Raw genomic sequence first — 57,047 nt, 5'->3', positions numbered from 1 at the left:
CAGCGACCCCGCCCTGCGCATGTCCTGCGCCTACATCACATGCGTCGACTCGAGGGCCTCCTCAAAACGCTTGACGGTGTGCGCCGTCGGGCGCCGCAGCAACAGGCCGAGTGCGACTGCGGGCACGGCATAGGCAGCGAGAATGGCCAGTTGGATCCAGAAGTCACCGTTGTAGATGCCAAAGAGCGCCGCGCGCATGGCGCCCTCCGCGTGCACAAAGGGCGGCCACGCGTAGATCGTCTGAAAGACCGGAGGCAGCATCTGCGCGGGAAACGTTCCGCCGGCACCGGCCACCTGCACGACCATGAGAACGACGGCGACCGCCTTGCCGATATCGCCAAACGACGAGGTCAGCGCAAAGATGATGCTGATAAAGACGACGGACGCAACGCATCCCGCGAGCAAGAAGAGCCCCGGGTGTGCGCACTGCACGCCAAGATAGCCCACGTCACCCAGGCAGATGATGGCCGCCTGGATGATACCCGTGCCGCAGAAGAGCGCCAGACGCCCGAGGTAGGCCTGCGTCACCGTGCATCCCGTCTCCTGCAGCGCCCGTGCGCTCGGCGTCGCCTTGATGAGCGCGGCGAGGACCACCCCGCCGATCCAGATGGCGAGCGTCGTGTAGAAGGGTGCCATGGCGGATCCGTTGTTCTCGACGGGGAAGACCGCGTGGCGCTCGATGCTCACGGGCTCGGCCATAAAGGCGCCGAGCTCTGCCGGCGAGGTCAGAAGAATCGTGCGCACCTGGTCCATGTCGGACGAATCGAGGGCGTCGGACAGCTCGCCCTGCAGCTCGCTGATGCGCGTCGCGGCGCTCTCGAGGTCCTCAGCCGTATGGCCGAGTGTGGCGTGCATCCCGTCCAGGTTGCCGCTTGCCGCTTGGGTGGCGGCGGCCACGGCGGCACCGGTCTACTCGAGGTCCTGAAGCGCGGCGTCCGCACCGGTCGCGGTAGCCTCCAAGGTGCCGGCGAGGTCTGCAAGCGAGCCGTCGAGCGAGGTGTTGAGCGAGTCGCCGGCGGTGGTGAGTGCGCCCTGCGCGTCGGAGACCATCTGGGTGAGCTCAGTGCGCGCACTATCGGCATCGGTGCGCCCCTGCTCAAGGTCGCCGACGGTGCCCTCGATGCCTGCCGAGAGGTTCTCGAGCTCTTTGATAGCAAGGTCGACGCGGTCCGAGAGCCCGTCGATGGTCAGGCTGACCTCGTGGATCTTCGTGTACCCGGCTGAGCCGACCTGGTAGCGGCTTTCCATCTGTTTAACGAGCGTGTCTTGGCCATTCAGGCTGTCGGCGACGGTGCGCAGCGCGTCGAGCCGCTGCTGGATGGTGCTGTCAACAGTTGTGAGGGCCGACGTCAAGCGTTCGATGTGCCCGCCAGCGGTTTCCATGGCGCTGCCGATCGCATCGCTCACGCCGTCCAGGCTCGCAGCCCCGGCGTCAAGCGCGCCCTTTACGGAGGCGGTGGTGTTCTTGAGCGTGCCGTCGAGCCCGCGCACGCCGTTGGCGCCGTCGCGCAGGGCGGCGGCAAGGCCGCCCTCGGTGTCGGTCAGGGCGGAAAGCGACGTGGAGCTCGCATTGAGCAGGTGCTGGGCGGACCCAACGAGGTCACCCGCCGCCTGCACGCTGCCGGCGGTGCTCGAGAGAGTCTGCGCGCTTCCGTCGAGCGCGGACTCCATGGCACGAGCGACGGTTGCAAGCTGCCCGTCGTCGAGCGTGTCGGAAAGCTGCTTCAGAGCGCCCGTGCCCACGTCGGTGACGGCCTTGGCAAAACCCGTGTCGGTATGCCGGAGCAGGATACGATGATGCCGAGGACAGAGGCGTTCGTGTGCGGCGTGCTCGACGTTTGCCCCATCCCTAAACGAAGGGGGAGGCACCGCCTCGGTTGCGGCGCCTCCCCGGCATCTCATCTATTAGGGTGGACTCTCCTCGATTCCTCTACCGAAGGGACGAAGACTATCCATACCGCCTGGCTGCCCTGCGACGACGTCTGCGGTCGAATCCCCATCTCACGCGGGGAGAGACGTCGGGCCACCTACACGAACCCCAGAACTACGCGACCTCGGTCCCGCAGGCGACGAGCCCGGCGGCTGATGCTATATCTTCTGTGCCCATCGGACTCACCTCCTCGGTCGGTCGCTGTATCCCGGAGCGACGATTTCCTTGACACCCCTGTTGTTCCCGGGTTGCCAGGGGCCTATACCATATTGCGAGGACGATTTTGCGCACTCCGCGAGCGGTCGAAAAGCACCCGCGAGCGGCTTCGCGTTGGGTCAGTTGGGGACGTGTTCGTTCTGCACCATTTTGGAATGGTGCAGAACGAACACGTCCCCAACTGACCCATCTGACCTACTCGATGAGCATCGCGTCGCCAAAGGAGAAGAAGCGGTAGCGCTCCTCCACCGCCGCGGCGTAGGCGTCCATAATCTGCCCGCGCGTGGCAAAGGCCGACACGAGCATCATGAGCGTGGAGCGCGGCACGTGGAAGTTGGTGATGAGGGCGTCGACCACGTGATAGGTCGAGCCGGGCATGAGGTAGAGATCGGTCGTGGCGTTCTCGCGCACCGTGATGTCGCCGCGACCGAGCGTGTCGGCCCCGTCGGCGCGCCCCTCAAAGCGCCGCGCCACCATGGCGGGCTCGGCCGCAGGGGCATCGGGGTCAAAGGCGCTCTCGAGCGAGCGCACCGCCGTCGTGCCCACCGCGATCACGCGGTGCCCGTTACGCTTGGCCTCGTGCACGGCCTCCACGACCTCGGCCGGCACGTGGTAGCGCTCGGTGTGCATGACGTGCCGGGTGGGGTCGTCCTCCTCCACCAGACGGAACGTGTCGATACCCACCTCGAGCTCGACCGCGGCAAAGCGGGCGCCCTTCTCCTCGATACGCCGCATGAGCTCCGGGGTAAAATGCAGGCCCGCCGTGGGCGCCGCCGCGGAGTGCTCCTCCTTCATGGCGTAAACGGTCTGGTACTTCTCCGGGTCGCCCTGATAATCGGTGATGTAGGGCGGCAGCGGCACGTGACCGGCCGCGTGGATCGCCTCGTCGAGCGTGCGAGGACGGCCGTCTGCGCCTGTGCCCTCGGGCGTAAAGCGCACAAGGCGCCCGCCGCGGCTCTCGGGCACAAAGTCCACGACCTCGCCCGTGAGCACCACCGGCGCGGTCTCGGGCGCATGCGGGCCGCCGGCGCGGTACTCGATCACCGCACCGGGCTTGAGCCGCTTGCCCGGGTTGACGAGGCACTCCCACACGTGCCCGAGCGCGTCGACGTCCTCGCGACGCTTGAGCAAAAGCGTCTCGGCCACGCCGCCCGTGCCGGCCTTACGGCCGATAAGCCGCGCCGGCATGACGCGCGTCTTGTTGATAACGAGCACGTCGCCCGGCTCGATGTAATCGATGATGTCGTAGAAGTGCCGGTGCTCCACAGAGCCGCCGTGCTCGAGCGGCACGGTCTCGCCCGTGGTGGCAAGGGGCTCGCCGCGGTGCAGCACGAGCAGGCGGCAGGAGTCGCGCGGCTCGGCCGGTGCCTGGGCAATCAGCTCCTCGGGCAGGTTGTAGTCAAAGTCGTCGGTGCGCATGGGATCCCTCGTTCTCTCTGATATCGTGTGCCGGGCTATCATACGCCGAGCGAACGTACCCCGCCAAGCGCACAGGAGCGTGGACGCCTGCGGCACACGCACCCTGCACGTGGGCGCCCGGGGCAAGCCGCCTTGGCCCTACGCCTCGCCAAAGAGCGCGTCGAGCACATCCTCCTGCAGCGCGGCAACCGTGCGCTCCAGTACCTCGGGATGGAGCCGGCGCCGATTGAGGAGCGTGAGCGCGAGCACACGGTTCAGGTTCTCCACCTCGCGTACGTCGACGGGGTGCTCGAGCGCCACGATCTCGGTGGCGATCCACCGCACCAGGGCCCCGTCCCCCGCGGGCGCAAGACTCCGCCCCTCGGGGAAGCTCCGCACCAGGCGCGCGTACTCGTCGTAGGTAAAGATGCGAAAGATGTTGCGCTCGCTCCCCCACACCCTGACGAGCCACTGGCCGAACTCCGCGCGCGTGAGCGCACGGCCCGCACGGGCGCGGGCACGCTCGAGCTCGTCCACGCCGCGCTGGCGGTTCTCCATGAGCATCGCATACACAAAGTCGCCCTTGGAGCTAAAGAAGCTGTAGAACGTGCCCTTGGCAATGCCCACCGACCGCGCGACGCGCTCCACGCGGACCGCCGCGATGCCCTCGCCCACCAACAGCTGCCAGCCCACCTCGATCATGCGGTGATAGAGCTCGCTTTTGATCTCTTTGCTAAAGATCGCCGGCATGGCGCGCCTCCTCGCCGGCCAGGGCCGCGGGCTCCGCCGAGGCGGCCTCAGCAGCAACCGCGGCGGCACCGACGAGCTCGCCCTTCGCCGCAGCCGCGGCGGCAGCACGACGGTCGCGCCGGTTCAGCCACTCGCGCACGAGGGCGAGCACCACGCTCAGCGCCACGATGGCCGCCAGCACGTGAAATGCCATGTGCATGCCGTCCATAAAGACATCGGGCCGGCCTTCAACGTAGCTCGTCACCGGATAGCCGATGGACGCCGACATGCCGCCGTAGAGCAGCGCCGACCCCACCGTGATGCCGAGCGACTGACCGAGGTAGCGCATGAGGTTGCCGAGCGACCCCACAAAGCCGAGCGCACCCTCGGGCGCGTGGCCCATAACCATGGAGTTGTTGGGCGCTTGAAAGATCGAGCTGCCAAGCGAGGTGAACATGATGCAGGGGATGAGCACAAAGAGCGGTGTGTCCACCGTAACGAACCCCATGATTACGAGACCGCAGGTGTAGATAGTCTGCCCGATGAGCGTGGGACGCTCGCAGCCCACCTTGTCGGAGATCGCGCCCGAGATGGGCCCGCAGATGGAGTTGACGAGCGGATAGCAGGCCATGATGAGCCCCGAGACGCCCACCGCGATACCGCGCGCCTCTTGCAGGTAGTACGGGAAGATGAACGTGTAGGCGCTCATGGCGAGGAAGACGAGCACCATGTTGACGAGGTCGATCACAAAGCGCGGGTCGCGAAAGACCCCGAGCGTAACGAGGGGCGACGTTGCGTGGTTCTCTACCACCAAAAACGCAGTGAGGAGCGCCGCGCCCACCACGAGCAGAATAACGTTGACCGGGGTGACACCGCGCTCCATCTCGGTGATGGCAAAGAAGATGAGGAGGATCGATGGCACGAGCAGCACCGCGCCCAGCGCATCGAAAGACGGGTGCCACGCCGGGCGGCGGTTGGTGAGCACGCGGAGCCCAACAACAAACGACACGAGGCCGATGGGGATGTTGATGATAAAGATGAACTCCCACGGCAGCGCGGCAACGATGAGCCCGCCGAGCGTGGGGCCGCACATGGCGCCGAGCGCGGTGACGGTGGCAACAAGGCCGAGCGCGCGGCCGCGACCGTCGGGGAAGGTCTCGGTGATGATGCCCTGGTTGTTGGCAAGCGAAGCGGCGCCTCCGAGCGACTGCACCGCGCGGGCGACCACGAGCATCTCAAGCGTGCCCGAGAGCGCGCAGAGGGCGGACCCCACGGTAAAGAGCACCACGCCGATCTGGAAGATCCGCACTTTGCCGAACATATCGCCCAGACGTCCAAAGACGAGGAGCGCCGCGCAGGTGACGATGCTGTAGATGCTCGTGACCCACTGGATCTGCGCCATGTCGACCCCGAGCTCACCCTGCATGGAGGGAAGCGCAACGTTGACAATCGTGCCGTCGAGGATCTCCATAAAGGTCATGCAGAGAATGACCGCGAGGACAAACCCGCGCCGCTGCCCGCGCGGTGCCCCCTGAATTGCCGCCTCACCCGTGCGTTCGCCCATGGGCCGCCTCCCCTTCGCTCCGCCCGACACATCCGGGCACCTCAGATATGCTGTGCTTCTTTTACGGTAATACGTTGAGCAGACGCAACGCCGCGACGGTACGGCGGACTGACACCCTTCCATAAAATGACCAAATTGATTTCAAAGTCATTATTTGGACTGGACTCCAAGGTGACCTATTCGAGCAGTCCAGTATTTAGGTCACAGAATCGGCTCGAACGTGATTGGAACGTACCTGAGGCTGGAGCGAAGCGACAGCCAGACAACGCAGCCCGGGAAGGCAGCGGTTGCTGCGGGGCGAGTCGCGAAGTGAGGCCAATGGCCGCCGAGCCCCGCGGCAACCGCCGCCTCCCCGGGCGGCCAGGTCAAACAGCGCAGCAACCACACAGTGCAGCAGCGAAGTCTACCGCCCAGCCTTCCGCTCGTCCCGAAGCCGCGCGCGATCAAGCGCCGCCTCGGCCGCCGAGAACCGGCAGCCGCAGTAGTTCTGGCGGTACATGCCGAGCTCGCGCGAGCGGCGCGTGGCCTCGGGGTACCACGGGCGAAAGTCGCGGATCACCGGCGTGAGGCCGTGGGCGCGGGCAAGGCGCTCGAGCACGTCGTTACAGGTATCAAAGAGCTGGTAGGGCGAGACGGCAAGCGTGGTGGCAATCGCCCCAAACCCTTCGCACTCGGCCACGCGGCACGCCTCGGCAAGGCGCAAGGCGTAGCAGGCGCGGCACCGGCGCTCGCGCTGACGGGCCCCGATGGGCGCCACCGAGCGCTCCCAGCACGAGGTGTCCTCCTCGGCCTCGATGAGCGGCGTTCCCGTGGCGGCACACCAGCGGCGGAGCTCCTCCAAGCGCCGATCATGCTCGTCCGCGGGCTGGATATTGGGGTTGGTCCAGCAAATGGTGGGCTCAAACCCCTCCTCCTCGAGCAGCCGAACGGGTTCGAGCGAGCACGGGGCGCAGCATGCATGCAATAGCAACCGGGTCATGGGCGCACCTCCATCGTCGCCTCGGCGGTGGGCGCAGCAACGGGCACGGACGCGGCCGGGCACGCGGCATCCGGCCGACCGTCCCTCCTAGCACCAAGGGCCCGCAGTAGCTCAGGCTCGGCGGCATCGTCCGCGTCACCCGCCGCCGGCCCCTCGCCCTCGCCATAAAAGACCACGCCCCACGTCGTGTCCTCGCAGTACGAGATGGCGGGGTTGCGCCTGATGGCCTCCACATAGCCCCAATCTCCCGCGCAGCCCGAGAGGTGAATCGTTGCCACCAGAAGCCCCGCCACCGGGTGGCCGAGCGCCGCACCAACGAGCACGTCGACGAGCGTCACCGCCACCGTGGGGGCAATCGCCACGGCAAGGTAGCGCGAGCGTGGGTAGACGATCCCCTCAGCGCAGGCATAAATCATGCCGAGCTTCCAGTTGGCCCCAAAGGTCACGCGCGTGCCCCGCGGCGCAAAGGCTTTGAAGAGCATCGCGTGCACCACCTCGTGGAGCGCAAGCGATAAAACCGTGGCCACCGCCACCTCAGCGATCCACAAAAGATAGCTCGCCGCGCCACCGCCGTACCAAAAGGCGCGGGCAAGCTCGGGGTCAAAGCTCCCCGGCGCCCAAAGCGCCAGCGCTACAGCCGCGACGAGCGTCGCCACCGTTCCCGCGGCAAACGCCACGAGCGACAGCTGCGACGTCCGCCGCAGAAACGGACGGTCCTCAAAGGTGCGTATGTCGGCAATCTTTCGCATGACCCCCAGCATACACGCAAACCGCGCGCCTGTGCGATAATGAGGGGCCGCGCCTCGGCGCACGGTACCAAATCACCCACGAGCAGGAGTTTTGCCATGGCGTCCAAGCTCAGCACACAACATCGTCCCCAGTGGCCCCGCCGCGCCGTCGTCACGGCCGGCATGCCCTACGGCAACAAGAACCTGCACTTTGGCCACGTGGGCGGCGTCTTTATCCCGGCGGACTTCTTTGCGCGCTTTCTGCGCGATCGCATCGGCGCCAAGAACGTGCTCTTTGTCTCGGGCACCGACTGCTACGGCTCGCCCATCATGGAGAGCTACCGCAAGCTCCACGACGAGCAGGGCTACCAAAAGCGCATCTCGGACTACGTGCAAGAGAACCACGACCGCCAGGCGGCAACGCTCGCCGGCTACGACGTGGCGCCCGACTTCTTTGGCGGGAGCGCCCTCGAGCCGGCCGTGCACGTGCACGAGCAGGTGACCGACGAGATCCTGATGCGCCTCCAGGAGCGCGGCGTGCTCCAGAAGCGCTCGACCCTGCAGTTCTACGACCCCAAGGCGGGGCAGTTCCTCAACGGGCGCCAGGTGCTCGGCCACTGCCCCATCCAGGGCTGCAAATCCGAGAAGGCCTACGCCGACGAGTGCGACCTCGGGCACCAGTTTGAGCCCGAGGAGCTCATATCCCCGGTCTCGGCCCTCACCGGCGAGACCCCCGAGCTGCGCCCGGTGGAGAACCTCTACTTCGACCTGCCGGCCTACCTTGACTACCTGCGCAGCTACACCGCCGGCCTGGAGGGCGACGAGACCGTGCGCTCGGTGGTGGTCAAGACCATGGAGGAGTGGCTCGGCGAGCCGCAGCTCTACATCCAGATGAAGTTCCGCGAGGCCTTCGATGCCATCGAGGATAAGCTCCCCGCGCACACCGTGACCGAGCCCGAGGGCGGCAAGGGGTCCTTTACCGTGACCTTCCCGAGCTGGCGTGAGCGCGACGAGGCCCATGCCGTTCTCAAGGCGGGCGGGGTGCGCTTCCGCTCGGGCAAGGCGCTCGTGCCCTTCCGCATTACGGGCAACATCGAGTGGGGCGTGCCCGTGCCCAACACCTGCGGCTGTTCGGGGCTCACTTGCTGGGTCTGGCCCGAGAGCCTGTGGGCGCCCATCAGCTTTACGCGGACGGCCCTCGCCGCAGATGCGGCAAGCGGCGCGCACCGCTACGCCACGGATGACTGGCACGATTGGTGGTGCTCGCCCGAGGCGCACGTCTACCAGTTTATCGGGCAGGACAACATCTACTTCTACGGCATTGCCCAGACGGCGCTGTGGGAGGCACTCGGCTGCGACATGCAGCAGTCGACCCTTGTGGCCAACTACCACGTGCTCTACATGGGCAAGAAGGCGAGCTCCTCGAGCAAGACCCCGCCGCCGCCCGCCTCGGAGCTCCTCGAGCACTACGACGCCGAGCAGCTGCGCGCGCACTTTTTGTCGCTCGGGCTGGGCGAGAAGCCCGTCTCGTTCTCGCCCAAGGCCTACGACACGCGCGAGACGGGCAAGAACCCGGACGGCACGCCGCTCCTCGCCCGCGACGACAAGCGCGTGATCGACCCGGTGCTCAAGGAGGGCGCGCTCCTCACGGGCGTGTTCAACCGGCTGGCGCGGTCGTGCTTCTACGGCGTGGCCGAGAAGGAAGGCGACCCGAGCTCCGTCCGCACCGGCTGCATCCCGGCCGGCGACCCCTCGCCCGAGACGGCCAAGGCCATCGAGGAGGCCGTGCTCGGCTTTGAGAACGCCGTCCACCGGCTCGAGTTCCACCGCGCGCTCGGGGTGTGCGACGCCTTCCTGCGCGCCGCCAACAAGCGTTGGAGCGACGCGAGCAAGGTCGCCAAGAACGCGCAGGCCGAGGACCAGGCAGCGGGAGATGCGCTCATGCACCAGGCACTCGTGGACGCCTTTGCGAGCCTCCGCGTGGCGACGGTGCTCATGCACCCCATCGTTCCGCGTGGGTGCGAACTCATCTGCGAGCACTTTGCCATGCCCGCCGAGACGTTCTTCTCGTGGGACCACATCCTCGAGACCACCGACGAGCTCGTGGCGGCGCTCGGCGAGGAGCCGGGAACGCACCGCATCGTGGCACTCCCGCCGCGATTTGATTTCTTTAGCTACTAAGGCGTTGCACGAGGCGGGCAGACCTTGCCGCGGCGACCGGGTGCCCTGCACTCGGTCGCCGCTCCTATTGGTACGTACCATTTCGTGTATTTCGGCCTACTGATGGATTGGGTGAAACATGGGCATCGTTGAGAGCGACTTCGCATATGTTCTCGATACGATTCCGCTGGGCTATATCGCCCCAAGTCCCGTGCACGGAAACGGGCTTTTCGCCCGTCGCGATATACCTGCAGGATCAATCCTCACCACACTCGACGGGCAGATTATGTCATGGAGCACCTATCATGAGCTGCGGAGTAGCATTGACTCCACGAACCCTATCCTGTTTTACGAATGGAATGCATTGGAGCGAAATACGCTGCTTGTGCGACCGTTTCGCACAAAGTATAGCTTTATAAACCACTCACGTTTGCCAAACCTGCAAATCGAGCGCTTTCCTTTGCAGGTGGTTGCCATTCGCGACATCGCCCATGACGAGGAACTCTTTCTCGACTATCGAAAAGAACCGCTGAACGAGGAGTACCTTAATGGACACGGCAGAACATACCTGTAAGCTCATCGACGTCGATATCCATGATATCCAAGTTGTAGAGCTTCCCCGGGAAGCCTTACGTCACGCACTCCTCAGCGCGCGCCGACCTCTTGACCCCGGTACTCAACCAAACACCCCTTTATGGGCAAAATCCCTTGAGTATGGTCGGGCTTACCATGGCATATCGTGGCAAAACATTCTCTTCCCAGCCGCAGATGCTCCTCTTCTGGAAGCATCGCTATCGCGCTTCGATACCGTCTATCTGGACGACAAGGTAACCGTTACGGACGTGCTGGACATTCACAGCATGCGCTCTGACCTTCTCTTCGATTCCAATACGATGCAGTGGCTGCTCCTCCATGAGATGAAATTGAGCATCCCAATCGGGGTTTTGGATTCCGCCGCGGCAGACAGTAGCGAAAGCTCCCGCAGGTGCAATTGGTATGCAGCGCTCCGGGACTGCCTTGTTCGTTCCTCGAACGATCAACCAGACCAACGCGCCCCCTGGATACAGTGCGCCGAGAACTCTGCACGCCAAGTTATCTGTTCATATTTCTACCAACTCAAACGATATGCCCTCAACCCCTCCGACATTCGTTTTCCTCCCAACTGCGGAAATCTAAGCTTCTTTTATGTGCCCGACCACCCTGAAGCGCTCTTTCCCTATACGAAAAATGAATTATGTTCGCGTATCGCGCATCTGGGACACAGTGTGGAGCGGATTGAAGGCAGCGAAGCCGACGCTCAGCGGAAAGAACGGCTCTACTATGATTTCGGCGGTAGATACCATACGATTATCGTAGATTCTCAAGACGCGGTTCTGCGCTACATGCCCCTTCAATTCCATGCACAATACTGCTGGGCATATCTACGTACCGCGCACACACTTGTATGCGATATCGAGGATGCCCTTGTCGTGGAATCGCTCTCACAGCGGGACGAGGACTACCTCGATCGCATCATCAACAATATCCAATATGAGCAGTTTTTGTATGCCGAGTTCTCGCGCTCGGTTCAAGCTGATGCCGAAATCCTTACATATATCGATCGAACATGGTCTCTCACCATTTCGCTTACGCAGCTTGAACAGTTCGCAGACAATCTCGCGAGCACGCTTGAGCGCTCATTGCAACGCTCGACAGGAAAAACGGCGAAACGTCAGGAAATGGCATTATTCGCATTGTCGTTGATCCAACTAATCGCCCTCGTAAGCGTATGGGCGGATTATTTAAATCTCATAGAAACCTACGGCGATAAGAACTATGGCACATTCCCCTGGTCGTTGTTTGGCTCAGAACCCATTCTGAACTCATTCAATATCCTGCTTCCCTGGATACTCATTATCGTATCGATAGCGATTATGATGTGGTGCCTTGCGAGAAACGTCAGACAGCATTAGGGCGCTCGCCCCATATTTCAAAGATGCGTTTAGAATGCATCTCGCGATATGCGAGGATATGTCCGCCCCAACGCGGGTGCATTCGGGCATAATCGGCTAATTCAATATGCAGGGGGAAACGATGCAGAATGAACTGACCATGCGACGCGCCGAGCCCGAAGAGGCCGCACGCGTTCTTGAGATTCTTGAGGACGGCAAGCGCTCGATTGCGCGCTTTGGCATCGAGCAGTGGCAGCACGGCTACCCCAACCTCTCGAGCGTTGAGGCCGACCTTGCACAGGGCGCCTGCTGGGTTGCCGAAGACGAGGGCGGTCGGCTGGTGGGCACCCTCGCACTTCGTTTCGATACGGACGCCGAGTACACCGCGCCCGAGCTCACCTGGCTCACGCCCAACGAGAACGCCGCCGGCGAGCCCACATACGCGGCCATCCACCGCTGCGCCACCGCCGCAGAGGCGCTCGAGCGCGGCGTGATGGGCTTTATGTTCAAAGCTGCCGAGGGAATCGCTGCGGCAGCGGGGCGACAGAGCATCCGCGTGGACACGCATCCTGGTAACCACGCCATGCGCAGTTTTCTCGCACGTCAGGGCTTTAGCGAGCTCGCGCCCTTTGAGCTCAAGACCAAAGACGGCACCGAGACCGACCTCACACGTATAGCCTACGAGAAGCTGGTGGGATAGATGGCAACGCTCTACCTCATGCGCCACGGCCAGACCGAATTCAACCTCAAGAAGCTCGTGCAGGGGCACTGCGACGCACCGCTCACACCGCTCGGCATCGAGCAGGCACGCCGCGCGGCGGCATGGTACCGCGAGCACGATGTGCAGCCTGCACGCCTCGCCTCCTCCCCGCTTGGCAGAGCGCGACGGACCCTCGACATCGTGATCGAGGAGAACCCCGGCTTTGAAGCGCTGCCCCGTACCGATGAGGACGGGCTTATCGAGCGCTGCTACGGCACCTACGAGGGCCGGCCGATGAGCGAGTTCCCCGTGAGCCCGTGGATGCCTGGAGACGCCCTCGTGAGCGTTGGCGGAGACTCCGAGGCGAGCGCCCGCGAGCGCGTGGTGGGGACGCTCTGTCGCCTCATGGGCGAGGCAGCCGGTGGCGACGTGCTCGCCGTGGCCCATGGCGCCATCATCAACCTCTTCAAGCTCACGATGGCCCCCCACGCCCGCTGCGAGCAAGACGTGACGCTCTCCAACTGCTGCATCCTAACGTTTGACTACAACAGCGCAGCCAAAACATTCGCCAACACGCAGATCATAAACGTCGCCGACTAAGCAACCGTTACCGGCACCTGAGCAGCGCGGACGCAGGGCGTAACGCAAGCTCCACAAGTAAGGCTTGGAAAGAGTGGCATGCGGCGCCCCCATGCCCGCCTCAGCACGCCGCAGGGGCATTCGGCACCGCACCGACCCCGACACCCGCGCGCCCCGTCACCGCCCCAACCCATGTCGCTCGCGGCGCAACTGAATAGCGCCGACACAGGACGCGGCGCGAGACGTGCATGGTCCCCCGCGAGTTCCACAGGAAAAGGCCCAAGCGGGCCTTTTCCGAGGACTGTCCGAAGCGCCGGACCATGCACGTCTCGCGCCGCGCCCGCCGGGCCGTCCAGCTATTTGCGCTTGGTATGGGAGTTGCGCCAAATCTCGCGCCCGAGCATGAGCGCCAGCACGAAGGCCGCCAGATATCCCAAAAAGCCGATCACCGGGATACCGAAGATCACGGGCTCGATGCGCGCGTAGTAGACAACCGACGAGCCGATGAAGAGGCCCGCGATCACGATCGACATCGAAAGACGGTCGACCACCCCGCCCAAACGCTTAAGCACCTCGTCGGAGCCGATGCCCTCGACGTTGAGTTTGAGCTGCCCGCGTGTGAGCATCCGCGTCGCCAGGCCCAGGTACTCCGCCGCCTCGAGCGAGCCCTTGGCCGCCCGTACCGACCCCTGCGCAAACTCCCGAGCCGACTCGCGCGCCCGGGCATAGGGGCTCTTCTCGCGCTTGATGTGCGCGGAGATGATCTCAATCATGTTGACGTCGGGCATGTACTCGGTAAGGAGCCCCTCGAGGGTCACCATGCCACGCGCGAACATCGTCACCACACTCGGCAGCTCCACCTCATACTTGCGCGCCAGGTTGATGAGCGACGTGAGAAACTTGCCGATGTCGAGGTCGCGCAGATCGAGGCTACCGAAGTCCTGGACGATGTAGTCGAGGTCGGAGAGAAAGGCGGTGTGGTCGATGGCGGCGGAATCCCCGCGCGTCACCGCAAAGCGCATGAGCGAGTCCTTGAGCTTGGGCACGTCGTTCTCCGCCACGGCGAAGATCATGTCGCGCACCACGCCGCGGTCGTGGCGCGACATGCGCCCGACCATGCCGAGGTCGATGAAGTAGATGACGCCGTCGCGCACGATGACATTGCCCGCGTGCGGGTCGGCGTGGAAAAAGCCGTTATCGAGCACTTGCGTGGCGTAGTCGTCCACGATGGTCTCGCCCACCTGATGAAGGTCGTAGCCCGCGCTCACCAGCTTATCGGGGTCGGCGATTGAGATGCCGTCGATGTAGTCCATGACCACGATATGCTCGGTGCAGAGATCGAGGTAGGAGCGAGGGCAGGTAACGTTGGGGTTACCCGCGTGGTAGGCGTAGAACTCGTCAAGGTTGCGCGCCTCCATGAGGAAGTTCGTCTCCTCGCGGAACGACTGCCAGAGCTCCTCGACCACATCCTGCAGGTCGATGAACTGATCGGTCTTTACAAAGCGCGAGATGTGGCGCACGAGCGAGCGCATGATATCGATATCCTGCGCCATGACCTGCTGCGCACCGGGGCGCTGGACCTTTACCGCCACGTCCTCGCCCGTAACGAGACGGGCGCGATGCACCTGGGCAAGCGAGGCGCTGCCGAGCGGGTTGGGGTCGATGGCGTCAAAGAGCTCGCCGAGCTTCTGGCCGTACTCGGCCTCGAGACACTCGAGCACCACCTCGTAGGGCACCGGGTCCACCTCGGTGCGGAGGCGCCGAAGCTCGTCGCAGAACCGCTGCGGCAAGATCTCGGAGCGGTTGGCGAGAATCTGCCCCATCTTGACGAACATGGGGCCCAGCTCCTCGAGCATGCAGCGCAGCCGCACAGGCGTGATGTTGTTCCACACCTCGTACTTGCGCGCCACGAAGAAGATTGTGGCGATGCGGCGGCGGCGTCCCACCGAGGTCAGCTGGTACTTCTCGGTATCGGCCATGACCTCCGGCTCGTCGGGGAAGGCGTCGACTGCGCGCTCGCGGCGGTGCGTGCCGTGCCCTCCAAACGACCCGGCAGGCCGGGGCTCCTCTTCGCTCAATTGCGGCTCATCGGGCACGAGCGGCTCGTGCGCACCCGTGCCCTCCTGCTTGCCCGTCTCCATAGGCTACAGCTTACGCCTGCTCGTCATCGGCGTCGTCCGCAGGCGCATCGGCCGCGGGTGCGTCGTCCTCGGGCTCGTCGGCGTCGGCCGGCTCCTCAACCTCAACTTCGACCTCGACGGTCACGGTTGCGGCGTCGGCCGAATCGACGAGGTCGCGCACGTGCGCCAAGAAGGCGATGCGCTCGGTCTTGGTCATGGGGCGCACGCGGGCGAGTATGAGCTCGTCGAGGATGCGCTCCGCAACCGACGACCCCTGGGCGCCGAGGCGCTCGGTTGCATCGGTGAAGGCGCCGCCGGCCTGGGCAAAGATATCGGCCATCGAGCGGGCAAAGTCGCTCTGTGCGGCATCGCCCCTCACCTCGGAGCCCTTGGCGGCGAACCCGTCAATGACCTCCTTGCCCTTCTCGGCGGCCGTGGCGGCCACCCCGATGCCAACGTTGACCATGTTGTTGATGAGGTCCTCGAAACTCTGTGCCATGGATCCACCTTTCCAGCGGCTTTGGGGATGTTCCCCTTCTACCCCGCACACGTACATCTTAGTTCTCCGCCCGGCGTAGCTCGTGGGTCAGCGGTATCGCCCCCGCCGAAGCGCGGAAACGGGTGGGCGCCCCGGCGGCATCGCTCCAAAGCGTCCGCAGTTAGTTGTCCGACATCGCAAAAGCGTTCTTCATCGAGAGGCTCGTGGTGTAGAGCACGCTTGCGAGCAGCTTCTCGGTCTCGGCCTTGAGGGCATCCGCCATGCGGGTGTTGGCCGCCTCGAGCGCGGCGGGCGCCTCCTCCGGGGCAAGGTCGCGCACCGCGGCCTCAGTCTCGCGCAGCACCTGATGGCCGAGCGCGCCCACCTTCTCGGTATAGCGCTCGATATGCGCCGAGTTATCACGGAAGCGTGCATCGGCGAGCGCCGCGATGATGCGGTTTGCCCAATAGAAGCTCTCGCTCGTCACGCGCTCGCTGGTGTTCTCGAGGTAGGCAGGCGCCGCCTCAACGTTGGTGTAGAAGGGCACGAGCGCGTTGAAAACGTTGGAGCCAAAGGCCATCCACTGCACGCCGCGGCAGCTCTCGGGCAGATAGGGGCGGATCTGCAGCACGGCGAGCTGCCCGTTGCGATTGATGCCGATGGGGCGGTAGAGCCCGCGGGTGGCCTCGGTGCCGAGCTTGCCGTAGGGGTCGTAGGGCGTGCCCTGATAGTGGGCCGAGAGCACGTACTTCACGTCCTCGATGGTGAGCTTGCGCTCCGGCACGCGGCACCACGGGATGGTGTCGGACTCCGGGCCGTGCGCGGCGCCCGGGCCGTCCCAACGGTCGCTCGGGTTGAGGCAGCGCTGCATGTACCAGGCGCGCGGCGTATTGTAGACGTGGTCGCTATCGGAGTGCGAGCCAAACGCCTCACGCGGGTTGAAGACATCGGCCACGCCGGTTGCCTCCGCCTGCGCGGCAAAGCCCACGCTCCCCGGAGCGAACGTGAGATCGAGGTGGTTCTCGGCCATCCAGGCGCGCAGGTCGGCGCTCGCCATGTGCTCGCGCCGGGCGCCCTCTGCGTCAGCAAGGTCGAAGGAGTCGATGCCGAGCTGGTTGGGCATCGTCACATACGCATCGTCGGGCACGCGCTTGGCGATCCAATGGTGACCGCCCACAGTCTCGAGCCACCAGATTTCGTCCACGTCGGAGAAGGCGATGCCGTTCATCTCGTAGGTGCCGTAGCGGGTGAGAAGCTCGCCCAGGCGCTGGACGCCCTCGCGGGCAGAGCGGATGTAGGGCAGCACGAGAGTGACCATGTCCTCCTCACCGATGCCGCCGACGACCTCAGGCTCATAACCCTCCTCGCCCTCCGTGCCGTGGGCGGGGCGGTAGACGACGAGCGGGTCGGCACCGAGCACGCGCTCGTTAGAGGTGATGGTCTCGGTCGCGGTCATGGCCACGTTGGCCTCGTTGATGCCCGCCGCGGCCCAGATGCCGTGACCGGGCAGCGCATCGGGCACGCTCATGTAGCGCATCGGCTCCTCGGGGAGCTCGATCGTGACGTGCGACTCCACCGCCTTGTAGGTGCGCGGCTGCTCCTCGGGCTGGACGACGTGCATCTTCTTGGGCTCAAACTGCCCGCCGGGCGAGTCCTCGTTGCGGGCGATGATGGTCGAGCCGTCGTAGCTCGCCGCCTTACCGATCAAGATCGTGGTACATGCCATAAGGACTCCTATCTGTGGTTTGCTCCCGGCGGTCCACCCTCCCGCCTCAGGGGCCGGCGGCGGGGGTTCCCTGCTCAAACAGTCCTCGGATTTGACGCTTCGCGTCGAATCCTGCGGAACTCGCGATGAACCCCCGCGGTCGGCCGCTGGGGCGGGAGGGCAGACCTGCGCGCACTCCGATACTCACTGAGGGAAGAGAGTGCGCGGGGCGGCTGGGTTGATGCGGGTACTATCCTAGCGCGTTCTCGAGGGCGAGGCGAATCGGCCCAGGCTCTTACGCGGGCGGCTCCATCCCCAGGTGCTCAAAGGCAACCGGCGTGGCCTGACGTCCCTGCGGCGTGCGCACGATGAGCCCGCGCTGCAGTAGGTAGGGCTCATACACATCCTCGAGGGTCGACTGGTCCTCGCCCACCGCGCTTGCCAAGGTGGAAAGCCCCACGGCGCGGCCGCGGTACGTCCGAGCGAGCGTCTCCAAGATGCGGATGTCCATCCAGTCGAGCCCGAGCTCGTCGATCTCAAAGAACTCGAGCGCCTCGCGGGCAATCGCAAGGTCAACCGAGCCCGTTCCGCGCACCTGGGCGTAATCGCGCACGCGCTTGAGCAGACGGTTGGCAAGACGCGGGGTGCCGCGCGAGCGCGAGGCGATCTCAATCGCAGACTCCTCGTCCACCTCTACACCCAGAATCGAGGCCGAACGCAGCACGATCTGCGCCAAGTCCTTGACGGCGTAGTAGTCGAGCCTGAACGAGATGCCAAAGCGGTCGCGCAGGGGCCCGGTCAGCATGCCCGAGCGCGTGGTGGCGCCCACAAGGGTAAAGTGCGGGATCTCGAGCCGGATGGAGCGCGCGGCCGGCCCCTTGCCGATCACGATATCGAGCGCGAAGTCCTCCATCGCCGGGTAGAGGATCTCCTCCACCGAACGGTTGAGCCGGTGGATCTCGTCGATAAAGAGCACATCACCCGGCTGCAGGTTGGTAAGGATGGCCGCAAGGTCGCCCGTACGCTCGATGGCCGGCCCAGAGGTCGTCTTAATCTGCGCTCCCAGCTCGTTGGCGAGGACGGTAGCGAGCGTCGTCTTGCCCAAGCCCGGCGGGCCCGAGAAGATCACGTGGTCGAGGCACTCGCCGCGGCTCTGTGCTGCCTCGATGAGGATGCGTAGGCTCTGTTTGATGTGGTCCTGTCCGCAGTAATCGTCGAGCTTCTGGGGGCGCAGGCTCCGCTCCACATCGAGGTCATCACTCGTAAGGTTGCCCGTCACAAAGCGGTCGCCCCGCGCGGCATGCGCAGGAGACGACGCGGGCGCATCTGCCCACAGGTCGCGCGAGTCATCGGCCTCCCACATCATGCCTCCATCCCAAGCCGCTTGAGCGCTGCGCCGAGAAGCTCCTCGACGCGCATATCCTTGTCATCATACCCGTCGAGTGCGAGCTCGGCCTCCTGCGGGGTAAAGCCCATGGAGAGGAGCGCCGCGCGCGCATCCTCCACCGCCGAGGCCGACGCGGGGGCGAGCGGCAGCTGTCCGGGCAGGGGCACCGTAGCCCCGGCGAGCGATCGGTCCTTGGCGAGCGTGCCCTTGAGCTCGAGGATAAGGCGCTGGGCGGTCTTCTTCCCCACGCCCGGCACCGTCGCCATGCTCTTGGCGTCCTCGGCCATCACCACGGTGTAGAGCTGCGATACGGAGAACTTGGAAAGGACGGAGAGCGCCATGCGCGGCCCCACGCTCGATACAGCGATGAGCCGGTCAAACATCGCCCGCTCCTCACTCGTGGCAAACCCGTAGAGCGACATAACGTCGTTAGCCAACCTGAAGCGCGTAAAGAGCTGCACCTCCTCGCCCACCGCAGGGAGGGCCGCGGCCGTCGTGCCCGAGATGCCGAGCTCAAAGCCCACGCCCCCGGCGTCCACCACCGCTTGCGAGGGCGTAGCCTCAACGAGAATGCCGTGCAGAAGCGCAATCATGATACGGGTCGCCTTTCTGTTGGATGTAGCCGCCACCGGAGAGCACCGCCGTGCGCGCGAGGTGCGCATGGCAGATGGCGCACGCGAGGGCGTCAGCTGCGTGGTCGGGCTTGGGATCGTGGTCGAGATGGAGGAGGTTGCGCACCATAAAGGTAACCTGTCGCTTGTCCGCCGCGCCCGTACCCACCACGGCCTGCTTGATCTGCATGGGCGTGTACTCACCCACCGCCACTCCGGCAAGCGAGCACGCCACGAGCGCTGCGCCGCGCGCATGGGCCGTGGGGATGGCGGAGCGGGCGTTCGCGCCGAAGTAGATGCTCTCCACCGCGGCCGCCTCGGGGCCGTACCGCCCCACCACGCGCGCAAGGTCGTCCACGATGGCCCGGAGGCGCTGATCGAGCGGCTCGTGCGCCTCGGTATGGATGCAGCCGTAGGCCCGACAGCGAACCTCGCCCCGGCGTTCCTCCACGATGCCCCACCCCGTATTGGCCAAGCCGGGGTCTATGCCCAAAATCACCATCCGTCGCACCTCCCTCGCCGCGTCTAGAACATTTGTTCTACTATAACACGTAGGTTAGTATGACGGGGCGAGAGTTTTGGAAAGCGTGAAAGCAACGAGAAGCCAAGCTTGTATGCAGGTGTTGTGACACTTGGCAGTCTCCCTCGGATGCCGGTGGGGCGAGCCCCGGCGCTCCACGCCCTTCGGGCTCGCTCCGCGAGTCGCGCCGCGGTTCGCCCCACCGGCATCCGAGGGAGACTGCGGCAACCCGAACAGTCCCACCTCTCTACATAAGGAAAAGAGAAGAATGAGAGGGTATCCCGCCCGTCGCCACCTAGTTCTGCGAAAAGAACGGGAAGCCGTGAGGGCCCTGGGAGCGCATGCCTGGCGGGAGTTGACCCAGGTCAAAGCCGGGGCCCTCGCCTTCGGCGGCGGCCTGCATGCGGCGCATGAGCTCCGACTCGATCTCTTCGGGGTCGAGGTCGGCCACATCCAAGCCAAGAAGGCTCCCCAAGAGCGCGGCCACCTCGCCCCGCACGCGGCGGGCGTGCTCCTCCCCCAGTTCCTCGATGCGCTCGGACTCCGCGCTCACCAGATCGGCAACACAGAGCCGCTCCTCCGTCGCCCGGCCCGTATCGGACCATGCGAGCTGCACGGGCCAGTGGCGCTCGGCAAACGAGCGGGCCGAGACCGTCGGCGCGAGCGGCAGACGGCGTCGTGCCGCCTCGCCCGCGCGCACGAGCATGAGCAGCAGGGCGAGCGCCTCGGGCGCGGAGGACGCGAGCGGGATGTCCTCAAAGGCCAGGCCGCGCTCCACATGCGCCTCGAGCGCACCGTCCACCTGCGCGGGCTCGAGTGCACCCAGAAGCCCAGCGGCGGACTCAGCAAAGTCCGTACCGCCGGGCATCACCGCCGCGGCAGCCCGGACGGTCCGCGCAAGGCACGCCTCCACCTCACCGAGCGTAACGAGCGCCTGCGGTATGGCCGAGCCCGCCCGCACGCGCTCGCGCGCAAGAAACTCCAGCTCCGTGAGGTACACGTCGCCAAAGGGCATCAAGTCGCCGGGACAGCCGTCCGCAAACCACGGTGCGGCGAGTGCGATATCGGTCTTGGTGAGGGGGCAGATCGCCGCCGCCCCGCGCTCGCGTGCCAGTTGCTCGAGGTAGATGGCCTCGAGCCTCTCCCGCGTGCGCCGGTCCTGGCCGAGGTCCGCGGCAAGCATCGCCCCTGCGTCCACGGGGCCGCGCTCGACCACCTCGACCCCCAAGGCTCGGGCAAGCGCCCGGGCCCGCTCGCGGCGGGTCCGCTCGACCTCCTCCTCGGCGGGCGTCAGCGCCTCGGCGCGCTCCACCACGAGCGCCACCACGTTGCGCGAGCCGAGCGCGTCGACCGCGAGCACCGCCGCGAGCGAGCTCGGCAGATCCCCCGCAAGCGCCACCACGACGCGCGTGCGCCCCAGGGCCTCGACGCTATCGCGCAGGTGCAGACGGAGTGCCTCCCAGAGCCACGCCTCGCGCCTAAACTGCGGAAGCTCGTGAGTCTCGAGCGCTGCGGCAACCCGGCCGCGCTCGATCTCCTGCACCAGCAGGGCCTCCTCAAAGCACGGCGCCATCGACACCACACGCCCGGCGTCGTCCATCACATACGAGCCTCCGGTAAAGACGGCGTCGTCAAACCCGCCCACCGGCGCCATGTGAGCCACCCATACCCCGCGGCTGCGCGCGGCCTCGGCAACGTGTCCGTCGGCCACGGCGGCAACCCCCGTCGTTGCCTCGTCGTCCATCTGAAACGAGGCTGTCTGGATGTAGAGCGCCAGGTCGCACCCCGTGGGCAAATTCGGTACGTCGCGCTCCACGTCAAAGGTAACCGCCAAGCGCACGCCGCGCACGTCAAAAACCGGGGGCAGCCAGAGCTCCTCGCCCGAGCCGTTGCGCGCGGCGGCAAACACGCTCCTGAGCGGGATGACCCGACCGTCGCGCAAGAGAAAGACCTCGATGAGCGGCATGTGCTCAAAGCCCACGGGGGCGGGCACGATCGCCTCCATATCGAGGGTCTCAAGCTGGCGCGCCACGTCGCGAAGCCCTGCGATGAGGGCGTGCTCGTAGTTGGGGTTATCGGTGAGCGAGCCGGGGGCCAAGCCGGTCATGAGCGGCGCGGGTACGCAGAGGAGGTCGGCGCCTTGGTCATGCGCGAGCACCGCCTGGCTCTCGATACGGGCGCAGGTGCCCTCGATATCGCCCAGACGCGCGTCAATCTGCGCAAGCGCGATCCTCATGACCGTCCCTCCCCCTCTGGCAAAAGGGCCGCCCGAAGGCGGCCCCGTTCAGCCGATTCTGAAGCTAACGCTATGATACCGCCCGCAGCGGTGCCGGCGCTAGAACTCCTTGACCCACAGCCCGTGAAGGTTGCAGTAGGCGTACACGCGCCCCGACTTGACGCCGCCCGCAAAGAACGTGGCGGGCGTCTGGCCGGGCTTGAGCTCGTGGATCTCGAGGCGACCGTCGGCGTCGAGCGCGATCCACTCGATGTAGTGCTCCTCGGTCATGGGGTGCTCGACCTCGCCCACACGCACGTGGATGATGTGGCCGTCGCGCTGGAGCTCAACTGCGGGAACGTGCTTCTCCTGCGCCGCGTCCACCGAGTTGGCCTCGACGGGCTCAAAGCCCTCGGGTGCGCCCACGCCCGCCTTGACGGAAGTGAAGAAGTTGCCGTTTGCGTCCTTGAAGAATACTGCCATGATGTGCTCCCTTCTAGGAAAAATGGAAGTGGTGACGCATAATCAGAATCCATTATGCCCCGCAGGAACGCTCGGTAGACAAATGCCACCTGCGGTGTGCACGTTCTGTGCGGAGCACAACAACGGCCCCAGTACGGGCGCGGGCCGCAAACGAAGGGACGGCAGCGATGCGGTGGCTCGGAATCGACGGCGGAGGCACCAAAACCGCCTTTACCGTGTACGACGAGAAGCTTGGCGCGCTCGCGCGCACGACACTCGGCACCTGCCACTACGCGCAGGTGGGGTTTGACGGCTGTGCTCGGGTGCTTGACGAGGGCATCGAGCAGGCGCGAGCGACGGGCCTTTTGGGTAAGGAGTTTGGCATCGGGGTGGGTCTCTGCGGCTACGGCGAGGGCGCCGCGGCCACGGAACGGCTCAACCGGCTGGTTGCCGAGGCCGCCGGGGAAAGACCCTACGCCCTGGTGAACGACGTCGAAGCGGCGTGGGCGGCGGGCCTGGGGCTTGCCGACGGCATTGTGATCATCGCCGGGACGGGCTCGATCGCCTACGGGGTCTGCCGCGGGCGCACTCGGCGCTGCGGCGGCTGGGACTACGAGCTGGGCGACGAGGGCAGCGGTGGCTGGCTCGGCAAGGAGCTGCTCTACGCCTTTACGCGCGAGAGCGACGGGCGCGCGCCCGCCGGTCCCCTGCTCGAGCTGGTGCGCGCAGAGCTTGGCCTCTCCGACGACTTTGACCTCATCGCATTTGCCCAAGAGCACATGGCCGACCGCTCGCGCATCGCGGCGCTTGCGCCTCTGGTGACCCGCGCGGCCGAGGCGGGCGACACCTGCGCGCACGACATCCTGGAGCGCGCGGCGCGCGAAGAGGCCACGATGGTCCGAGCGATCGTGCGGGACATCTTTGAGGGGCCGGGCGGCTCAGAGACAAAGACGGGCGCCCGCGACACGGATGGCGGAGCCGAGGGGCGCGGCGCGGTCGATGGGGCCGCCGGACAGGCGGCGACCATCCCCGTTACCTACGTGGGCGGAACCTTCCAGGCGGGACCGCTCATCTTGGAACCGCTCGCGCGCGCCCTCCCCGCGCGCTGCCGGCTGGTGCCGCCCGAGCGCGAACCCGACCTCGGCGCGGTCCTCATCCTTCGCAAGCGCCTTGGCGCGGCCTAAGCACATTCTGTTGCGATGGGCCACAGAGCCGTACACCCCGTCCTGTCGCCGCAAAAGAGGGCCGGCTACAAACTCGGCCCTTAAGTGAGAGCCTCATTTTGGGGAACGGCAAGTAGACCGCCAATAACAGTTCCAAGACCTCAGCAAAAGGCCAGTTGAGCACTTTATCATGGTGCAGTGTACTCGACGGACTCCAAAAGAGGCTCTCACTTACGGGTCGAGTTTTCCGAGGCCAAAAGATATGCCCACGTTGCAGGTCGAGATGCACGGGAATTCAAAAACAGGCCGCTTTCGAGCGCAAAAATGAACCAGCCCTCAGGCCGCTGCTTAGACGAAGTCGTACGGCATCTGACGGGCCACGAGATAGAAGAGCATAAGGACCGTCCAGGCAAGCGGAAAGAAGAGGAACGACCCTCCCAGCACCACGAGGCGCGCCAGATAGAACGCCAGCCGGTGCGCACCGGTACGTTCGCGGGTCTCGCAGCTCATCCGCACAAACCGGCCGCCCGGCGTAGAGCCGCCCCGCATCCACGGCACAACGCCCTCCACCACGACAAACACCGCCGCCGCAAGCACCACGAGCCATCCGCCTTGGAACAGCCGCTCGCCTGCGGGGATGCTCCACGCCGCAACCGAAGCGACGGCGGCGAGCACCAGCAAAACCGTCCCCATGAGCACGGTATCGAGCCACAGGGCCACGCAGCGCCGCACAAACCCGGGCCGGTGGGTTACCTCGCCCTCCGCGGCAAGCGCACCGGGCGGCAGCACGCGGCCGAGCTGCAGGGCACACCACCAGCCGAGCACGGCTCCGGCGGTATTGTAGATGAGGTCGTCCACGTCGGCCGTGCGGTACGCGTAGGGGTAGATTCCAAAGAGTCCCGTGCCCTGTGCCGCCTCGATAACAAACGACGCCGCGAGCCCCAGCGCCGCCGAGCGCGCGGCACCTAAACGCAGAAGACGCCCCGCGATAAATCCAAGCGGCATAAAGAGCACCACGTTAAAGACGATCTGAGGCAGGGTGCTCACGCCCTCGCGCGCAAAGTCGCTCACAAAGGCAAACGGGTTGAGCTGCCAGGGAATGCCATAGCTGACCCCCGGGCCCGACGGCCCTTCGGGCAGCGGGTAGAGCGTAAAGCACCCGAGCCCCATGAGATAGAGCACGGCCAAATAGGTGGAAACGACCGACGCAAACTTGAGGCGCCCGTCGCGGTGGTAGAGGTAGGCGAGTATCGGCAGCGTAAGCGCCACGGAAGCGAGGGGCCAGAGTGCAAGCGCCGCGCGAAAGTTATCGGTATAGCCGGCGAGGAAACGCTGGACGAGCTGCATGGAGGTCCTTTCCCAAAGGTTGCAGGCGCGGCGGGCGGGCAGCAGCCCTCGCCACGCAACTCATTCTTGCCGGCGAGCCATATGACTGCCATCGATTTGCCTTACCGGCGGCTTACGGTTTGGTAAGGTGGGCGTAGGTACCCGCGCGGCACACCGCGCGCGACCAGCACCAGTGGAAGGGAGAGCTCATGGCAGCACCGCACCGACCGGCCACCAGCCAAACCACGAGCGGGCCGCCGCAAGGGGATACGCTTGCGCGCATCAGAAGCGAGCTGGCAGCCCTCGCCGACTCGGCGTACCGGGCGTTTCAGGCCAAGCTCGTGCCCACCGTCGAGCCCGAGCGCATCCTCGGCGTGCGCACGCCCGCGCTCCGCAGCTATGCCCGCACGCTGGCGCGCAAGCGTGCGGACGAGGCACGCACCTTCCTCGCCACCCTCCCCCACGAGCTCTACGAGGAAAACAACCTGCACGGCGAGCTCATCGGCCTTATGGCGCAGACGCCCGAAGAGGCCGTGCAGCTGCTCGACGCCTTCCTCCCGCTGGTAGACAACTGGGCAACCTGCGACCTCATCCGCGTGCCCGCCTTTAAGCGCGACCTCCCCGCCGCGCTCCGTGCCGTCCGGCGCTGGATAGCCGCCCAAGCGGAGTACATGGTCCGCTTTGGCGTGGTCACCCTCATGGAGCTCTTTTTAGGCGAGGCGTTTGAGCCGGAGCATCTGCAGCTCGTGGCGGGCATCGAACGCCCGGAGTACTACATCAACATGGCGCGAGCATGGTACTTCTCGTTTGCGCTCATCAAGCAGCCAGCGGCAACCTACCCGCTTTTTGAGGCGCGCCCGCCTGTGCTCGACCGCTGGACGCACAACAAGGCGCTCCAGAAGGCCCGCGAGAGCCGGCGCATCTCGCCCGAGGAGAAGGAGCGCCTGCAGGCGCTCAAGATTCCCGTACGATAGGGCGCAAGGGAAGCACTGATCAAAGGCGTTTGCACACCCCGTTCCGAGTGACCCATTTTAGCCCCGTCCCAAAATGAGTCATCCCAGCCAATCTGCCGCCTCTTTCTGCCGCCTCGCCCCGGCAAACGCCCCTACAGCGCCGTCTGCACGATGGTCGGCGCAAACCCCGCCTCGGTGAGCGCGCCGACAATCTCGCGCTTGTGGTCCTCGCCATAGGCCTCGATGGTCACGCGCAGCTCCACCGCCGCGTTGCGGTTGGTGCTCACAAACTGGTTATGCTCGAGCTTGATCACGTTGCCGTTCTGCCCTGCAATCACGCTCGCCACCTTGACGAGCATGCCCGGGCGGTCGGGCAAAAGCACGCTCACGGTAAAGATGCGGCCGCGCTGGATGAGCCCGTGCTGCACCACGCTCGACATGGTGATGACGTCCATGTTGCCGCCCGAAAGGATCGAGACCACGCGGCGGTTCTCGGCCGGCAGGTGCTTGAGGGCGGCCACCGTGAGCAGACCCGAGTTCTCCACGATCATCTTATGGTTCTCGACCATGTCGAGGAAGGCCACGATGAGCTCGTCGTCCGGCACCGTGATGACCTCGTCGAGGTTCTGCTGCAAATAGGGAAAGACCCGGTCACCGCACTCGAGCACCGCGGTGCCATCGGCGATGGTGCTCGCCGAGGGGAGCTTGACCACGTGTCCGGCCTCGAGCGAGGCGGTAAGGCAGGCCGCGCCCTCAGGCTCCACGCCGATCACGCGGATCTTAGGGTTGTAGAGCTTGGCAAAGGTCGCCACGCCGCAGGCCAGGCCACCGCCGCCCACGGGCACGAGAATGGTGTCGACGAGCGGCAGCTCCTGGACGATCTCCATGGCGATGGTGCCCTGCCCCGTAGCGACCACGGGGTCGTTGAACGGGTGAATAAAGGTGAGGCCTTCACGCTCGGCAAGCTCGAGGGCGTAATCGCAGGCCTCGTCGTACACATCGCCCGAGAGCACCACCTCGGCACCGTAGCCCTTGGTGCGCTCGACCTTGATGAGGGGCGTGGTGGTGGGCATGACCACCACCGAGCGGGCCCCGGCGCGCGTGGCCGCAAAGGCGACGCCCTGCGCATGGTTGCCGGCGCTCGCCGTGATGATGCCGCGGCCGAGCTCCTCGGGGGTGAGGGTGCTGATCTTGTAGTAGGCGCCGCGCACCTTGTAGGCGCCCGTACGCTGCATGTTCTCGGGCTTGAGCCACACGCGGTTGCCGCTCTGCTCAGAGAAGAACGGGCTCTCGACGAGCTTGGTCTCCTGCGTTACCTCTTTGACCTTCTCCGAAGCCTCTTCAAAGGCATCGAGCGTGAGCATCTCCGGCATGGGCGCCCCCTATCGCTGCAAAGTCGCCCGGTGCCGACGCCCCGGGCCGCACCCGTGGTGAACTTTAATGTAGTAAAGTAGCATACCATCAACGACGATGCGAGCGGGGGTTCGGCCACCGCCGAGAATCGAGGTCCCCATGATGGATACCCCCGCTGCACGCGATGCGGCCACCCCGCTCTTTCAGATCCGCGACGCCCAGGTGGTGCGCGCGGGACGCACCATCCTCTCGGTGGAAAGTTTTGACCTCGCCGAGGGCGAGCACGTGGCGCTCCTCGGCCCCAACGGTGCCGGCAAGTCAACCTTTATCCAGCTGCTCACGCGCGAGGTCTTTCCCCTGCATCGCGACGAGCCGCCCGTGCGCTTCCGCGGGCAGGCACGACCGCTCCTCACCGATATCAAGCGCGCGCTCGGTATCGTCTCGGCCACCATGCACGACCAGGTGCGCGTGCACCTGCCGGTGGACGAGATCGTCATGGGCGGGCTCTTTGGGTCGCTCGGACTCCCCAAGCACGCCCAGATTCCGGACGATGCGCGGCCGCGGGCCCTCGAGGCCCTCGACCGGCTCGGCATCGCAAGCCTCGCCGACCGCGACGTGATGACCCTCTCAACCGGGCAGGTCCGCCGCGTGCTCGTGGCGCGAGAGCTCATGAGCGATCCCCGGATCCTCATCTTTGACGAGCCGTGCACGGGGCTCGACCCCGAGGGGATGTACCACGTGCGCGAGACGATGAGCCTGCTTGCCGCCGAGGGCCGGTCGATTGTGCTGGTGACGCACTACCCCGAGGACATCATCCCCGCCATCGAGCGCGTGCTGCTCATCAAAGACGCGCAGATCTTTGCCGACGGCCCCAAGCGCGAGCTCATGCGCGACGAGACGCTCTCCGAGCTCTTTGGCGTGCCCCTCGAGGTGGAGGAGCGCGCCGGCTGGTACGCGCTCCGCGGCAGGTACTGAAAGGCGTTCGCTGGATGGGCGGCCCGGGGGGCGGAGGACGACGACTTGGGACAGGTTGGTGTTAGCCTGGGCGCCTATAATGCGGGTGCGTCAGTCTACCGGTCGTCGTTGATGCCCTGCGCCTACGCACTGCCCCGGCTTGCCGCGCCGGCGCCTCCTTTGGACGTGGCACTTCCCCGCTCGCGGATAGGCCGCCCGCGATTGGGTATGAACGCTTGGTCAAACTCTTGCTAGAAAGGCTCTCAGCATGCAGAACTTCATGAACGGACGCCACGGTGTCGACGATCTTTCGGCTGCGCTTGGCGGCCTGGGCGTGGTGCTCGCCCTCGTGGGAACCATCTTTCGCGTAACGGCCGTCTCGTATGTGGCGCTCGCTGTGCTCATCTTGGCCCTGCTGCGCGCGTTTTCCAAGAACTCAGCCGCGCGCAACCAAGAAAACGACGCCTTCCGCCGCATCATGGCGCGCATCCCGGGCATCGGGAAGTCGTTTGGCGGACCGTCCGGCGCTTCTAGTAGCCGTAGCGGCGCCTCGAGCGCACGTTGCGGCCGGTCGAGCGCCGACGACCTTAAGCGCCAAGCCCGTACCGTCAAGAAGATGTGGAAGGAGCGCAAGGAGAAGGCCTTCCTCAAGTGCCCCAACTGCGGCACCATGCTCGCCGTGCCGCGCGGCAAGGGCAAGATCATCGTCACCTGCCCCAAGTGCCACGCGCGCATGGAGACCAAATCGTAGCGGCAGACTTGGTGGAGCTGTACATGGCGAGAGCGGGCATGACGCATCGCTCTCTCGCCTTGACGCGGATGCGCGTAGCGAAAGCAAGCATGACGGACCACTCTCTCAATTATGAAGATGCCGAGGAGGTTTGACGGCCTCCCACACCGCACCTCCCCCTCTGCACCCGTAAAACGCCCTCTCTGACCTGCCCGGTTAGAAAACGCAGAATCCTGGTTAGATTTTGGTCAGACCCGTGCAAGAAACGGTCAGAAAACGGTTAGATGCGCCCCTTACGCTCGGCTCATGCCGCAGTGAATGCGGAGACCGGCGAGAGGGAGACGACGATGAGCGCAGCAGTTGCACAGTCAGAGATTGAATCGACCGAATGCCGAGAGCAGGTGCCCGCAGAGGTCGGGCACGCCAAGGATTCTGGATGTCCGATGCGACCGCAGGGCAGGCCGCCCCAGATAGCGCGTGGCACCAGACGCACGCCTGAGAGAGACGCGATGGACGAACACGCCCCCGGCAGCGAACGCGGGCGCGGACAAGCTGCGCAGGACGCATGCCCCGTCGAGGATATCGATGCCGTCAGCCGGTACTGGCAGGCGCACAAGGCTCTGTTGCTCGAACCTGCCAACGAGGTCTTCCTCGACTTTGTGCGCCCTGCCTTTTTGTACGACGAGGAGCCCTTTCTCGACAACCAAACCCTCGCGCTGCTCTTTACCGACTGGGTGCTCTTCGACTTTGCGTTCTTTGCGGGGCGGACGCCCCTCGAGCAGTTTGTCGCCCACCCGGCAGACGTTGACGGCGCACAGCTCGCCCGGCTCAGGCGCATCGCGGACTCGCAGTTTTTCTCACGCTTTGAGATCCTCTACAAAGACCGCGAGACCGGCATCTGCGCGCTGGCCGACGTGCGTGACGGCCACCGGTACGACGTTCTCGACCCCGTGCTGTGCCGCAAAGAGCAGTGGCGCGACGGGACGATTGGCATGCGCATCGCGCGCGCCGCCGGCCCGTGGACGCCTGTCGGCTCGTGCCACCTCTACGACCGCGCACCCGCCCACGAGACCGCCGTCGACGGACCGGGCTTTGTGCACCCCGAGGACACCCAGCTTAGGCCCGATGCCGCACAGGCGAGCTTCTTCTTGCGCATGCTCCGCGACCTCATCGGCATCGACGGACGCTACCGGCACACCACCACCATTCCCATTGAGCTATGAGCACCCCACAAGCTATGGGTGCCGGGCTCGGGAACGCAGCGTCCATCAGCGCGGCGCATGGCCCGGTGGCCGACGGGCGTCAGCCCGCAGCCACGGCGCTGCAGGGCAAACTCGATTCCGCCCTCGACGCGGCAGAGGCCCAACACCACTGTGCCATCGCCAGCGGGGATGCGCTCGCACGCGCCTTTATGCGACGCACCCAGCAACAGTATTGCCTCTCGCCGGCACCCGGGCTGTACGTACGTCCTTCCTACTGGCGGGAGCTCAATCCGAGAGAACAAGCCTTTCACCTCATGCACGGCCTAGGAAGATTGCACCCTACGTGGACGTTCCGTTCGTGGGCGGCCGCACTGTCGTGGGGCATTGAGGTCCCCTATCCCCTTCTCGAAGAACTTCCCATCATCTCCAAACGGCAGCCGAGTCCTCCCGACCCCGTCATCAGCAGAAGTCCCTATCCAAGCGACCGCGTCGAGACAAACGATGGCATTCGCGTCCTCAGCCTCCCACATGCCGTGGGCGAGGTGCTCCGACAAGCACCCTTCAGCTACGCACTCGCTGTGATGGATTCGGCGCTTCACGCTCAAAACTCCAACGAAGTCCCCTCATTCCTCGCCGAGGTCGAGCATGCCTGCCAGCGGCGCGACGGAGCGGCGCGAGCAAGGTTTATTCTTCGGTTCGCGGATGCCCGTGCAGAGAGCGGCGGGGAGTCGCGCGTGCGAGCGTTTCTCATTGCCAACGGGTATGACCTCCCCGACCTTCAGGTAACGTTTACCGACCCTTGCGACCAAAACCATGTACTGCGCGTTGACTTTTTCTGGCGCCTCCCCGATGGGCGCAATCTCATCGGAGAATTTGATGGTATGGCAAAAAACCACGACCCAGACCTCACCAACGGAGAAGATGCCGTCGCGGTTCTTGTGCGCGAGCGGCAGCGCGAGAGCCGTCTGACACTCCTTGGGTATCCCGTCCTACGCTTCACGTACGATGACCTCTCCCATCCTGCTCGCCTCCATCACCTGCTCAGAACTGCGGGCATCCCCCAAGACAGCTCACGAGCCCTCCAGTGGCACAAAACTTGGGCACAGTTCGACAAGAAGACTCAAACACACTGAAGAGGCAGCCCGCGCAACGTTTGGCACGCGCGCTCATGCGCTGGGGCCGGAGCCTACATAGCAGACAGTCGAACACGTAGCAGGGATCGGTCGCCACGTGCGCTCACTCTCCTGTTTGACAGGCCGCTGCAGAACCCGAGGCGTCGCGGGGATGAAACAATGCAGGGAGAAGTTGCGCCTCAGATCAGCAAAGAATCCGTGGCATTACGCTACCTGTTTGACAAATTGCGATGCAATCCAGGGCATGTCGAAAGTTTGAGCGCAGATTGTCAATTCAAATTGTCGAATGATGGGGAAACGCACCAGAGACACCGATTAACCGGAGGCCCCGATTGACAATCTGCAGTACAACATGAAATGCCGCCAAAGTTGCATCGCAAGTCGTCAAACAAGGGAGCTATGTAGCTCGATAGATTGACGATCCGCACCATAACGCGAGATGTCGCCGAGTTGCATCGCAGATCGTCAATCAAGGGGGCCATGTGGCTCGATGGCTTTACAAGCCGCAGAGCAATTTTGACGCGGGCCTACATTCTGAAGCAGTCCGTCAAAGGAGCGGCACATTTTGACGGCATGATTGACAAACTGCAGCAAAATCCGAGTCGTTAGTAAGTTGTATCGCAGGTCGTTAACAAGTTGCATCGCAGGTCGTCACCAACGAGTTCCGGGGTGAGGCCCGAAAGCGCGCTGAGGCGGAGCCCGAAGGCGCACTGCCCGCCGCGAGCCCGCGATACAAAAAACGCCCCGGTTCGCGGGGAACCGGGGCGCCTTGTGCGCAAAGTTGCGCGCTGTGCTGAAGGCGCTACTCCTCAACGAGCTCAAACTGATCCGGGCCGACGCCGCACACGGGGCAGACGTAGTCCTCGGGGAGCTCCGGAGTGTCGACCTCGACCTCGTAGCCGCAGACGACGCACACGAACTTGTAGGTCTTCTTCTCGTCAGCCATGGTACTTCCTTTCAGTGGCGATGAAACGGTATCGCTAGTATAGCCATCCCGACACGTTCTCAAACACTCGCTCGGGCAACTGTCGCGCATCCATATATGCTACAGAACTAGATGCATATCTGAGGCCCGGCAGGGGCCGGGAAGCGGCTGCTGATAAGCGCGCACGGCGGCGGCGAGCCAGCAACGTCCCCGACGTTACCCCTGGTAGGAGCTCGCCTTGGGCGGCGTCTTGCCCTTGAGGGTGCTGTGGTAGTAGCTGTAGGTGAGCGGCTCCTCGTCGGAGAGCTTCTGCGCATCCACCACGTCGCCCACAAAGAGGAAGTGCGTGCCCACGTCGACCGTGTCGATGAGCTTGCAGGCAAAGACGGCGCAGACGTGCTCCGGCGAATAGGGGCTGCCCACCGCGGAGATTTCGCAACCGTACTTCTCGAACTTGTCAAAGTCGGCGCTCGAGCGGAACCCGAAGTTGCCGATGTAGGGCATGTCGGCCGTCATGTCGAGCGCCGTGACCGTAAAGGCGCCCGCGCGCTGGATAACGCCGGTGGTAACGTTGTCCTTGTGCACCGCGACCGTGAGGCGCGGCGGCTCTGCCGTTACCTGGGTGGCGGTGTTGATGATGCAACCGGCCTTTTGGCCATCCGCCTCGGCCGAGACCACGTACAGACCATAGGTCATCTTGAACAGGGCTGTGAGATCCATAACGTCTCCCCTCGTTGAGCGGTCGCTGCCATGCGGCCCGCTTCCTGCGGTATTTATTGAGAGTAGCACAGATGCATTTAGCCGGATGCCGACGGCGGGGCGGAAACACCAGAACGCCCCGCGTGCGGAAACGCGGGCCGGTGGGCGGCGCGCAAGATGGCAGGAACTGAGCCGCAGGGGTAAAGTGCACGGCAGATGCGTATGAGCTCCGGCGTCACGCGGCCCTGGGCGTCGGCGGCCTTCTCGTAGGTGGCGGCGCGCACAAAGCGGTTGCGCGCCGTAAGCGTACCGATCGAGAACTCGTCAAAATGACCCCGTACGGACATCGTGCTTCCCCTTCCCGCCGCGTGACCGTGGGGACAGGTTACATTGTCACGTGACAACATAACCTGTCCCCACTGTCACGCCGTTACCGGCTGCGCTCCTTGAGGGCGCGGGCGATCTCGCGGTCCATGTCGCGGCGCGCCATGTCCTCGCGCTTGTCGTAGAGCTTCTTGCCGCGGCCGAGCCCGAGCGTGAGCTTGACGCGGCCGTTGGTGTCGAAGTAGAGCTCGAGCGGCACGAGGGCGTAACCGCGGTTGCGAAGCTTGCCGTCGAGGTAGTCGATCTGGCGACGATGCAGCAAAAGCTTGCGGCGCCGATCGGGGTCGCGGTTGAAGATGCTCCCGTGGCTGTAGGGGTGGATGTGCACGCCCACGAGCCAGCACTCGCCGTCGCGGATGAGCGCAAAGGTATCGGTAATCTGGCACGCGCGCTCGCGCAGGCTCTTGACCTCGGTGCCGGTGAGCACCACACCGCACTCGAACGTCTCCTCGATAAAGTACTCGTGATGCGCCGAGCGGTTCTTGGCGATGGTCTTGCGGTCGCGCTTACTCGGCATGGCCCTCGCCCTCCCCCGCCTGCGCAGAGCCGCCCTCAGCGTCAGCGGCCGCGCCGGCTCGTTCGGCCTTGAGCTCGGCATCGGCCTCGCGGACGAGCTGGATGAGCGCCTTGGCGGCAGGCGCCCCCACCAGATCGCGCGCACGGATGGTGAAGCGCGTGGCCTCGTCGGTCTTGCCCTGCGCCGCCGCATCGGTGGCGCACATGATGAGACAGATCGCCATCTCGGCGTTGGGCTCGGCCGGCACGCCTGCCGCCTCCAGGGCACCACGGGCCTCGGCGTCGGAAAGCTCGGCCGCCTCGGGATGCTCGGTGGCCACACGCTCGGCCAAGTGCTCCGCAAGCGCATCGTGCTCGGCCAAGCGCAGCGCCTCGCGCGCGCAACCCGCCGCCGCGCCGATGTTCGCGTCCTCGTCCAAGAAGAAGCACCCGAGGTTCGCATAGGCCCGCGCTGCCGAGACCGGGTCGCTCGCCCGCTCGAGCACCGAATGCGAGAGCGCCGCCCACTCCTGTGCGTTGCCGAGCGCATGAAAGACCTCGGCCAAGTTGAGGCGGTGGGCACAGTTCATCGGGTCCCAACGCACGGCCTGCATGAGCGCGTCGCGCGCAAGCGTGTACTCGTTTTGCCGGATGTAGGCGTAGCCAAGATCGGCATAGAGGTGGTCAAAGGGCAGCGGCGCCGGCACCAGACGGCGCGGGTCGTTCTCCACGCGGCGGTACGCGAGCCATGAGAACTCGTCGGCAAAGCTGAAGTACTGCGTGTCATCGGTGGTGGGACACGCCACCGCGATGTAGTCCTCCGCGGCATCGCGCAGATCCTGCAGGTAGGGCAGGGCGCGATCGGTATCGCCCTGCGCAAGGAAGTTCTCGGCATGGGCAAGGTCGTCGGGCGAGAAGGGCAGGTCCATGAGCTGGTTCCTCCAGAATCGAATCCGCGGCGCACAGGGAGCCGCCGCGGTTGCATGGCGTTCGTTTGAGCGTTTACCCAGGGAGACGCCGATCAAAGCATTCCGCGCCCCGCACCGCTGCGGCGGGCGCCTCGGGGCTCAGGCTGCGTCGATGCAGCGCCGCTGCGCCTTCCTCGCCTTCGCCCCGATCAGCCTCGCCACGGCGGCCCGGGGCGCGAAAGCCTTTAATCAGTGTCTCCCTAGTGTAGCGTACCCATTCGGTGGATGAGCTTGAGGTCGAGGTGGCCACGCAGCACGTTGACGCCCGCAACCTCAGCGATCACCGCATCGCCCACGCGCACCGTCCGGCCCGTGGAGGCGCCGGTGAGGGTGAGGGTGCGCTCATCGAGGTCAAACCACTCGTCGCCCACCGCCGAGAGGCGCACCAGGCCCTCCGCCCGGGTGTCGTCGAGCCGCACGAAGAGCCCCAGCTGGTCCATCCACACCACGCGCCCGGTCGCGCGCTCGCCCACGCGTGTGGCGTAGAACTGGGCGACCTTGACCTTTTGCGAGGCGTGCGCCGCGGCATCGGCCACGCGCTCGCGCTCGCTCGCGCTCCGGCAGAGCCCGGGGAGAATGCGGTCGAGCGCCTCGCGGCCCGTTCCCACAAGACGCGGCGCGCGCTCGCGGGCGGCCCGCTTGCCCAAGCGCTCCTCGGCAAGGACCTGCTTGAGCACACGGTGAACGATGAGGTCGGGGTAGCGGCGAATCGGGCTCGTAAAGTGGCAGTACGCCGGTGCCCCGAGCGCGTAGTGGCCCTCGTTGACGGGCTTGTAGACCGCGCGCTGCATGGCCCGGAGGAGAAGCGCGTTGGCAATCTCGGCCTCGCCCGTGCCCGCGACCCGCTCGAGCACCTCGCGCATGGCAGCCTGGTCGCCTAGCTCGATCTTGAGCGCCTCGCGGTGCGTCGCGATCCCCAGCTCGGAGAGCGCCGAGGCTGCGGCATGCAGATGGTCGGGCGAAGGCGACTCGTGCACACGATAGGCGCACGGCCGGTCGAGCGCGGCGAGGCGCTGCGCCACGCACTCGTTGGCAAGGAGCATCGCCTCCTCGATGAGCCCCGTCGCCCGGGTGCGCTCGCGGCTCGTGAGGGCGATGGGCACGCCGGCGTCGTCCAAGAGCGCATGGACCTCAACGGTGTCGAAGTCCACCGCGCCGCGCGCATGTCGGAGCGCAACGCGCTTTTGGGCGAGCTCGTCGGCCACGGCGAGGAAAGCGGCAAGGTCGACGCCCTCCCCCGCCGCGCGGGCGACCTGCTCGGCCAGCGGCGCACCGCCGACGGGCGTCTCGGGGAGCAGGGAGGGCAGCGTGGAGGCATCGCCCGCCGCGTCGTCCGCGCTCGCACGGGCCCCACCGGTAGCGTCGTCACCACCGAGCTCCGCCCCGCCATCACGCACCGCCGTAACGCCGCCCAATAGCGCGTCCGCCTGGTCGTAGGAGAGGCGCGCCCGCGAGCTGATAACGCTCGGAATCATCGTGGCCGAGCGCACGCGCCCCGTGGCATCGAGCTCCATATCGACAGTGAAGGCAAGCCTATCCTCGTTGGGCACCAGCGAGCAGAGTCCGTTGGAGAGCCGCTCGGGGAGCATCGGCAGCACGCGGTCGGCAAGGTAAACCGAGGTGCCGCGACGGCGCGCCTCGAGGTCGATGGAGCTCTCCCAGGCCACATAGTGCGAAACGTCGGCAATGTGCACGCCGAGCCGGTAGCCGCCCTCGGGGGTGCGGGCGAGCGAGATAGCGTCGTCAAAGTCGCGCGCGTCCACTGGATCGATGGTGAGCACAAAGCGGTCGCGCAGGTCGCGGCGGAGCGGGTCGGCAAGGGCCTCGGCCACATCGAGCGAGAGCTCGGCGGCCTCACGCTCCGCAGTCTCGGGATAGCCCTCCGCGAGGTCATAGCGGGCCATGATGCACTGGATGCCGAGGCCGGGCGCGTCGGCGCCGCCGAGCCTGCGCTCGATCGTCACCACGCCCGACTCGTAGCGCGTGGGGTAGCTCACGATGCGCGCCAGCACCACGTCGCCCTCACCCACCCCAAAGTCCTGGGCAGAGGCGTCGCTCGGCAATACGAAGAAGTCGGCCTTGAGGCGGCTGTCGAGCGGACGCACCGCCCCGAGCGGTCCGGCGGGGGCATAGGTGCCCACCACCGTGGTGGCCGCGCGCTCGATCACACCCTCGACCACGGCGCGCCGCTCCCCGCGCTCTGCACGATGGAGACTCACCGCCACGGTATCGCCGCTCATGACCTCGCGGAGCGACCGGCCAGCAAGCCGAAACGACCCCTCGGCGGTCTCCACAAGTGCACCATGTTCGCGGAGCACCACGGTGCCGGTCAGACTCGGCCGCCGCACGCCCCGCGTGGGGCCTCTATGACCCGAGCGTCTCTTGCGTCCCATATCGACACCTCCAACCTATGTACCAACCGTTGCATCCATGCACCGCACGGCCCCGTGACAAACGAACCTGTCCCCATTGTCACACCATCATGCCAGCCGCCACCAAAGCACCGTCGCGGATGCACTTCATTCCCTCCACCCACCTGCTCGGCAAGGCGCCCACGCGCGCCCGGCATAACGCAGAGGGGCCGGACGCCTCACATTCCTGCAGCGCGTTTCCCGCAGGGCATATCGCCAGACGGCGATATGCCCGAGGACCACGCGCGAAGGGAGTGCGAGACGGCCGGCCCCTCGGTCAGCCCAACAGGCGGCGTTACACCTTGAGGTACCGCCGCATCGCGATAGCCGAGCCAAACAGGCCAATCACCACGCCGACCACGGCAAGCGCGGCATACGTCACCAGGTACACGTCAACCGGGATCGTGATGTTAAAGAGCGACCCGAGCGCAGCCTGTGCCGTCGGCACGAGGATGTTGCGCATAAGCTCGAGCGCGCCGATCGCCAAAAGCGAGCCCAGCAGCGCCTGGATCACGCCCTCGGTGATAAACGGCCCGCGGATGAAGCCGTTCGAGGCGCCCACGAGGCGCATGATAGCGATTTCGCGGCGGCGCGCGGTGATGGAGAGGCGGATCGTGTTGTTGATAAAGATGAACGCGATAAAGGTGAGGAGCGCCACGAGCACCACCGCGGCGATGCGGATGTAGCCCGTCACCTCAAAGAGGACCGAGACCTCCTCCTGACCCCAGCGCACGCTCGCGTTGACGTCGGCGTCGACATCGTCCACATCGGGGTCGTCGTCATCCACGATCTTGCGGTAGAGCTCGTCGGACTTGATGCGGTTGGCGGTGTCCTCAACCTGCGAGGAATCCTGCATCTGGATCACAAACGAGCGCGGCAGCGGATTCTCGCCGTCGAGCGCGCTGATGGTGGCCTCCGCATGGTCGGACATGGTCCGGCGGTAGTCCTCGAGCGCATCCTCCTTGGTCTTGAACTCGATGTTGGCGACGTTGTCCCACGTCTCGAGCTCGTCGCGGAAGGCCTCGATATCCTCGTCGGTCGCATTGTCGGAGATAAACGCCGTGATGGTAACCGTCTGCTCGATATCGCCGATCACCGACGAGACCATCGCCGAGCCGATCACAAAAAGACCGATGATAAAGAGCGACAGAAAGATGGTAAAGACCGCTCCGAGCGAGGAGGTCCAGTTGCGGAAGAAATGGCTCCCCGCCTCGCGCAGGGAATAGCCGAGATTGCTAGGCGCCATAGTTGCCGTAGCCTCCCCTCTCCTGGTCGCGGACCACGTGGCCCGCCTCAAGCGAAATAACACGACGGCGCATGGAGTCGACCATCTCGCGGTCGTGCGTCGCCACGATGACCGTGGTGCCCGTGCGGTTGATGCGCTCGAGGAGCTTCATGATGCCGAGCGAAATTGCCGGGTCGAGGTTGCCCGTAGGCTCGTCGCAGATGAGCAGCGGCGGACGGTTGACCATGGCGCGCGCCACCGAGACGCGCTGCTGCTCGCCGCCCGAGAGCTGGTCGGGCATAGAGTCCATCTGGTCGGCCAGGCCCACCAGGCGCAGCACCTCGGGCACCTGCGTGCGAATGACGCCGCGCGGCTTGCCGATGCACTGCAGCACAAAGGCGACGTTCTCGTAGACCGTCTTGCCCGGCAGCAGCTTGAAGTCCTGGAACACGGTGCCGATCTGGCGGCGGAAGAACGGGACCTTGCGGTTCTTGATGCGCATGAGGTCCTGACCCGCCACCAGCACGCGGCCCGAGGTGGGCTTGACGTCGCGCGTCATGGTGCGGAGCATCGTCGACTTGCCGGAGCCGGAGTGGCCCACCAAAAAGACGAACTCGCCCGGGTAGATCTCGATGTTGACGTCGTCGAGCGCAGGCTTGTTGGGCTGCGCCGGGTAGACCTTGGTGACGTGCTCAAAGAGAATCACCGGCTCCACACCCGCGTCGCGCGCCTTCTTCTGGCGCGACTCGGTAACCGGGGCAAAGACCGTGGTGAAGTTGGGGTCGGCAAGCGCCGCGTTGAGGTCGGCAACCTCGTCTGCCTGGTCTGCCGTGACCTCGGGCTCGGCCGTCACCTCGGGGATGGCCGCGAGCTCGGCCACCTGCGGGGCCGCCGGAGCGGGCGCCGCAAACGGGTCGGGCACCGCAGCAGGCGCAGGCGCTGCGGACGCCACGCCGGCGCTCGCAAGAAAGGCGCCCGTGTCGCCCGGGGCGGGCGCGGCGGCAGGTGCGGCGTCGGCCGTATCCTGCGACTGCGCGGCGTCCGCATCGGTGGAAAGGGCAAAGTGCGAGGCAACGACGGGTTCCGCTGACGGCGTACTGACCTCGTCCTGCCCGTCTTCGGGTTTACGGAAGTGGTTGGCCACAAGCGCTCCTTAGAGTCGTGCGTTTGAACTACATATCGAGGACATTTTAACAGGCACCCGGCACCTGCACACAAGCGGCACAGAGCGGGAGGGTCTGTGGAGACGGCAGACGGCTGGGCGGCTACCGTGCAAAGCGCCACGGCGCCAGTGTTCCACCCGCTCCATCCCCGCCCTCACCTCAACGCCCACCGAGACAACACGGGGCGCCCCAACCAGAGGCGCCCCGCATAAAGCTCTTCAGCCGGTGGTTGCTACCGCCGGAGCACCTCGTGCACGCGGCGGGCGATGGCCGGCGCGTCCAAGCCGTAGTAGGCCAGGAGCTCGGCCGCCGTACCCGACTGACCAAAGGTCGTCATGCCCATGCGCGTCACCGGCACGGGCTGCTTCTCGGCCAAGAGCTCGGCCACGGCCGACCCCATGCCGCCGTAGACGCTGTGCTCCTCCACGGTGAGCACGCGCCCGCACTTGGCGGCCGACGCCATGAGCACGTCCTCGGCAAGCGGGGCCACGCTCATCACGTCCACGACCTCGGCATCGATACCCTCGCCGGCAAGCGTCTCGGCCGCAGCGAGCGCCTGCGCCACCTCAACGCCGCACGCCATGATGGAGATGTCGCTACCCTCGCGGAGCACGCGGGCAAACGGCACGCTCTCGATCGCAAAGTCATCATCGTAGACCGCCGGCAGCGGCTCGCGGCCCATGCGCACATAGAAGGGGCCCGGAGTCGTGGCTGCCACGCGAATGGCCGCGCAGGCGCTCGCGTAGTCTGCCGGCACCAGCACGCGCATGCCGGGCAGCACGCGCATGAGCGCGATGTCCTCGAGCGCCTGATGCGTGGCGCCGTCCGGCCCCACGGTAATGCCCGCATGGGTGGGGCAGATCTTTACGTCGAGGTCGGAGTCGCAGACGGTGTTTCTGATCTGCTCCCAGCAGCGACCCGTGCCAAAGACGGCAAACGAGCCGGTAAAGACCGTACGGCCCGTGAGCGCCAGGCCCGAGGCCACGCCGATCATGTTCTGCTCGGCGATTCCGACGTCTACCAGGCGGTCGGGGTACACCTTGCCAAAGGCGCCGGTGGTGGTGGAGCCGCAGAGGTCGGCGTCCACAGCCATGATGTCATGGCCCTCCTCCACGAGCTTGATGAGCGTCGCGCCAAACGCGGCGCGCGTTGCCTGTGCCATCGTTTACGCCTCCTTTGCGGTCTGCGCGGTTGCGGCGAGCGCCTCGTGCGCGGCATCAATCTCGGCGAGCGCCGCAGCGGTCTGCTCAGCGCTCGGCGCGTTGCCGTGCCAGCCCACCTGGTCCTCCATAAAGGAGACGCCCTTGCCCTTGACGGTCTTGGCCACGATGCACACGGGCTTGCCGCTTATGGCCACGGCCTGCTCGAGCGCGGCACGGATGGCAGCGATGTCGTGCCCGTCCACGGCGAGCGTCTCCCAGCCAAAGGCGCGAAACTTGTCAGCCACGGGCTCGATGGTGTTGACGTCGGTCACATGACCGTCGATCTGCAGGTTGTTGTTGTCCACGATGGCCACAAGGTTGTCGAGGTGCTGGTGGCCGGCAAACATGGCGGCCTCCCAGTTCTCGCCCTCCTGCATCTCGCCGTCGCCGAGGAGCACAAACACGCGCTGTGGCTCAGCGCCGTTGCCGGCGTGGGCAGCGTCGAGACGCAGGCCGAGCGCCATGCCGGAGCCAACCGAGAGCCCCTGGCCGAGCGAGCCGGTGCACACCTCAACGCCCGGGCAGGCGTGACGATCGGGGTGACCCTGCAGGCGGCTCCCCACCTGGCGGAGCGTCAGGATCTCGTCGTGCGGGATGTAACCGAGCTGCACGAAGATGGCGTAGAGCGCCGGTGCCGCGTGACCCTTGGAGAGTATGAAGCGGTCGCGCTCGGGATTATTGGGGTCGGCCGGATCCATGCCGAGCAGGCCCGAGAAAAAGAGGGTCGCCATGAGGTCGGTTGCCGAGAGCGAACCGCCCGGGTGCCCGGAGCCCGCCGCCCCGAGCATCTCGATGATGTCGCGGCGCATCCGGTTGGCGATGAGGGCAATCTCGTCGTCGGTACGGGCGCACGCACTCCTGAGCTGGTCAGTTGCCATGTAGGTCCCTTCGGGTTGTAGCCGTGGGCAAAAGCGAACCTATCATAGCAGCTAGGGGGTGATGTTTAGGAAACGCTGGGCAATTGCGCGGGTTTTTACGAAACGTAGAGTGCGATATAACGTTTCATCATGCTTGGCCGGCCGACTGCGAGCGGGGCGCGTTCACAGAACCGTCACGGCGCGGGGCGGGATGTGGGGCGGAGCGGGCGGCGGGTTGGCAGGCGGGCGGTCGCTGACGGCGAGCTGGGTCCGGAAGCGTCGGCCGAGCAGACCGGGCAGCGGCCGCAAGCGGTAGCAGCCGCGGCAACGGCAGTCACCCTGCCGACCATACAGGCGTGGGCAAGGAAAGCCGCGGAACCGGTGGTCGCCCGGGCGGGCACGCCGTGCAAGACTGCGCGCAATGAACCCGGAAATGAACTCGCGGGTTCATTACCGGCGACTATGTCCAGAAGTCCCGTGCAAAACCACGCCCCGTGAACCCAAGGGTTCACAGACGGGTTCATCGCACGCGATCTTGCCCGACGTTCCGCGCAAAACTGCGAGGTGGTGAACCCGCGCATGCACCCTCAAGCCAGCTCAGCGGGCTCAATACCAGACGGGGTATCGCCCACGGCGCGCGGTATCGCCCCGCGCGGCACGGGTATCATCCCGTATGTCGCCGCTGCCCTCCCCTAGGTCGCGGCTGATTACGTGGGGGTGTCGCATGAACGATCTTCGCAACTGTTGCCGCATGCTCGCCGTGCCTGTCTTTATGGCGAGCTATATCGCCCTTCTTCTAACTAGCTTCTTCCCGATGCGCGTCATTCCGCTCAACGCCGTGCTCGTTGCCCTTGCTAGCGTCGCAGCGTTTCTGGGCAGCCCGCTCTTTGGGCGAATCGACATGGTTGCCTGCGCGTTCTTCCTCACCATCGGTATTTCGAGTGTAACGGACGCCCCGCTCGTTCAAATCGCGCTTCTCGTACTCGAGGGCACACTGCTGGCTATATACCTTCTGCTGGTCAGACCCCACAAATGCAAGAACGAACGTCTCGTCGGCGGCTGCGCCATCGCCATTGCGGACGCGCTGTTTCTCATCGACATCATTTGGGGCGCCGCGCTCTAAAGCGCGCTTGGACGCTCGGTCAACACCCTGGCGCGCGTTTGCGCTATCGCCTCTCCTGTCTAAGGATCCACAGGTGATAGGCCATAAACGTATACGGCAACGCAATCCCAATCACTAGCAATGCCACGCTATACGCCGAGAGCCATGGGCCGTCGAGTGGGCTCGCGACCATGCCGGTCACCACGGCAAGTCCGGGCGCATCGACAATCGCGCGACGCAGCGAACGCTCTCCGGGCTTCATCCGCTGCAGAAGCTGCCATGGCAGCTCCGAGCCCCCGCGCGCGCCAAGCGACACGGCTGACGGCAAGCAGCAAGAGCAACACAACCACAAGCCGAAGACCAACACGAGCACCACACTCGCTCCGGCCGAGGCCGCCAAACGGCCAACTCCACCTAACATCACATAACTCAGCAGCCCGCATAATGCGGGGGCGAGGTGCGCGTAACCGATATTGCGACCACCGTCAGACATCGCTCAGCACCCCCCCCGCAATAACCAGTCAGGCCCTCCCAGAAGACCCAGAATCGTGCTCCGCACCCGATGCCGCACCAAACGCCTCTGCATACTCGTCATCGCTCATGTAATCGATGATGTCCCCCGGCTTGCAATGGAGCGCCTCGCACATGGCGGTCAGTGTGGAGAAGCGGATGCCCTTTAAGCGACCCGTCTTGATACGCGAGATGTTCACGGGAGAAATCCCAACTTTCTCGGCAAGTTCAAGGGAGGACATCTTGCGATCGGCCATAACTCGATCGAGTCGCATGACAATAGGCACTGACGTCCTCCCTTTGACCAGCTACAGGATGCTGTCCGAGTCTTCTTGAAGAATTCTACCGTACTCAAAAATGCCCGCAAGCGCAAAGAACATGAACGAAAACGAAAGCAGGCGCAGGTCTAACGTTGGGGCGATGGAGATGGGGCCGATAAATCCTCCAGCAATCTCAGGAATTTGAATTGATGGCAGAGCAAGTCCAACCAACGCCTTCATAAGCGTCGCAACCGCCACGCAAGCGAGACACTTCGTTTGCGTTTTGCCAAACATAATCTTGCTGCGGAGTACTATCGCTGTAAGCATTATGAATGCTCCAAGAAGTACAAAATCGATAACCACCCCGACCAAATCTACGCCGCACAAGCGCAGAAGGCCTGCATCCCAAGATAGAGTGGAATGGGTCAACAAGTAGCCAGTCCGCATAGTTGAAGTTACGCAGTTGAAAAGAACACCGGCTGCCGCGATTGCGCAAGAAACCACCAGCGCAAATGTAAGCCAGCGCGTCTTGGCACGACCGTTTGCCATTCTTCGACTACCTCTCAATCGACTCAGCGAAAAGTAGCTAATAGCCGATCAGAACGCCCCAAATAGGCACGCAAGTTGGGGAAATCTCATCAGTGCGCTCGATTACAAATAGCATGGTGACCTCCTAGTATTGCTCATTGATAAACTCATCTACCGCGGTGTATAATAAATGCTGATAGAACGTGCAGTAGGGGTCTTTCTTCCCCATCCTACCGTACCTTATGAACGCTCTTGCTCTGCAACCACCTCCACACAAGTAGCGTTTGTCGCAATCCTTACAACTGTCGAGCTCATCGACCGTTGGCAGGCAGAAATCGGCGAGCTCCTCGCGAATCTGGTCTGCACTGTTAGCATATGCATTGCCAAGGCGAAACTCCGGATAATGGAGCATATGACACGGGTATACCGAACCGTCCGCCGCCATGCTCACGCTCACCTTACCCGCTCCGCAGCCAGCACAAGCACTGAGGCCTCCACGTGTACCATTAAATACGACATCATCATCCACCGTTTGACCAAGCGAGCACATCACATCCGCAAGATGAGCTAAGCAGGTATCTGAGGGATACAGATCCCCCAGGTTTTCCCGACTTCCGCTCAACAAGCTAAAGCCAACGGTTGTCCCAAGTTGTTCCGCCAGCGCCACATAGGCGGAGGCATCATCAACGTTGCTGGCATGGAGCGTAGGCAATATATGCACGTGTACACCAGCTGCCTTTGCGTTGACAATCGCCCCAATCAAGGCATCAAAACGCTGCTCGCCGCGGATATATGCAGGCGCATCTGCCGACGTACCATCAAACGAGATAGAAAGAATATCCACTATGCCCACCAGTGAAGTCAGACGCTCCGGCGTACATAGCAACCCGTTGGTGAGCACCGCAACCCTATTAACACCACAGTCCTTGGCCGCACGGGCAACATCAGGCAAATCGGACCGCATAAACGGTTCGCCGCCGGAGATAACAAGCTGCTCCACACCCAACTCCGCCAAAACAGCCATGGCATGCTTCAGCTGGTGAAGCGATGGATCGGACTCCACATTGCGCGCATCGTCCTTTGAGTAGCAACCCACACAAGAAAGATTGCAGCGGTTGCTTACGTGTAGGTAGGCAGAACGTACGCGATGACCTTCCTTTAATTCTGATTCCTCAAAAAACTCATGCTCTCTAAAATAATCAACAAGTTCAGCGCAATTGATAGGAACTTCCGCCTCTGTAACATTCCTCGTAAACATGACATCGCAAAGGGACGACCCCTCTTTCGTAAGACCAACGATAGAGCCGGTTGAAGTGTTACCCACGGCGGGAATGCCCCCTAAGTTAAACCGTACTATATGGTCTCCAAAACGCATAATCACACCCCCTATTGCAAAGTAAGTCATCTACAAGTAAAAGGATAGAGCGTAAGCATATGTGATAGCAGTGGTAATATATTTTGCTTTGTTTTTCCTATATAAAATATTTTTTTCATTTTACCATTTAGCTACCGTTCAAGGATTAGTAGGTACCTTTCATCTCTTTCCCATACATCCAGATCGACATTGACGATTGGAATAGTATTATGTTGTTAACAACATATTATATTGCTTACTGCTTATAATATATTTGCCGGCCGGGCCGGCCGGTATTATTACACATGCCGACAGAGGAAGACCAATGACGTTACAAAAGCGGCGGATTGCCAGTATGGCCCTTGCGGTAGTGCTCTTGTTAATGAGCCCGCTTCCGGTGTTTGCCGGATCAGCAAGCGGGTCAAACACCACAGCCAGTAGTGGATCAAAATCGTTTGTTGCTTACTCAAACATCTATACCACTTCCAACATGGCGGATGCGTCTCAAGCCATTAGAAGCGCTCAGACGACTTCGGCTGGAGAAATGGGGGCAAACCCCCGGCTGTTCACATCCAATGGCGCCCTATACCGCGACGGAGGATGGCAATACTCTTGGAGCACGCTCAATGGCTATAACTGGCTGTTTTTCCATGCACGTGCCAACTCAGTTTCCACCGGAACTAGCTGGTACTCGCAGGGCGCAGGAGCATACTGGAATGGGACAGGCTACACTACGTTCTCCAGCGGCCGTTCACCTGCCCAAACTGTTAGGTAGCGAGACATGATAAAAGGGGATGACAACATGAGAAAACGTAGCCTTGCGTGTCTTCTTGGAGTATTTGTCGTAGCACTCGGTATTTGTTTTACAACATTCGTCCTGCCGCAAACGCCAGCAGATGCCGCATCCCGCAGTGAAGTAAATTCAAAGGGTATGACGTTCGGCTCCGCCAGCATGTTCGACTATGAGGAGGAACCGAATCTAATCCTGGTGGTAGCAACAAACGGCAAAGAGGGGTACGTCAAACGTGACGAGCTTCATGCAGCAGAAGCACCAGCTGCTAATCCAGAAGAGGCCGTACAGCTTATGGAAACGCGCAACGATGAGCTATCGAATGCCCTTGCTCGAGAGCTTAACGCCATAACCGGGCAAAGCAACGTAACAGCAGCAGAGGCGTCAGCGATGATAGCCATCATGAGCGAAACGCCCGATCCGACACATAGTATAGAGCAGCTTTCGGCAACAAACACCCAGTTCATGGAACTTTCCATTACCGAGGAGCAGTTCGCAGATGCTTTGGATAATGCGCGAACGAGCTTAGCCCGCTCCATCCCCGTCTACGAACAAGACGGAACCACGGTTATCGGAACGTTCCTCGTAGGATAAGTCACATCAGCGCTCATAATGCGGGCAGGGACATCTCTTAGTAGTGTCTCTGCCCCGCCCGCAGTTCACAAAATCACACGCGCACCTAGGTTGAACATCACAAAACGCAATAAAGTACATTGTGAAGGCATTGCATCCTCTATCGCAACGCTAAAGGGTGCGTAGTTTTGGACTCGTCTCCTTGTTACGGTAACGATGCGGCTGCGAGCGGCTCGTCAACTGTCTCTCAGTCTTCACTATCAGCCGAGGGACAGTTGTTGTTGGCCGCCAATTGGGTAACGTCTGCTTTCCATAGGACGCGCAACGCCCTCGACCCGTGCCCTAGGCGCCACCCACCCGCCCAACCGCAAATAGGCGTCGCTCGCCGTAGGGGCCGCCCACGAAATACAACATGTCGTCTGCAGCAAGTAGCTGCTGATCCCACACGTCGCGGTCGCGGCCCTCCTCGTCAAAGACCAACTCCGGCTCACCGAGCACCCCGTCGGCAACCGAGGCGCGATATATCCCCGCCCGCCCGAGGTAATACGCATCGTCGCCAACGAGCACCGGAGTGGATTCGATTTCCGGAGCATCGTGACGCTCCAACACCTCAAGCGTACGTGCGTCGAACGTCACGCACTCCCCGCGCGACGGATCGTAATCGCCTTCAAACCGCGGGGCGTCCTCGTCCTGCGTCGCAGCGTTCACCAGCACCCGGTCGCCAACCAGAAGGGGTCGCGCACCCGAAGGGACGCGCTTTGTAGCGTCCGTGCAAGCGTCTTGGGCACTCGAGGCCACGAGCGACCCCTTCTCCACCTCAACCCTGTAGAGCGTTCCGAGCTTGGATTGGAAATAGCACGGCAGGGCGCCTCCCTCGCTCATGGTGAGGCCCATGTAGATCTCGCTGCCCGTCTGGAGGAGGTCCAGGGTCTCCCCCGCCTGCCAGCTCAGCAGACCAAGGCCGGAGCCATCTGGCATGGGCAGCAGGATGCCCGCCTCCACCGCCACGGGGTAACCGAGCCCGCCGGCTGTGTCGAGCCTACCCTCGAGCTGCCGAGTCCAGCGGACCGCACCGGTTGCCGCCTCAACGCACACGAGCGTCGAGGCGTTTTCCATCTGATAGCTCGAGAAACCGGTAACCAGCGCGCCGTCATGCACCACCACGTTAGGACAGAGCCACGCCCCCGGAAGGTCCTCGTATGTGCCATCTACATCCTGCGCAAGCCAGCCCGTCTGCCGCGCAGGACAGACGAGCTGCGCCCAAAGTTGCTTCTTGCTCGCAAGATCAATCGAGACAAAGTATCCACCGGACGTCGCAAGATAGGCCGTATCCCCATCTACGGCCACTGCCGCCACGTCGCCCATGGGAGAGTTCGTGTCTTGAGCGCTCAGCTCAAAACGGTCGAGGACGTCGCCGATGGCAGTATCGAACATCAGCAGAGCGCCGCCCGCACCCACCAGCACGTTTTGGCCCCAGGTTGCAAGGTTGCTCGTCCTGATGATGATGCCGAGCGCCATCTCCGAGAGCGGCTCCTCGTCCGCCGACGTATCGACGCCAGGCTCCCTCAGCAGCAGGGCGCTCCACGCCAAATCAAGATTACCCCACGTTGCCTGGTTATCCCATTGCTCGGGGCCGGAACCCATGGTCTCCTGTTGCAAGCCCATCTCATCCGAAACACAGCCGGCCAAGGACAGGCAAGATAAACCAGCAACCAGCTCTAAGACGATTCGCCTGTCGACACATTTCATTCCGACCCCCAACGCGTCAGCAAAGCGTGAACGAAACAGGATACGTATCGATGACCGTTTTGAGATCCTCGTCGTAGAGGTTAATATGAACCACCCCGTTAGTTTCCCCTATAAAGTTTAGTACCTCTTGAGGGGACATGTACTCAGTGACGCTTTCCTCGCCTTTTTTGACATAGCCCATCTTGCCCGACTCGCCCATCGCACGGAGATATATCTCACCGGTAGCGGAATCAATTCGTTCCGAGGCACGCTCTTTGAGCGCGCTAATCGATGCCGACCTACTATCTATCCACGCGGTTGCCGTACCAGCATAAAAGTCATGCCACCCGCTGATATAAATTCCCCCGGTGCCTGTTGCCTGAATTCCGCCCCATCCGGGATTGCTTGTAAATCTATGAGTGGCAGTAGCTCCAGCCACAACGTTTGCCGATTTGTTATAAGCCCAATCGGTTGCAACGGTAAGATCATAGGGCGTAGAAATGCCAACCCTAAGCTGTGCCTTTGCTCGCAATGCTCCAGGCGACGCCTGTTTCGAACTCCAAATATTCGTTGACGCAGTAAACCAGGTGGGATTTGTTTGCGCAGTACTGTAAGTCTTCACGGTATACCCATTGATAGTCGCGCTATCGCCTTGCTGGGTCGCTGATGATGCAAATGCGTTATGGGGAGCCAAAACAATCCCCACGGCACAGATCACAATCGCTACGAAAACCTTTTGAGCCAAGCTCTTTGCTATTGACGTGAACAATCCCTTGCTATCCATAGTATCGATCCTTTCTACGCACCCCTTCCGTCCAAACCCTCCTTTCTCTATTAATATATTGTATTGTGTACTTTATTTATTAATATACTTTTTAAACGGTATACTTTGGTCGGCAAGCGGCTTTAGCCTAGAAGGAGGCCCTCATGTCGGACATCGTTCTCGAGGCTCAGCAATGGCTCAACGCAACTTATGCAAACCGGTCTGGATACATTCCTGTTGAGGAGAACGGCAAACCGGGAAGCGCATTTTCCGCCTCACTCGTTTCGGCGCTTCAAATCGAGCTTGGACTCTCAACAATCACCGGCGTCTTCGGCGAGCAGACCTATGCGCAATGCGATGCGACGCCCCTGTCAAGCGGAGAAGAAAACAATAGGGTGAGAATCCTTCAATACGCCTTGCAGGGAAAAGGCTACGATTCCGGCACATGCGACGGGCACTTCGGCCTAACAACGCAAAATGCCCTCCTCGAAATCCAAGGTGACGCAGGGCTTGACAGCAGCCAGTCCTCAACGACGGCCACCGGCAGGCAGATGAAAGCCGCATGCGGCGTCGATGAGTACAAGCTCATTGCCGGTGGAGACGCACGCGTTCGCTACATCCAGCGCACGCTTAATCACCTCTACCTTGAGTACACGGATATCTGCGCCGCTGACGGGGTGGTGGGGCGCTCCACCTCCAAGGCCTTCATCTACGCCCTCCAAGCGGAAGAGGGGCTACCCGTTGGAACTGCCAACGGTACGTTCGGACCAACAACCCGAACATGGTGCCCGGACCTCAACACTGGAACGCAACAGTATGGCTACGGGAACAAGCCCTATTCAAGTGCCCAAATGACCAGATTTACCGAGCTCGCGCAGTATACACTCTACTGCAATGGAATCGATCGGTATCGAGGCTCAGCCATCAACCGATACGCTCCCGGGCAGTTCACCGGTTCATTCAGCAATGAAATGCTGAGCGCCCTCCATACATTTCAAAGCGACTACGCTCTTCCCGTCAGAGACATTCTTGGTCTCGACGAATGGATGGCCCTCTTGGTTAGCACAGGAAACCAACAGCGCAACGGCTCCTCGTGCGACAGCGCCACCCAACTTAGCACCGCAAAGGTCACCGCACTCCGCAATGACGGATATAGCATCGTAGGGCGCTATCTTACGGGAGCGGCGGGCTCAGGAGCGTCTCGACACGACAAGTTTCTGACGCGCGAAGAGATGGAGCGAATCATCTCAGGAGGCATGCGCTACTTCTGCATCTTCCAAGATGACACCGATTGGTGGCAAACACACGAAGACCTCTCTGATTACTTTAGCTACAGCAGAGGATTCTCCGATGCGCAGAAAGCCTTGTTGGCAGCCATGGACGTTGGCATACCCATGGGGTCCACCATCTATTTTGCTGTTGATTACGACTACATGGAGGGAGAGGTCTTCAACAAGGTCGTTCCGCACTTTAGCGGCATAAACAACTTCTTCAAGTCCTATGGTTCACCCTATGCTATCGGTATCTATAGCGCACGGAATACCTGCGGCATTATCATGGCTCAAGACCTCGCGGTGAATAGTTTTATCGCTGACATGTCAACGGGATACAGCGGAAATCTCGGTTATCCGCTCCCTGAAAACTGGGCATTCGATCAGATACTCGAATACACACTTAGCGCAAGTGATGGATCGTTTGGCGTAGACAAAGGCATCGAAAAGGGGCGCGATACAGGCCAATCAAGCTACACTCCCTACTACGTTCAGCCGCAGAAAGATAGCCTTGTTGGAGCTCTGCAGATTGTCGACACCATCCCTCATGTTGAAGAACTCGAGAATTGTTATGTCGAATACTTCCAGTCTGCAAACCAAAGAACGCCAACGCAAAGCGAGCTCGCTCTTGGCACCACCAACTATCTTAGAGCCCCTCGATATGGATCAACAGCTTGGGCAATATCACTTCTTGCCCCAATTAACCAAGGTTTCATTGCGTTCATGAAACTCAATCATGCTTCTCTCCACGAATATTTCCAATCGATACTTGGCGAAACAAGCCCACTCTTCACAGATCCTGCGCTCGTGGGTCGCATCGATTACTGTCATCTCATGGCAGTTGTAGAGGGCTATGCCCCAACGGGAGCTGTCCCAAACTACTGGACCGGATGGGGCGGCGACCTTGCAACTGGCTTTGCCTCAGCCTATGCATCGCTTGGCAATCCATCTGATATGGGAGCGTTCCAATATGCCGCCGACACCATTATCGGCGCGGTGCAGGGTTCCTCAGCATGCAACTGTCCAGACCTATACACGGATGCTGACGCAATCAGCATCGCCAGTCTGGCACTATCCGGCCAGGTAAATTCAGGACACCCAATATCCTCGAGCCTTACGCTGTACTACGGGAACACCAAGATGTATCTCAACCGATTCTCAACACTGCTCTCGGATATGAGCGTAGGAAGTTCAATCGACGAGCTTACGCTCGGACTATACGATAAGATGCATGGTGACCTTGAGAGCGCCCCTAGTGGATTACTGAGCCAGTTCGCCGGGCTGAGCCCGGACGCCATGCATCTTGCTTGCTGCCGGGCGTTGGCAAACTATCTGCTGGTTGAGCTGGGATAGGAGGCTCTCCGTGCTCTGGCTCGCGTTTCTACTCTGCATCGGCCTCTCGGCGATAACGATGCCGTTCCTCAACGAGTCGCGTCTTCCCGCAGCTGTCTTGGGATTCGGCGGCATCTTTGTGCTCGGGCTCTGCCTCAGCGCCGTCGTTGATGCTGGGGGTTACTGCGGAACGATGTTCTTCCGCACCATAACAATCTACATGCCCGGCTGGATGACTGCGTTTATGCTGGCGCGCACCATCATCGCAACGGGGCGCTCGGCCAATGGCGTCCGCCCGAGTGCAGGACGTGTGGTGCGGAGAGGGGCCTTGTGGCTAGCCGCGATAGCCGCGTTCGGGCTCATCACGTTGCTGAGCGTCGCCTCTGATCCCATGGTCGAAAGTCGAAACTTTGAGTACAACGGGCAGCACTACGTTGGCACGCTTATCGGGCTGAGCACTGATCCCGTCATCTACGAGGACATGGGACCCATCGTCTGCCGCAAACTCGACCTCCCCTACGACTCGCCTCTGTACCACGAGCTCGTGGACGCCTATTGGAAGGCGCGATAGAGCGCGGCCGCGGAGGTGACAGCGTTACGCGCTGAGTCACTTGAGGTGAATTTGCCCCCGGTCGACGGACGCGAAAAGCCTCCCATCCCTCGGACCTCTATTTCCGTGTCCGAGGGATGGGAGGCGGTTCATAAGACCTCCAGCAGAGGCGAAAACTATAGTTTCCATCCGCATAGCCCGAGCTCGGGCGGGTAAACCTAGGGCAAGTTGGCTGAATGGAGGCGCGCCATGAAACTCCCGACCCCGCTTGTACGCATCGCCCAGACGCTTGCCATCGCGCTTTCTTGGGGGTACGCCTGCCTTGCCGTGCCCTATGCCACCGAGCCCGTGGCGGCACGGTGGACCGGCTGGTACTTTCAGCCACCCAACGAGGCGTATGACCTTGGGGCGATTCTCGCCACGAACCTGTTCGGCGCTGCGCTCGCCCTCATCCTCGCCGTACTGGTGGTCAGCCGGCTCCCAGAGCGCATGCGGCCGGCGGTAGCTGAGGTGCTTGCGGTGCTCTCGGTTGTCCTCCTCGTGTTCTACCTTGCCTCCGGCATGCTGCTCGGCCACGTGTGCACGCTGGCCTTTAGCATCACCCTCGGCCTCTCCGGGGTGTATTGGGTACGCACCAGGCGGTAGGGGCACCCCGAACAACGGGCTGGACTTTGCCCTGCGTCACTAGCGTAATGATGGCGCGCTTCTGAGTAGTTCTAAGTAGTTCTAAGTAGTTCTAAGTAGTTCTAAGTAGTTCTAAGTTTCCCTAAGCTTGCAAGGCTTGGCCAGCGAACGGCCCAAACCGCGCGGCCTCCTACGCACCCAGCTCCTTGAAGCCCTCGCCCAGGGCCTCGTTTACGTCGGTGATGACCATGATGGCACGCGGGTCGCGCTCGGCCACCACGGCCTTGAGCAGCTGGATCTCGCGCTTATCGAGGATGACGAAGAGCATCGGGCGCTCCTCCCCCGTCCACTCGCCGCGCGCTTGGATGCGCGTCACGCCGCGGTCGAGCCCGTGGAGCACGTCGTGCGAGATCTCTTCGTAATGCTCCGAGATGATAAAGGCCGCGCGCTGCGTGTTGCCGCCGTCGACCACCCGGTCGACCACGATGCCCGTCACCACCATAGAGAGCGCGGCGGCGAGGGCGTTGTCGACCGAGAACACCGGCGCCGAAGCTGCGCAGATGAGGCAGTCGATCACCATGACGGTGGTGCCGAGCGGCAACGAGAAGCGACGGGCGATGATCTGCGCCACGGTGTCGGACCCGCCGGTGGAAACCCCGCAGCGGAAGGAGAGCCCGAGACCCAACCCCAGGATGATGCCGCCCCAGAGAGCCGGGACCAGCAGCTCCGAGTGCCCGAGCGGCACCACAAAGGGGGCAAAGAGGTCGGTGAAGAAGCCGTAGAGCACAAAGCCCGTGGCCGTCTGGACGGCGTACATCATCCCGCCCGAGCGCACCACGAGAAGCATGATCGCAGCGTTCATCACGATCGTCTGAATACCAACGGGGAGGTTGATGCCCTGGCGCGCGGCGAGCTCGTTGATGATGGTGGCGATACCCGTTACGCCGCCCGCGGCAAGACCGCTGGGGATGAGGAACATGTCGGTGGCAAGCGCTGCGACCGCACAGCCAAAGATGACGAGCGGGAGGTCGTGCACAAATTGCGAGCGTATGAGTCGAGCGATGCCACGGGTTGCCATGCCCCGTCCTCTCCTGCGCACGGCCACTGGCCGCCGAACCTGAACAGGCGCATGGTAGATGTGAATTTGCGGGTTGCATTGTAGCACGTGACAATGGGGGCAGGCACTTGGTCCCACCCCCCACCGAAAAATGGGTCAAACGGAACACGTCCCCAAATGACCCATCGACCACGACGTACGGCACACTGAGGTGTGCCAGATCGGCCTGAAAGAGGAGGGAGCACGCCTTGCGTGCGGCGACCGACGATTGAAGGCCGAGGTGGCGTGCCTCAGCGCGCCGGGCGGGTTAGGAAGCGTTTCCCGTGGCCCACCGGTGATACCCGATGACAAACGGGTCGAGGTTGCCCTCCTCGAGCACGTCGTCCACGTTGCCCGTCTCCACGCCGGTGCGCAGGTCTTTGACCATCTGGTAGGGATAGAGCACGTAGCTGCGAATCTGGTTGCCAAAGCCGATCTCGGTCTTGGGGCCGCGGATCTCGTCCAGAGCCTCCTCGCGCTTCTGCAACTCCAGCTCATACAGACGCGCCTTTAAAATCGCCATGCACGCTGCCTTGTTCTGAATCTGCGAGCGCTCGTTTTGGCACGTCACCACAATGCCCGTGGGCAGGTGCGTTACGCGCACAGCCGAGTCGGTGGTGTTAACGCCCTGGCCGCCGGGACCGCTCGCGTGGTACACGTCCACGCGGATGTCGTCCGGGGCGATCTCGATGTCGATGTCGTCCGGCAGCACGGGGATGACCTCAACGCCGGCAAAGGTCGTCTGGCGGCGCTTCTTGGCGTCGGTGGGGCTGATGCGCACCAGACGGTGCACGCCGGCCTCGGCGCGAAGCATGCCGAAGGCGTCCTTGCCCTCTACGGTAAAGGTCGCACGGTCGATGCCGATGACCTCCGCTGCCGGGCAGTCGTTAACGGTGACCTTCCAGCCGCGGCGCGCGCAGTAACGCATGTACATCTTAAAGAGCATGAAGGTCCAGTCCTGGGCCTCCAAGCCGCCCTGACCGGGCTTGATGGTCACGATGGCATCGCCGTGGTCAAACTCCCCGGTAAACCAGCTCGAGAGCTCAAGCTCGTCCACCGTCTTGGTGAGCCCGCGGGCAAGCTCGGTGGCCTCGGCGCCAAACTCCGCGGCCTCCTCCCCGTCCGTCTCGGCGGCAAACCCAAGCGCCGTGCGGGCGTCGGCGAGCTCCTCGCGCGCCCGGTCGACGGCCTCCACGTCGCTCCGGGCCGAGGAGAGCTCGGCCATCGTGCGGCGCGCGGCCTCCGCATCGTCCCAAAACCCGGGGGCGGCGCTCTCGCGCTCGAGCTCCGTCACACGGCCGCGCTTCTCGTCCAAGTGCAGGTAGGTCTCCACTTCGGCGAGCCGAGCCTCGAGGGCGTCGAGCTCGTCGGCCGTCACCACCTGGTTCTCTGCGTTCTCTGCCATGCGCGCCTACCGGTTCCTGCCGTGGCAGTACTTAAACTTCTTGCCGCTCCCGCAGGGGCAGAGGTCGTTGCGGCCCACGTTGGCGTACGGGTCGCCGCTCTCGGCCTTAACGTAGGTGCGCACCGTGGAGCCCGCACCCGCCCCAGCACCAGCACCAGCCGCAGCGCCAGCCCCGGCACCCGCGCCCGCCGCCATCGCGGCGGCCTGCTGGCGCAGGGTGGAGGCAGCGGCGGCCTGCGCGCCGTCGACCTCCGTCGGGCCGGAGTAGGTTGCGCCGGCGAGCGCGCCGTCCTCCGAGGGCTGCTCCACCGCGGCCTGCGGGGCACGGCGCACCTCAATGCGCAGCACCGTGCGCAGGTAGTCCTCGTACATGGTGTCCACGAGCGTGCGGAACGCGGCAAAGGCCTCGCTCTTGTACTCCACGAGCGGGTCGCGCTGGCCAAAGCTGCGCAGTCCTATGCCCTGCTTGAGGTAGTCCATCTCCTGCAGGTAGGTCATCCAGCGGGTGTCGATCACGCGGAGCATCACCTGGCGGTTGAGGTTCTGCATGAGCTCGTCGCCCAGGCGCTCGCAGCGCTCGTCGTAGCAGCGCTTCACAAACGCAAGCACATCCTCGTTAAGCTGCGCCGCGGGCTCGTCGGCAAAGCGCGGTGCATCGGGGCGGCCGGTGAGCTCCACGAGCCACTTGTGAAGCCCCTCTAGGTCGCGCTCACCGTCGCGAGCGTCCTCGGGGCAGAACTCGCGCACGCAGCGCTCCACGGTATCGGTCATGACCTCGTTGATGTGCGCAGTAAGGTCCTTGCCGTCGAGGATCTTGTTGCGCTCGGCATAGATCACCTGGCGCTGCTTGTTCATAACGTCGTCGTACTCGAGCACGTTCTTACGCATCGAGAAGTTGATGTTCTCAACCTTGCGCTGGGCGCCCTCGACAGCCTTGGAGACGAGTTTGGCCTGGATGGGCATGTCGTCCATCTCTGCCTTTTGCATGAGATTCGAAATCTTGTCCATGCGCTCGCCGCCGAAGAGGCGCATGAGGTCATCTTCGAGCGACAGGTAGAACTGCGTCTCACCGGGGTCGCCCTGACGGCCGGAGCGGCCGCGGAGCTGGTTGTCTATACGACGGGACTCATGGCGCTCGGTGCCGATGACGCAGAGGCCGCCGAGACCCACCACCTGCTGGTGCTCGCGGTCGCACACCTCGCGAGCGCGCGCGAGCTCGGTCTCGTAGACCTCGGCGATGCGTGCGAGCACGTCCGGCTCGACCTCCACGCCGGCGTCGGCGAGCTGCTCGGGGTCGATCACGCCGTGGTCGGAAAGCGCGAGCACGCGGTCGAGCACGGCAGGGTCGATGCCAAAGTCATAGGCGCGCGTCGCCTCGTCGGCAAGCGCCTCGGGGTTGCCGCCGAGCAAGATGTCCGTACCACGGCCGGCCATGTTGGTGGCGATGGTGACCGCGCCCAGGCGGCCCGCCTGCGCCACGATCTGCGCCTCGCGCTCGTGGTACTTGGCGTTCAAGACCTCATGCTCGATACCGCGCTTGTCGAGCAAGCGCGAGAGGCGCTCGGAGCTCTCGATGGACACGGTGCCCACGAGCACGGGCTGTCCC

At 63.6% G+C, this 57,047-nt stretch carries 51 protein-coding genes (1 of these 51 running past the window's edge); 16 read left to right on the top strand and 35 right to left on the bottom strand.

What is annotated here, in order from left to right; all coding sequences use genetic code 11:
- Positions 1-30 precede the first annotated feature (30 nt).
- The 7 genes from B5G20_RS02060 to B5G20_RS02030 all read right to left on the bottom strand — a co-directional run bounded on the left by B5G20_RS02060 (position 31) and on the right by B5G20_RS02030 (position 7,565).
- On the bottom strand, positions 31-855 hold the full coding sequence (locus B5G20_RS02060; RefSeq protein WP_143750196.1) for a YhgE/Pip family protein: 825 nt from the start codon (positions 853-855) through the stop codon (positions 31-33).
- A 54-nt stretch (positions 856-909) separates the two neighbouring features.
- Positions 910-1,869, bottom strand: a complete 960-nt coding sequence (locus B5G20_RS02055) for a hypothetical protein (protein ID WP_158094363.1) — start codon at positions 1,867-1,869, stop codon at positions 910-912.
- Positions 1,870-2,341: 472 nt separating this feature from the next.
- On the bottom strand, positions 2,342-3,565 hold the full coding sequence (queA, locus tag B5G20_RS02050; RefSeq protein WP_087354518.1) for a tRNA preQ1(34) S-adenosylmethionine ribosyltransferase-isomerase QueA: 1,224 nt from the start codon (positions 3,563-3,565) through the stop codon (positions 2,342-2,344).
- Positions 3,566-3,703: 138 nt separating this feature from the next.
- Positions 3,704-4,294: a TetR/AcrR family transcriptional regulator gene (locus tag B5G20_RS02045; protein ID WP_087354516.1), complete on the bottom strand. Its 591-nt coding sequence runs from the start codon at positions 4,292-4,294 to the stop codon at positions 3,704-3,706.
- The gene (locus tag B5G20_RS02040) at positions 4,278-5,837 is read right to left on the bottom strand and encodes an MFS transporter (RefSeq protein ID WP_087354514.1); all 1,560 of its coding nucleotides are present in this window, start codon (positions 5,835-5,837) and stop codon (positions 4,278-4,280) included. The genes B5G20_RS02045 and B5G20_RS02040 overlap by 17 nt, the downstream gene beginning before the upstream one ends.
- A 403-nt stretch (positions 5,838-6,240) precedes the next feature.
- Positions 6,241-6,816 (bottom strand): epoxyqueuosine reductase QueH, encoded by a 576-nt coding sequence (locus B5G20_RS02035; RefSeq protein WP_087354512.1) that lies wholly within the window; start codon positions 6,814-6,816, stop codon positions 6,241-6,243.
- Positions 6,813-7,565, bottom strand: a complete 753-nt coding sequence (locus tag B5G20_RS02030) for a DUF3267 domain-containing protein (RefSeq protein WP_158094362.1) — start codon at positions 7,563-7,565, stop codon at positions 6,813-6,815. The genes B5G20_RS02035 and B5G20_RS02030 overlap by 4 nt, the downstream gene beginning before the upstream one ends.
- Positions 7,566-7,661: 96 nt before the next feature.
- On the opposite strand from B5G20_RS02030, the gene B5G20_RS02025 reads away from it, so the two are divergent.
- The 5 genes from B5G20_RS02025 to B5G20_RS02005 all read left to right on the top strand — a co-directional run bounded on the left by B5G20_RS02025 (position 7,662) and on the right by B5G20_RS02005 (position 12,935).
- Positions 7,662-9,725: a class I tRNA ligase family protein gene (locus B5G20_RS02025; protein ID WP_087354508.1), complete on the top strand. Its 2,064-nt coding sequence runs from the start codon at positions 7,662-7,664 to the stop codon at positions 9,723-9,725.
- A gap of 118 nt (positions 9,726-9,843) precedes the next feature.
- On the top strand, positions 9,844-10,278 hold the full coding sequence (locus B5G20_RS02020) for an SET domain-containing protein (RefSeq protein WP_087354506.1): 435 nt from the start codon (positions 9,844-9,846) through the stop codon (positions 10,276-10,278).
- A complete protein-coding gene (locus tag B5G20_RS02015) occupies positions 10,253-11,656 on the top strand; it encodes a hypothetical protein (RefSeq protein ID WP_087354504.1) in 1,404 nt (467 codons plus the stop codon). The genes B5G20_RS02020 and B5G20_RS02015 overlap by 26 nt, the downstream gene beginning before the upstream one ends.
- A 121-nt stretch (positions 11,657-11,777) precedes the next feature.
- On the top strand, positions 11,778-12,335 hold the full coding sequence (locus B5G20_RS02010) for a GNAT family N-acetyltransferase (protein ID WP_087354502.1): 558 nt from the start codon (positions 11,778-11,780) through the stop codon (positions 12,333-12,335).
- Positions 12,336-12,935, top strand: a complete 600-nt coding sequence (locus B5G20_RS02005; RefSeq protein WP_087354500.1) for a histidine phosphatase family protein — start codon at positions 12,336-12,338, stop codon at positions 12,933-12,935.
- A 335-nt stretch (positions 12,936-13,270) separates the two neighbouring features.
- Here B5G20_RS02005 and B5G20_RS02000 read toward each other — a convergent pair whose 3' ends face one another.
- From B5G20_RS02000 to B5G20_RS01965, 8 genes are all read right to left on the bottom strand, one after another.
- Positions 13,271-14,893 (bottom strand): AarF/UbiB family protein, encoded by a 1,623-nt coding sequence (locus B5G20_RS02000; protein ID WP_204207624.1) that lies wholly within the window; start codon positions 14,891-14,893, stop codon positions 13,271-13,273.
- Positions 14,894-15,065: 172 nt separating this feature from the next.
- The gene (locus B5G20_RS01995) at positions 15,066-15,533 is read right to left on the bottom strand and encodes a hypothetical protein (protein ID WP_087354496.1); all 468 of its coding nucleotides are present in this window, start codon (positions 15,531-15,533) and stop codon (positions 15,066-15,068) included.
- Between the two features lie 160 nt (positions 15,534-15,693).
- Positions 15,694-17,238, bottom strand: coding sequence for a C69 family dipeptidase (locus B5G20_RS01990; RefSeq protein WP_087354493.1), 1,545 nt, complete (start codon positions 17,236-17,238; stop codon positions 15,694-15,696).
- 274 nt (positions 17,239-17,512) lie between these two features.
- A complete protein-coding gene (gene ruvB / locus B5G20_RS01985) occupies positions 17,513-18,580 on the bottom strand; it encodes a Holliday junction branch migration DNA helicase RuvB (protein WP_087354491.1) in 1,068 nt (355 codons plus the stop codon).
- Entirely contained in the window at positions 18,580-19,197 is a 618-nt protein-coding gene (ruvA, locus tag B5G20_RS01980; protein ID WP_087354489.1) for a Holliday junction branch migration protein RuvA, read from the bottom strand. The genes ruvB and ruvA overlap by 1 nt, the downstream gene beginning before the upstream one ends.
- Positions 19,166-19,717, bottom strand: coding sequence for a crossover junction endodeoxyribonuclease RuvC (gene ruvC / locus B5G20_RS01975; RefSeq protein WP_087354487.1), 552 nt, complete (start codon positions 19,715-19,717; stop codon positions 19,166-19,168). Before ruvC ends, ruvA begins: the two co-directional genes overlap by 32 nt.
- A 313-nt stretch (positions 19,718-20,030) precedes the next feature.
- Positions 20,031-21,971 (bottom strand): hypothetical protein, encoded by a 1,941-nt coding sequence (locus B5G20_RS01970; RefSeq protein WP_087354485.1) that lies wholly within the window; start codon positions 21,969-21,971, stop codon positions 20,031-20,033.
- 99 nt (positions 21,972-22,070) lie between these two features.
- Entirely contained in the window at positions 22,071-22,433 is a 363-nt protein-coding gene (locus B5G20_RS01965; RefSeq protein WP_087354483.1) for a desulfoferrodoxin family protein, read from the bottom strand.
- Positions 22,434-22,600: 167 nt separating this feature from the next.
- On the opposite strand from B5G20_RS01965, the gene B5G20_RS01960 reads away from it, so the two are divergent.
- Entirely contained in the window at positions 22,601-23,596 is a 996-nt protein-coding gene (locus B5G20_RS01960) for a BadF/BadG/BcrA/BcrD ATPase family protein (RefSeq protein ID WP_087354479.1), read from the top strand.
- A 327-nt stretch (positions 23,597-23,923) separates the two neighbouring features.
- On the opposite strand, the gene B5G20_RS01955 is transcribed toward B5G20_RS01960, so the two are convergent.
- Complete coding sequence (locus B5G20_RS01955; RefSeq protein ID WP_087354477.1) at positions 23,924-24,922, bottom strand: VanZ family protein; 999 nt, start codon at positions 24,920-24,922, stop codon at positions 23,924-23,926.
- A 188-nt stretch (positions 24,923-25,110) separates the two neighbouring features.
- Between B5G20_RS01955 and B5G20_RS01950 the strand changes: the two genes are divergently transcribed.
- A complete protein-coding gene (locus B5G20_RS01950; protein ID WP_087354475.1) occupies positions 25,111-25,875 on the top strand; it encodes a DNA alkylation repair protein in 765 nt (254 codons plus the stop codon).
- Positions 25,876-26,006: 131 nt separating this feature from the next.
- Here the strand turns inward: B5G20_RS01950 and ilvA are convergent, their stop codons facing one another.
- The gene (ilvA, locus tag B5G20_RS01945) at positions 26,007-27,227 is read right to left on the bottom strand and encodes a threonine ammonia-lyase (protein WP_087354473.1); all 1,221 of its coding nucleotides are present in this window, start codon (positions 27,225-27,227) and stop codon (positions 26,007-26,009) included.
- 139 nt (positions 27,228-27,366) lie between these two features.
- Between ilvA and B5G20_RS01940 the strand changes: the two genes are divergently transcribed.
- From B5G20_RS01940 to B5G20_RS10260, 4 genes are all read left to right on the top strand, one after another.
- Positions 27,367-28,182: an ATP-binding cassette domain-containing protein gene (locus tag B5G20_RS01940; RefSeq protein WP_087354471.1), complete on the top strand. Its 816-nt coding sequence runs from the start codon at positions 27,367-27,369 to the stop codon at positions 28,180-28,182.
- Positions 28,183-28,429: 247 nt separating this feature from the next.
- Positions 28,430-28,912 (top strand): hypothetical protein, encoded by a 483-nt coding sequence (locus B5G20_RS01935; RefSeq protein ID WP_087354469.1) that lies wholly within the window; start codon positions 28,430-28,432, stop codon positions 28,910-28,912.
- 488 nt (positions 28,913-29,400) lie between these two features.
- On the top strand, positions 29,401-30,114 hold the full coding sequence (locus B5G20_RS01930; RefSeq protein ID WP_087354467.1) for a hypothetical protein: 714 nt from the start codon (positions 29,401-29,403) through the stop codon (positions 30,112-30,114).
- Complete coding sequence (locus B5G20_RS10260) at positions 30,111-31,226, top strand: hypothetical protein (protein WP_087354465.1); 1,116 nt, start codon at positions 30,111-30,113, stop codon at positions 31,224-31,226. The genes B5G20_RS01930 and B5G20_RS10260 overlap by 4 nt, the downstream gene beginning before the upstream one ends.
- A gap of 802 nt (positions 31,227-32,028) precedes the next feature.
- Here B5G20_RS10260 and B5G20_RS01920 read toward each other — a convergent pair.
- From B5G20_RS01920 to B5G20_RS01875, 10 genes are all read right to left on the bottom strand, one after another.
- Positions 32,029-32,172 (bottom strand): rubredoxin-like domain-containing protein, encoded by a 144-nt coding sequence (locus tag B5G20_RS01920; protein WP_087354464.1) that lies wholly within the window; start codon positions 32,170-32,172, stop codon positions 32,029-32,031.
- Between the two features lie 195 nt (positions 32,173-32,367).
- On the bottom strand, positions 32,368-32,871 hold the full coding sequence (locus B5G20_RS01915; RefSeq protein ID WP_087354462.1) for a flavin reductase family protein: 504 nt from the start codon (positions 32,869-32,871) through the stop codon (positions 32,368-32,370).
- Between the two features lie 77 nt (positions 32,872-32,948).
- Positions 32,949-33,197, bottom strand: coding sequence for a hypothetical protein (locus B5G20_RS01910; protein WP_087354460.1), 249 nt, complete (start codon positions 33,195-33,197; stop codon positions 32,949-32,951).
- Positions 33,198-33,280: 83 nt separating this feature from the next.
- Positions 33,281-33,751 (bottom strand): SsrA-binding protein SmpB, encoded by a 471-nt coding sequence (gene smpB, locus B5G20_RS01905; protein ID WP_087354458.1) that lies wholly within the window; start codon positions 33,749-33,751, stop codon positions 33,281-33,283.
- Positions 33,741-34,658, bottom strand: a complete 918-nt coding sequence (locus B5G20_RS01900; protein WP_087354456.1) for a hypothetical protein — start codon at positions 34,656-34,658, stop codon at positions 33,741-33,743. The genes smpB and B5G20_RS01900 overlap by 11 nt, the downstream gene beginning before the upstream one ends.
- A gap of 239 nt (positions 34,659-34,897) precedes the next feature.
- A complete protein-coding gene (locus tag B5G20_RS01895; RefSeq protein WP_087354454.1) occupies positions 34,898-37,090 on the bottom strand; it encodes an RNB domain-containing ribonuclease in 2,193 nt (730 codons plus the stop codon).
- A gap of 313 nt (positions 37,091-37,403) precedes the next feature.
- Complete coding sequence (ftsX, locus tag B5G20_RS01890) at positions 37,404-38,354, bottom strand: permease-like cell division protein FtsX (RefSeq protein WP_087354452.1); 951 nt, start codon at positions 38,352-38,354, stop codon at positions 37,404-37,406.
- Positions 38,344-39,477, bottom strand: coding sequence for a cell division ATP-binding protein FtsE (gene ftsE / locus B5G20_RS01885; RefSeq protein ID WP_087354450.1), 1,134 nt, complete (start codon positions 39,475-39,477; stop codon positions 38,344-38,346). The genes ftsX and ftsE overlap by 11 nt, the downstream gene beginning before the upstream one ends.
- A 251-nt stretch (positions 39,478-39,728) precedes the next feature.
- Complete coding sequence (locus B5G20_RS01880) at positions 39,729-40,658, bottom strand: transketolase C-terminal domain-containing protein (RefSeq protein WP_087354447.1); 930 nt, start codon at positions 40,656-40,658, stop codon at positions 39,729-39,731.
- Positions 40,659-40,661: 3 nt separating this feature from the next.
- On the bottom strand, positions 40,662-41,576 hold the full coding sequence (locus B5G20_RS01875; RefSeq protein WP_087354445.1) for a transketolase: 915 nt from the start codon (positions 41,574-41,576) through the stop codon (positions 40,662-40,664).
- A gap of 703 nt (positions 41,577-42,279) precedes the next feature.
- Between B5G20_RS01875 and B5G20_RS01870 the strand changes: the two genes are divergently transcribed.
- Positions 42,280-42,678 (top strand): hypothetical protein, encoded by a 399-nt coding sequence (locus B5G20_RS01870; protein WP_087354442.1) that lies wholly within the window; start codon positions 42,280-42,282, stop codon positions 42,676-42,678.
- Positions 42,679-43,178: 500 nt separating this feature from the next.
- Here B5G20_RS01870 and B5G20_RS01860 read toward each other — a convergent pair whose 3' ends face one another.
- From B5G20_RS01860 to B5G20_RS01850, 3 genes are all read right to left on the bottom strand, one after another.
- Positions 43,179-43,442 (bottom strand): helix-turn-helix transcriptional regulator, encoded by a 264-nt coding sequence (locus tag B5G20_RS01860; RefSeq protein ID WP_255376936.1) that lies wholly within the window; start codon positions 43,440-43,442, stop codon positions 43,179-43,181.
- Positions 43,443-43,475: 33 nt separating this feature from the next.
- Positions 43,476-43,976 (bottom strand): hypothetical protein, encoded by a 501-nt coding sequence (locus tag B5G20_RS10100; protein WP_143750193.1) that lies wholly within the window; start codon positions 43,974-43,976, stop codon positions 43,476-43,478.
- Between the two features lie 124 nt (positions 43,977-44,100).
- Positions 44,101-45,330, bottom strand: a complete 1,230-nt coding sequence (locus B5G20_RS01850) for a radical SAM protein (RefSeq protein ID WP_158094361.1) — start codon at positions 45,328-45,330, stop codon at positions 44,101-44,103.
- Between the two features lie 781 nt (positions 45,331-46,111).
- On the opposite strand from B5G20_RS01850, the gene B5G20_RS01845 reads away from it, so the two are divergent.
- Positions 46,112-46,693 carry a hypothetical protein gene (locus tag B5G20_RS01845; protein ID WP_143750192.1) on the top strand — a complete coding sequence of 194 codons (582 nt, stop codon included), beginning with the start codon at positions 46,112-46,114 and terminating at the stop codon, positions 46,691-46,693.
- A gap of 321 nt (positions 46,694-47,014) precedes the next feature.
- Here B5G20_RS01845 and B5G20_RS01840 read toward each other — a convergent pair whose 3' ends face one another.
- Both B5G20_RS01840 and B5G20_RS10095 read right to left on the bottom strand, forming a co-directional pair.
- Positions 47,015-48,337, bottom strand: a complete 1,323-nt coding sequence (locus tag B5G20_RS01840) for a PQQ-binding-like beta-propeller repeat protein (RefSeq protein WP_158094360.1) — start codon at positions 48,335-48,337, stop codon at positions 47,015-47,017.
- Positions 48,338-48,437: 100 nt separating this feature from the next.
- Positions 48,438-49,184: a hypothetical protein gene (locus B5G20_RS10095; protein ID WP_143750191.1), complete on the bottom strand. Its 747-nt coding sequence runs from the start codon at positions 49,182-49,184 to the stop codon at positions 48,438-48,440.
- Between the two features lie 143 nt (positions 49,185-49,327).
- Between B5G20_RS10095 and B5G20_RS01830 the strand changes: the two genes are divergently transcribed.
- From B5G20_RS01830 to B5G20_RS01820, 3 genes are all read left to right on the top strand, one after another.
- Entirely contained in the window at positions 49,328-51,787 is a 2,460-nt protein-coding gene (locus B5G20_RS01830; RefSeq protein ID WP_087354427.1) for a glycoside hydrolase domain-containing protein, read from the top strand.
- A gap of 10 nt (positions 51,788-51,797) precedes the next feature.
- Positions 51,798-52,337: a hypothetical protein gene (locus B5G20_RS01825; RefSeq protein WP_087354425.1), complete on the top strand. Its 540-nt coding sequence runs from the start codon at positions 51,798-51,800 to the stop codon at positions 52,335-52,337.
- A gap of 228 nt (positions 52,338-52,565) precedes the next feature.
- A complete protein-coding gene (locus B5G20_RS01820; RefSeq protein ID WP_087354423.1) occupies positions 52,566-52,961 on the top strand; it encodes a hypothetical protein in 396 nt (131 codons plus the stop codon).
- A gap of 169 nt (positions 52,962-53,130) precedes the next feature.
- Here B5G20_RS01820 and B5G20_RS01815 read toward each other — a convergent pair whose 3' ends face one another.
- The 3 genes from B5G20_RS01815 to secA form a co-directional block, all read right to left on the bottom strand.
- Positions 53,131-54,018: a YitT family protein gene (locus tag B5G20_RS01815; RefSeq protein WP_087354422.1), complete on the bottom strand. Its 888-nt coding sequence runs from the start codon at positions 54,016-54,018 to the stop codon at positions 53,131-53,133.
- A 286-nt stretch (positions 54,019-54,304) separates the two neighbouring features.
- Complete coding sequence (prfB, locus tag B5G20_RS01810; RefSeq protein ID WP_087354421.1) at positions 54,305-55,441, bottom strand: peptide chain release factor 2; 1,137 nt, start codon at positions 55,439-55,441, stop codon at positions 54,305-54,307.
- 6 nt (positions 55,442-55,447) lie between these two features.
- On the bottom strand, positions 55,448-57,047 hold the 3' portion of the coding sequence (gene secA, locus B5G20_RS01805) for a preprotein translocase subunit SecA (RefSeq protein ID WP_087354420.1). 1,334 nt of this gene lie beyond the right edge of the window; only the last 1,600 of its 2,934 coding nucleotides appear in the window; its start codon lies beyond the right edge, outside the window — the gene reads right to left on this strand; its stop codon occupies positions 55,448-55,450.

This window comes from Collinsella sp. An7, from assembly GCF_002159335.1.
Taxonomy (GTDB): domain Bacteria; phylum Actinomycetota; class Coriobacteriia; order Coriobacteriales; family Coriobacteriaceae; genus Coprousia.
The sequence above is the reverse complement of the archived record's forward strand: the minus strand, read 5'-3'. Positions and strand labels throughout refer to the sequence as shown.

What these genes read in the sequence shown, in the direction of transcription:
- B5G20_RS02060 (WP_143750196.1), bottom strand. Translation starts at nt 855, where the DNA reads ATGCACGCCACACTCGGCCATACGGCTGAGGACCTCGAGAGCGCCGCG.
- queA (WP_087354518.1), bottom strand. Translation starts at nt 3,565, where the DNA reads ATGCGCACCGACGACTTTGACTACAACCTGCCCGAGGAGCTGATTGCC.
- B5G20_RS02045 (WP_087354516.1), bottom strand. Translation starts at nt 4,294, where the DNA reads ATGCCGGCGATCTTTAGCAAAGAGATCAAAAGCGAGCTCTATCACCGC.
- B5G20_RS02040 (WP_087354514.1), bottom strand. Translation starts at nt 5,837, where the DNA reads ATGGGCGAACGCACGGGTGAGGCGGCAATTCAGGGGGCACCGCGCGGG.
- B5G20_RS02035 (WP_087354512.1), bottom strand. Translation starts at nt 6,816, where the DNA reads ATGACCCGGTTGCTATTGCATGCATGCTGCGCCCCGTGCTCGCTCGAA.
- B5G20_RS02030 (WP_158094362.1), bottom strand. Translation starts at nt 7,565, where the DNA reads ATGCGAAAGATTGCCGACATACGCACCTTTGAGGACCGTCCGTTTCTG.
- B5G20_RS02025 (WP_087354508.1), top strand. Translation starts at nt 7,662, where the DNA reads ATGGCGTCCAAGCTCAGCACACAACATCGTCCCCAGTGGCCCCGCCGC.
- B5G20_RS02020 (WP_087354506.1), top strand. Translation starts at nt 9,844, where the DNA reads ATGGGCATCGTTGAGAGCGACTTCGCATATGTTCTCGATACGATTCCG.
- B5G20_RS02015 (WP_087354504.1), top strand. Translation starts at nt 10,253, where the DNA reads ATGGACACGGCAGAACATACCTGTAAGCTCATCGACGTCGATATCCAT.
- B5G20_RS02010 (WP_087354502.1), top strand. Translation starts at nt 11,778, where the DNA reads ATGCAGAATGAACTGACCATGCGACGCGCCGAGCCCGAAGAGGCCGCA.
- B5G20_RS02005 (WP_087354500.1), top strand. Translation starts at nt 12,336, where the DNA reads ATGGCAACGCTCTACCTCATGCGCCACGGCCAGACCGAATTCAACCTC.
- B5G20_RS02000 (WP_204207624.1), bottom strand. Translation starts at nt 14,893, where the DNA reads ATGGCCGATACCGAGAAGTACCAGCTGACCTCGGTGGGACGCCGCCGC.
- B5G20_RS01995 (WP_087354496.1), bottom strand. Translation starts at nt 15,533, where the DNA reads ATGGCACAGAGTTTCGAGGACCTCATCAACAACATGGTCAACGTTGGC.
- B5G20_RS01990 (WP_087354493.1), bottom strand. Translation starts at nt 17,238, where the DNA reads ATGGCATGTACCACGATCTTGATCGGTAAGGCGGCGAGCTACGACGGC.
- ruvB (WP_087354491.1), bottom strand. Translation starts at nt 18,580, where the DNA reads ATGTGGGAGGCCGATGACTCGCGCGACCTGTGGGCAGATGCGCCCGCG.
- ruvA (WP_087354489.1), bottom strand. Translation starts at nt 19,197, where the DNA reads ATGATTGCGCTTCTGCACGGCATTCTCGTTGAGGCTACGCCCTCGCAA.
- ruvC (WP_087354487.1), bottom strand. Translation starts at nt 19,717, where the DNA reads ATGGTGATTTTGGGCATAGACCCCGGCTTGGCCAATACGGGGTGGGGC.
- B5G20_RS01970 (WP_087354485.1), bottom strand. Translation starts at nt 21,971, where the DNA reads ATGAGGATCGCGCTTGCGCAGATTGACGCGCGTCTGGGCGATATCGAG.
- B5G20_RS01965 (WP_087354483.1), bottom strand. Translation starts at nt 22,433, where the DNA reads ATGGCAGTATTCTTCAAGGACGCAAACGGCAACTTCTTCACTTCCGTC.
- B5G20_RS01960 (WP_087354479.1), top strand. Translation starts at nt 22,601, where the DNA reads ATGCGGTGGCTCGGAATCGACGGCGGAGGCACCAAAACCGCCTTTACC.
- B5G20_RS01955 (WP_087354477.1), bottom strand. Translation starts at nt 24,922, where the DNA reads ATGCAGCTCGTCCAGCGTTTCCTCGCCGGCTATACCGATAACTTTCGC.
- B5G20_RS01950 (WP_087354475.1), top strand. Translation starts at nt 25,111, where the DNA reads ATGGCAGCACCGCACCGACCGGCCACCAGCCAAACCACGAGCGGGCCG.
- ilvA (WP_087354473.1), bottom strand. Translation starts at nt 27,227, where the DNA reads ATGCCGGAGATGCTCACGCTCGATGCCTTTGAAGAGGCTTCGGAGAAG.
- B5G20_RS01940 (WP_087354471.1), top strand. Translation starts at nt 27,367, where the DNA reads ATGATGGATACCCCCGCTGCACGCGATGCGGCCACCCCGCTCTTTCAG.
- B5G20_RS01935 (WP_087354469.1), top strand. Translation starts at nt 28,430, where the DNA reads ATGCAGAACTTCATGAACGGACGCCACGGTGTCGACGATCTTTCGGCT.
- B5G20_RS01930 (WP_087354467.1), top strand. Translation starts at nt 29,401, where the DNA reads ATGGACGAACACGCCCCCGGCAGCGAACGCGGGCGCGGACAAGCTGCG.
- B5G20_RS10260 (WP_087354465.1), top strand. Translation starts at nt 30,111, where the DNA reads ATGAGCACCCCACAAGCTATGGGTGCCGGGCTCGGGAACGCAGCGTCC.
- B5G20_RS01920 (WP_087354464.1), bottom strand. Translation starts at nt 32,172, where the DNA reads ATGGCTGACGAGAAGAAGACCTACAAGTTCGTGTGCGTCGTCTGCGGC.
- B5G20_RS01915 (WP_087354462.1), bottom strand. Translation starts at nt 32,871, where the DNA reads ATGGATCTCACAGCCCTGTTCAAGATGACCTATGGTCTGTACGTGGTC.
- B5G20_RS01910 (WP_087354460.1), bottom strand. Translation starts at nt 33,197, where the DNA reads ATGTCCGTACGGGGTCATTTTGACGAGTTCTCGATCGGTACGCTTACG.
- smpB (WP_087354458.1), bottom strand. Translation starts at nt 33,751, where the DNA reads ATGCCGAGTAAGCGCGACCGCAAGACCATCGCCAAGAACCGCTCGGCG.
- B5G20_RS01900 (WP_087354456.1), bottom strand. Translation starts at nt 34,658, where the DNA reads ATGGACCTGCCCTTCTCGCCCGACGACCTTGCCCATGCCGAGAACTTC.
- B5G20_RS01895 (WP_087354454.1), bottom strand. Translation starts at nt 37,090, where the DNA reads ATGGGACGCAAGAGACGCTCGGGTCATAGAGGCCCCACGCGGGGCGTG.
- ftsX (WP_087354452.1), bottom strand. Translation starts at nt 38,354, where the DNA reads ATGGCGCCTAGCAATCTCGGCTATTCCCTGCGCGAGGCGGGGAGCCAT.
- B5G20_RS01880 (WP_087354447.1), bottom strand. Translation starts at nt 40,658, where the DNA reads ATGGCACAGGCAACGCGCGCCGCGTTTGGCGCGACGCTCATCAAGCTC.
- B5G20_RS01875 (WP_087354445.1), bottom strand. Translation starts at nt 41,576, where the DNA reads ATGGCAACTGACCAGCTCAGGAGTGCGTGCGCCCGTACCGACGACGAG.
- B5G20_RS01870 (WP_087354442.1), top strand. Translation starts at nt 42,280, where the DNA reads ATGAACGATCTTCGCAACTGTTGCCGCATGCTCGCCGTGCCTGTCTTT.
- B5G20_RS01860 (WP_255376936.1), bottom strand. Translation starts at nt 43,442, where the DNA reads ATGCGACTCGATCGAGTTATGGCCGATCGCAAGATGTCCTCCCTTGAA.
- B5G20_RS10100 (WP_143750193.1), bottom strand. Translation starts at nt 43,976, where the DNA reads ATGGCAAACGGTCGTGCCAAGACGCGCTGGCTTACATTTGCGCTGGTG.
- B5G20_RS01850 (WP_158094361.1), bottom strand. Translation starts at nt 45,330, where the DNA reads ATGCGTTTTGGAGACCATATAGTACGGTTTAACTTAGGGGGCATTCCC.
- B5G20_RS01845 (WP_143750192.1), top strand. Translation starts at nt 46,112, where the DNA reads ATGAGAAAACGTAGCCTTGCGTGTCTTCTTGGAGTATTTGTCGTAGCA.
- B5G20_RS01840 (WP_158094360.1), bottom strand. Translation starts at nt 48,337, where the DNA reads ATGGGCTTGCAACAGGAGACCATGGGTTCCGGCCCCGAGCAATGGGAT.
- B5G20_RS10095 (WP_143750191.1), bottom strand. Translation starts at nt 49,184, where the DNA reads ATGGATAGCAAGGGATTGTTCACGTCAATAGCAAAGAGCTTGGCTCAA.
- B5G20_RS01830 (WP_087354427.1), top strand. Translation starts at nt 49,328, where the DNA reads ATGTCGGACATCGTTCTCGAGGCTCAGCAATGGCTCAACGCAACTTAT.
- B5G20_RS01820 (WP_087354423.1), top strand. Translation starts at nt 52,566, where the DNA reads ATGAAACTCCCGACCCCGCTTGTACGCATCGCCCAGACGCTTGCCATC.
- B5G20_RS01815 (WP_087354422.1), bottom strand. Translation starts at nt 54,018, where the DNA reads ATGGCAACCCGTGGCATCGCTCGACTCATACGCTCGCAATTTGTGCAC.
- prfB (WP_087354421.1), bottom strand. Translation starts at nt 55,441, where the DNA reads ATGGCAGAGAACGCAGAGAACCAGGTGGTGACGGCCGACGAGCTCGAC.